The following is a 55873-nucleotide window of genomic DNA, read 5'->3' on the forward strand; positions in this document are numbered from 1 at the left end:
GCAGGCACCACCGCTGGCTCTGCTGCCGATCCCGCGTCTGCTGCCGCGGACACCTCCTGCGGCCCTCCCGTCGACGCAGACTCCGCCGAGGCCGCCGACACAGACTCCACCACTGGCAGCGCTGAGGGCGCTGACAGCGCTGACCGTGCGGCGCAGCCGGAGCCGGACCCGGCCGGCGGCCTCGCCCCGGACCCCGCCACCGCGACGGACGATGCCGCCGCGACGGACGCCCCGGACCCCGCCACCGCGACGGACGCCGCCACCACCCCGGACCTCGCCGGCAGGTCCGCGACCCAGGACCCGCCCACCGGCAACCACCCCGACCCCGGCAACCACCCCGAGCCCGGCGACCACCCTGGCGCCGACCGCCACTGCGGCCCCGGCACCCTCCCCGCTGCCGGTGGTCACGTCGATGCCGACGGTGCCGAGGAGCGATGCGGTGCCGCGGAGTCGGGAGGTGGCGCGGGTTCTCAGGGCTGGTGTGCCGGTAACGAGCCGTGGGACAACCACACCCAGGCCGACGCCGACGACGCCGACCGGGGGGAGCCGCCGGATCCCGGCGACCCGGTGGGCGACCGGCCACACGACCCGTGGGCACCCCGCCACCCCAGCGGCACCCGCCACCGCGAGCCAGCCGAGCCCGAGCCAGCCCAGCCTGAGCCAGCCCAGCCTGAGCCGGCCGAGCCTGAGCCAACCTGGGCGGCCGAGCCGGCCGAGCCGGCCGACGCGGCCGAGCCGGTGCTGGATGATGCCGTGCGCCTGGAACTGCGCCGCAAGCTGGCCGCGATCCGCCAGGACGCCTACCGCACCGGTCTCGGCGCGACCGGGCGCAGCCCGGCTCCCACCACGATGTATGTGCACATCACCGACCAGACCCTGCTNGACGGTGAAGGCGTCGCCCGCGTGGAGCGGTTCGGGCCGGTCCTGGCCGCCCGGCTGGAAGAGTTGCTCGGGCACGGGCAGATCGTCATCAAGCCGGTGATCGACCTCAACGAAAACCGGATCAACGTCAATGCCTACGAGGTGCCGCGGGAGATGCGCGAACGCCTCAAGCTCACCTACCCGGTCGAGCAGTTTCCCTACGGAGCCGCCGAGACCACCGAGAGCACCGACCTCGACCACATCACGCCGTACGACTTCTCCGACACCGGGCCGCCCGGCCAGACCAGCATCGCGAACCTCGCCCCGCTGCGGCGCTACAGCCACCGGGTGAAGACGCTTGGCGGGTGGGCGGTCGAGCGCCTCGACGACGGCGCCTTGGAATGGACCACTCGGCACGGCTTCAAGTTCCGGGTCGACCACACCGGGACGCACGCGCTGGAACCCTAGGGCGCAGGGATCCCCTGGCTTACTCGGGGGGGCGGGTTCGTCGGGTGTGTGCCGGCGAGCAGCGGCAAGCGGTCGGTGTCCGGTGGTGTTCTCACGGGTAGCGGCAGGGCCATGCCGACCGCCGGGGTGGGTGCTGCCAGGGCGCCGCCGCTTGCTGGACAGCATGCTGGACCTGGGTTCGCGAGGTATCGCCTGGGTTCCCGGTCGGGGAGCAGCAAGACGCCGATGTGCGGACAGGTCCAGACACAGTTGCGGGAACCGGTCGAGGGTACAAGGAGCGGTGCCACCCAACCGATGGGCCAGTCCGGTTGGGTCGGGGCTGGACAACGCAGTGATCGAGGCCTGGGACTCGACCGTGGAGTTGGAGCGCAGGGCTCGGGCAGTTCACTACCCAGGGTCCAGGATCCTGCCTGGCTGGCTGGACTGCCCAGAGCCGAAACAACAAACCCAACTCTCCACAGTTTCAAGGGATTGCCGGTTGACCTTCGAGTTGGTTGAAGCTCAAGGATGGCGAGGTGCCAAGTACTGAGACAAACACCCCATGACGGCCGCGCCGGCCAGTCCCGATCCGACTATGGAAGCCATCGGTCACGCCGTCATCGAAGGTCGAGCCGGTGACACCGCGTCCGCCCGTCGAGAGCTCCTAAGCCTGTGGGCCGGGATCGGTGTCACCGGCGACCCGCTGTACCGCTGCTCGCTCGCGCATTACCTAGCGGATCTCTACGAGGATCCCGCCCAGGCCCTCGTGTGGGACATCCGGGCCCTGGACGCTGCCGATGCCGTGACCGAGCAGCGCGTCCAGGACCACCACACCGGCCTCCACATCGCCGGCTTCTACCCCTCACTGCACCTCAACCTTGCCGACAACTTCCGTCGGCTCGGGTCATTCGAAGCTGCCACCGAGCACATCGACGCGGCCAAGGCGCAGGCCTCCGACCTTCCGCAGGATCCCTACGGTGACCTGATTCGCGGCGCCATCCAAGAAGTCGCCGAGGCCATCATCGAAAAGGACCGCACCCGGCGGGCGTCAGCACCCTAGGTGCACCAGATCGGGTAGAAGGTGTAGCCGCGGGCCTTGAGGGTTCTCAGGATGGTGGGCAGCGCCGCGACGGTCTGGCTGCGATTGCCGCCGCCATCATGCATCAGGACCACCGAGCCACTGCGCACGCTCGCGAGAACTCGCCGGACGATCACCGACGTACCGGGGCGTGACCAGTCCCGCGGATCGACGGACCAGAGTTTGACCTTCTTGCCAAGGGCCGCTGCCCGCCGGGAGACGACGCTGTTCGTTGCGCCGTACGGCGGTCTGAGGCAGCGTGGGGTGTAGCCGGTCTGCGCTCGGAGGGTCCGGTCCGTCGACTGGACCTGGGACTTGAAGGTCGCCCAGCTCACCTTCCGGAGGTCCGGGTGCGACCAGGTGTGGTTCTGCACGCTATGGCCGTACAGATCGGCCCGCCGGGTCAGATACGGATAGCGCGCCGCGTTCCGGCCGAGCTCGAAAAAGGTTGCCCTGACTCCGTACTTCCGGAGGATGGCAAGGACCTGCGCCGTGTACTGCGGATGCGGCCCGTCGTCGAAGGTAAGATAGACGTACTTCGACGCGGTCGCGGCCTGGGGCGCCATCGTGGCGGTGTGCACGGCTTGTTGGTCGGGCTTGGCCGCCGCCGAGAGGCCGGCCGCCAGCACCAGACTGAGACCGACGATGGTGATTCGAACCTGCCAACGAGGAATCATTGGAGCCCCCAGACACCGATGACGAAGGAGACCTCAGGAAAGCGGGGTCATCTCCACCATCGGCGCCCAGGACTCAAATAGCTAGAGCACCTGCGACAAGAACTGCTGCAACCGCGGTGACTCCGCCGCGGTGAAGAGCTTTTCCGGTACGCCGGACTCGACCACGACACCGTGATCCATGAACGCGACCTGGTCAGCGACCTGGCGGGCGAAGCCCATCTCGTGGGTGACGACGATCATCGTCATACCCGCCGAGGCGAGGTCGGCCATCAGGCCCAGAACGCCCTTCACCAGTTCGGGGTCGAGCGCCGAGGTGGCCTCGTCGAACAGCATCACCTCGGGCTCCATCGCCAGGGCCCGGGCGATCGCGACTCGTTGCTGCTGGCCACCAGAAAGGTTGCCGGGTCGCGCCGATTCCTTCTCCTTGAGGCCGACCAGTTCGAGCTGGATCCGGGCCGCCTCGACCGCGCCGTCCGGGGTCAGCTTCTTGATCTTGCGCAAGGGCAGGGTGATGTTCTCCAGTACCGTCTTGTGCGGGAACAGGTTGAAGTGCTGGAACACCATCCCGATCCGGCGCCGCAGCTCGTCCGGGTTGCTCCGCAGTACCGACTCGCCGCCGAGCTTGATGTCGCCCGCGGACGGTTCGAGCAGCCGGTTGGTGGCCCGCAGCAACGTCGACTTGCCGGACCCCGACGGCCCGATCACACAAGCCGTCTTGCCCGCCGGTACTGCGAGGTCGACACCGCGCAGCACCTTGTTGTTGCCGAAGGCAAGTTCGATCCCGGTGAGCTCCAGGCTGGCGGCGGACTCAACGATGGTCGGCATGGGTGAGCTCCTCGACCTCGAGATCGGCGGGACGGCCTTCACGCAGCCGCTTGTCGAAGTAGTTGACCAGGTGGGTCAACGGAACGGTGATGATCAGGTAGAAGATGCCGGCCAGCAGCAACGGCGACAGGTTGCCGTTGGTCGCCGCGGCGTCTTGCCCGATCCGGAACAACTCCCGCTGACTGGCCAGCAGGCCGAGGAAGTAGACCAGGCTCGACTCCTTGACCAAGGCAATGAACTGGTTCACCAGCGCCGGCAGCACCCGGCGTACACCCTGCGGGATGACGACCAGCCGCATCCCGGCGGTGTAGCTGAAGCCGAGCGCGCGCGACGCCTCCAACTGGCCCTTCTCCACGCTCTGGATGCCGGACCGGAAGATCTCGCCGATGTACGCCGCCGCGATCAGCGACAGCGCGAGAATGCCCAGCGGGTAGGGATTCGGGCCCCACCAGTGCCGCGTGATCGGCGACAGCCCCTGGCCGATCAGCAGGATGGTCAGGATCGCCGGCAGGCCGCGGAAGATGTCGGTGTAGACCTTCGCCGGCCACCGCAGCCACCGTCGGCGGGACAGCCCCATGACCGCCACGATCATGCCGAGCATGGTGCCCAGCACGACCGAGGCGGCCGCGAGGATGAGGGTGTTGACCAGTCCCACCTTCAGCATCTCGGGCAGGACTGCCTTCATCGACTCCCAGTCGAGGAAGGTGTCGTTCAGGGTGGACCAGATGTCCATCTCAGCCGGCTGCGGGGGTGGACGACGGCGCGGTGAACTTCACCGAGCCGCTTCCCGGCTTGAAGTTCACCGGTACCGCACGTCCCGGGTAGTACTGCTCGACCAGCTTCGTCCAGGTGCCGTCGGCAATCACCTCGTCGAGCGCTTTGTTGACGGCGTCGCGCAGCTTGTCGTTGCTCTTGGCCACGGCGAAGGCCATCGGGGCGTCGCTGAGCTCCTTGGCGGCCAGGATGACGGTGCCGCCGCCTTGTTCCTTGGCCATCTTCTCGCCGATCTCGGCGGGGGAGACCCAGGCGTCGGCGGTACCGGCCTTGAGCTGGCCGAGCGCGGCGTTGTAGTTCGGCACCCGGACCGGGTTCAGGTCCTTCTGGCTCGCGTAGTCGTCCTGAACGGTGCCCTGGACAACCACTACCCGCTTGCCGCCGAGCTGGTCGAAGCTCTTGATGCCCGACGTCTTGGTGGTGTTCAGGCCGAGGTAGCCGAAGTCATAGCCATTGCTGAAGGCAACCGTCTTCTTGCGCGCCTCGGTGACCGTGATGGACGAGCTGCCGAGATCGTACTGGCCGCCGTTGACCTGGGAGAGCAGGGCGGAGAAGTCGGTGCCGACGAACTCGGGCTTCAGGTTCAGCTTCGCGGCGACCGCGGTGATCAGGTCGTTGTCGAAGCCGGTGAACTTGCCGTCCTTCACATACACGTTCGGCGGCGCGTCGGTGAGCGTGCCGATCCGCAGCGTGCCCGCCTGGAGCAGGCCGAGATCGGGGCCTGAGGCATCGGATTTGTCGTCACTGCCACAAGCTGCCAGCGCGGCAGCCAGGGTGACGGCCGTACCAATGGCAGCGAGGCGGCGGAAGGCGCTGATGGCGCGCACGGGTGTCTCCTTAGAACAAGCGATTCGGGAACGATGGGGTTGGCCCACCGAACGACGCTAACGCCGCGGACAGGCAGCGAATTCCGTCGTGACACCGGATGAGACGGGTCCGGAATGTCTACTCACTCCGTGATATATGAGTCAGTGATGACGCTCGTAGTGTGCCACGGCGTCATCGGTCCGCCCCGCACCGTAGGCGAGCAGCAGTTCGGCGAGTCCGGGGGACTGGGCAACGATCTGGTCCGCGGCCCGCTGGATCTCGTCGGCCGATGCCACCGAGCGGAACAGATCCTGGATCTCCCGTACTACGGTGCGCGCGTCCGGGCGCGGGTTGTTTGCCGCAGGCATCGAATTTGCCGGGGCGTCGGCCGGTGTGTGTCCAGCCGGTGCTGATCTGGTGAAGGCGCCGGTGCTGCTCCGGATGCCGGCCAGCTCGACCGCGATCTGTGGTTCCTCGAGCCCCTCCTCGGTGACGCGGGTCACGAGCAGGTCGAGCGAGTGCAGCCGCGACACCACCGCGGGGTTGCCGATCTTGACCCGTTGCCCGCTCATCAGCTGCGACAGCATGGGGGCGGACAGGCCGATCGCCTCGGCGAGCCGGGCCTGGGTCAGGCCGAGGGTGCCGCCGATCCGGCGCATCAGGTCGCCCAGGGGCTCGCCGTACAGCTCGGTCTGCTGCCGTAGGTTGTGCTCGGTCTGATCCACGGGTCCATCTTCGCACTTGCGAAGACGGTAGGCCAGTCGAACGCGCTTGACATTCGCTATCGCAAACTGCAAACATTGCGATAGCGAATCGATCTGGAGGAAAAGATGATGCGAACGCAGGGATACCGCCGCCCCGCGGCCCTCGCGCTGATCGCCGCCGTGCTACTGGCGTGTCTGTCGATCGGTACTGCGCAGGCAGACCCCGAGCCGGGTGACACCGGCAAGCTCGTTCTCGTGCTCGACTCGTCGGGCTCGATGAAGGAGCCGGCCGGTGACGGCAAGACGAAGATCGTCGCGGCCCGGACGGCGCTCACCCAGGTGGTGGGCAAGCTCCCCGAGAACGCGCAGGTCGGTCTGCGGGTCTACGGCGCCACGGTCTTCAAGCGCAGCCAGCCCGGCGCCTGCACGGACACCCAGCTGACCGTGCCGATCGGCACTGGCAACCGGCCGCAACTGCTCGCCGCGATCTCGACGTACAAGCCCTTCGGCGAGACGCCGATCGGGTACTCGCTGCAGCAGGCCGCGAAGGATCTCGGGCCGAGCGGGCAACGCACGATCGTGCTCGTGTCGGACGGTGAGGCGACCTGTGCGCCGGAGCCGTGCGCGGTGGCGAAGGAGATCGCCAAGCAGGGCATCGATCTGAAGATCGACGTCGTCGGGTTCCGGGTCGGGGCGAAGGCGCGCAGCCAGCTCCAGTGCGTCGCCCGCGAAGGCCGCGGCGACTACTACGACGCCGACTCCACGATCGACCTCGAAGCCGGGCTGGATCGGTTGTCCACCCGGGCCTTCCGGCCGTTCCGCATCTCCGGTACGCCAGTCCAGGGCGCTCCGCAGCAGGAGGGCGCGCCGGTGCTTGCGCCGGGCCACTACTCGGACTCGTTCACCGGATCGCCGACGGCGAAGTACTACGTGATCAAGCGGACCATCCCTGGCTCGACGCTGCGAGCCGGCATCAGCTTCCGGCGGCCGGCCGGTGGCGACCTGGTCATCCAGTCCGAGGTCAAGTTGAACACCACCGAAGGGGACAACTGCGGGTGGAGCTATCCGCGGGCCTTCGAGGGTGACCAGGGCCTGGCGACCGGTACCGCGTCGAGCTGGTCGGACTGGCAGAAGGAGTGCTCCGAGTCCGCGCAGATGGTCCTCACGGTGTCCGCGGGCAAAGACTTCCGTCAGCTCAAAGGTGTTCCCTATGAGCTGAGGATCAACGAGGAACCGCCGGTCGCCTCGACCACGAGCCTGCCTGCGAAAGCCGGCGACCCTGTCTGGGTGTCGATGCCCGGCACCACGCCGCGCGAGGTCACTCCCGGCTCCAGCTTCCCCGACGCTCCGTTGCTGGCGGCGGGCAGCTACAAGACCACCTTGATGCCGGGCGAGCTGCAGCTGTACCGGGTCAAGGCGGACTGGGGGCAGCGAATCCAGGCGCAGGTCACCGTGGCGCAGCTAGGTGGGGCGCTGGCGGAGGCGAGCGGGACGGTCCGCTATCTCGACACCGCACTGATCTCGCCGATCGGTGAGGACGTGTACGCGGTGTTCGCGAAGAAGATGCCCGGCTCCGGAGGCAAACGTGGAGTGCTGACCAAGCAGGGCATCGTGCATGGCGTCACGATGAAGGAGATCCGCTACCTGAACCGCGACGGCGCCAACAACCAGGACACCGGGACGTCGACGCCGGGCGAGTACTACCTCGCGGTCTCGCTGAGCAGGAGGGCGGAGGACAAGGCATTCGCTGTTCCGATGACGGTGACCATCGGCATGCAGGGCACCGCGGGGACGGGCAAGCCGGAGTACGTGGACGGGGCGACGCCGGTGTCGGGTGACACCGTGACACCGACACCGAGCCCGACCCCATCCGCCGAGCCGTCGCAGCCGACCGATGAGAAGACCGAGGCCGGGGGGCCGGTCGAGGACAACGGCAGCTCGTCCACCGGCGATGGGGCGCCGGTCGGGCTGATCGCCGGTCTGGGTGGTGGCGCTCTCCTCCTGGTGCTGGTGGGTGCCTGGTCCATCGTCCGGCTCCGTAGGCAGCCGGTTGCCGCCCACTCGCAGCAATCACCTCCGCAGTACCCGCAGCAGCAGTACCCACCGCAGCAGTACCCGCCGCAGGCGCCCAACCAGGGTCCGCCCGGTCGCTGACCAACTCCCCGCGCGCCCGGCTGCCCCTCCCGCAGCCGGGCGCGCTCTGCGGTAGCTTCTAGCCGGTGGAGGCGTTTGCTGGGCGATATGTGCTGATCGATCTGGTCGGTACCGGTGGGATGGGGTCGGTCTGGCGGGCGTGGGATCTGCGGCGGAAGGGGTACGTCGCGGCGAAGGTGCTCGGGCAGCATGACGCGGCGACGCTGCTGCGGTTCGTGCGAGAGCAGTCCTTGCGGATCGAGCACCCGCATGTGGTCGCGCCGCACGGGTGGGCGGCAGATGACGACAAGGTCGTGTTCGCGATGGACCTGGTCCGTGGCGGGTCGGTCGCCACGTTGCTCGGGGACCACGGGCCGCTGCCGGCGTCGTACGTCGCCGTACTGGTCGATCAGTTGCTGCACGGGCTGTCTGCGGTCCACGCGGCCGGAATCGTCCACCGCGACTTGAAGCCTGCCAACCTGCTGCTGGATGCGACCGGTACTGCGCACCCGCGGTTGCGGCTCTCCGACTTCGGCATCGCCGGATTGCTGGATGAGCCAAGGATGACCCGGCACAGCACAATCCTCGGTACGCCGGGGTACATCGCGCCGGAGCAAATGGCGGGTGCTGACCCTGATCCTCGCCAGGACCTCTACACGGTCGGCGCCGTCGCGGCTGAACTCCTCACCGGCGAACGCCCAGACATCCACGGCAACCTTCCCGCGGGCGGCGATGACCTGCTCTGGGACTTGATCCGCCTGCTCACCTCAGCCGATCCGGCGAACCGCCCCGACTCCGCAGCCGCCACCGGACGCCTGCTCGCCAAAACCGGCCTCCTCCCACCAGCCGGCGTCACGCCCTGGACCATGGCTCCAGACCCACCCGAAGTCTTCGACCAACTCCCACCCCTCCCACCAGCCTGGACACCCGCCGGCCCTACCCCAGCCGCACCCCCGCTGACCGCGACTCCAACGCCTGGCCCAGCTGACGCCTCACCCCCGCCGACTGCGGCTCGAATGCCTCGCGCGACTGACGCTGCACCCACGCCGGCCGCGACTCCAACGCTTCGCCCGGCTGACGCCGCACCTCCGCTGACGTCGGGCGGAGCGGTGCTTGCTGCGGCGGGGCGTCGGCGCCCTCAGGCGAGTGGGGTCGAGGGTGCTGGGCGGATGGGCCCTCTGGCGTGGGTAGCGGTTGGAAGCTTCGGCGGCGCGGCCGTGCTGCTTGTAGCCGCCGTCTGGTTGCTACTGCGCTGACCCTTCTCCCAGCCGAGCAGCCGCTGGTGTTCGGCGGCCGTCCTCGCCTAGTTCGGGGTGCGGAGGGTGCGCATCTTGTTGCGGGCACCGCAGACGTTCATTGAGCACCAGCGGCGGCGGTGGCTGCGGCTGGTATCTACGAAGAGCAGTGTGCAGGCCGGGTCTTCGCATTCGCGGATCGACGCCGCTTCGGGGCCGGTCAGCAACTCGACTCCGTCGCGGGCGGTGGCAGCCAGTACTGCGGATGCTGTCGGCGCGGGATCGTTTCGGCGTAAGGCTCTCGACCGAATCGCGAGCGCGGGCGCCGGTGCGTCCTGAGCCGCCCACTTGTTGACCATCCCGACATCGGCCGGGCGCGCGGGTGCCCGGCCGAGAGTCGACAACACCAACCTGTACAGGGCTTCCCGCAACAACCTCGCCGCTTCAAGATCCGCCTCGTCGGCCGAGATCGTCCCCAGGCCCGCCAGCTCCGCCCATCGGGCAAGGTCTTCCGGCGTCCGCATCCGCTCGAGCTTCGCCGTACTGCGCTTGCCGAGCGTGGCGACGAAGTCGAGCGTTGTCCGCCCGCCGATGAACGGGAACGCGAGAAGATCGACGGCCATCAGCCCACCTGGCTGCGCGCACTCGCCAGTTCGTACAGGAGGTTGTTGAGCGGGGTCGGCGTACCGGTCTCCCTTCCGAGCCTCACGACGGCGCCGGTCCAGGCCTCCAGTTCGGACGGCTTGCCGGCGTTGATGTCGCGTTGCAACGAGGTCGTCCCCTCGGCGGGCAGGCTGTCGAGGAACGCGAGCGTCTTGTCCACGGCATCGGTGGGCAACTCGACACCGGTCGCCTTCGCCACCTGCTTGATCTCGTTCATGCTGTCCAAGAGCAGTTGCCTGGTGCCCGGCCGCGTACGCAGTACGCCGTACGGCGCGTTGGTGACCGTCGCGACTGCGCCAAACGAGCCGAGTGCAAGGAACTTGCTCCACAGCGCGACCCAGACATCGCCCGGTACCACCGCGGTCAGCCCTGATCCCTGCAACGCCGAGCGCAACAGCTCAACCCGCTCGCTCGGCCGGCTGTCCCACTCGCCGAACGTGAGCTTCCCAAGCCCACCGATGTGCCGCACCCGCCCCGGCCCGTCAAGGAACGCGATCACCTCGATGGCACCCGGCAAGACACTGTCCCGGCCAACGCGATCCGCCACCTGCTGAGGCGCATCGACCCCGTTCTGCGTGGTAACAACCGCCGTCCCGGCCCCGACCAGCGGCTCCAGCATCGCGATCGCACCCTCGAGCTGCCACGTCTTCACCCCCAGCAAGACGTAGTCGACCTCACCGATCTCCGCCGGATCATCAGTCGCCACCACCGACTCCACCGCAAAGTCCCCCGCGACGCTCTCGACGGTCAGCCCGCCCTTCCGCAAGGCCTGCAGATGCTCACCCCGCGCCACAAAACTCACCTCATGCCCAGCCGCAGCCAACCGCCCCCCGAAGTACCCACCAACGCCACCCACACCCAGTACTGCGATCTTGATCGTCATGCCGGTGATGTTACCGGTCTAACCGGTAACAGGCCAGGGTGTCGATCAGCAGGTGACTAGGGGTGGGGCAGGCGCCGGCTTGGCGGATGCAACGGGGGGCATGCACGGATCGAGGCTGCGTGCCAGTGGTTCGGGCGGGCTCAGCGCGCCAGCCCGTGACGGGGGTGACCTGTTGTTCAGGATGTGACCCAGGTCGTGGTGGTTTTCGGTTGCCGTGGCACACTTCAAGTACGAGTGAACCCACTCGCGTGCTCCGGGGTCGGTGTAATTCCGAGCCGGCGGTGATAGTCCGCGACCCGGCCGTAGCTGTATCTCGGCCGGTTGACCTGGTGGAATTCCAGGACCGACGGTGAAAGTCCGGATGGGAGGCGCACGCGATCGGCGGGTGCGCTCCGGCGTCCGGGCCCGGCTGAAGTCAGCCGTGTCCCGCGAGCGTCCGGGTCCGCGCGTGCGCCGGTTGTCATGGCCCCGGTGTGCGTCCGTGACAACGAGGGACCCGTCAGTGAAGAACGCCTCGCCGATCGACATCGCCTGGATGCGTCGTGCCGTCGAGCTGGCCGCGTACGGCGTCGGCAGCACGCACCCGAACCCGGTCGTCGGCTGTGTCATCACCGCCCGCGACGGTCACCCGGTCGGCGAGGGATTCCACGCCTACCCGGGCGGGCCGCACGCGGAGGTCGAAGCGCTCCGGATGGCCGGCGAGCGCGCCCGCGGCGGTACGGCGTACGTGACGCTGGAACCCTGCAACCACACCGGCCGGACCGGGCCGTGTGCGGATGCGTTGATCGCGGCCGGTGTCGCGCGGGTCCTGTACGCCGTACCGGATCCGAATCGGCAGGCGGCCGGTGGAGCCGAGAAGCTGGCGACCAAGAACATCCGGGTCGAGCAGGGCGTGCTCCAGGACGAGGCAGAGGCGGTCAACCACGTCTGGCTGCACAGCGTTCGGCAAGGTCGGCCGTTCGTCACCTGGAAGTTCGCGACCACGCTCGACGGGCGCTCGGCGGCGCCGGACCGGTCGAGCAAGTGGATCACCGGCCCGCTCGCCCGCGCCGACGTGCACAAGAAGCGCGCCGAGTGTGACGCGATCGCGGTCGGCACCCAGACCGTACTCACCGACGATCCCGAGCTGACCGTGCGCGACGAGCAGGATCACCCGGCCGCGCGGCAGCCGCTGCGGGTTGTCGTCGGCGACCGCGAGATCCCGCTGACGGCCAAGGTCCGCAACGACCGCGCCGAGACGCTGCTGCTGCCCACCCACGACCCGGCCGAGGTACTGCGCCAGCTGGACGATCACCAGATCCGGCACCTCTGGCTCGAAGGCGGCCCGACACTCGCGGCCGCGTTCCTGCGCGCGCAGTTGGTCGACCAGATCGTCGCGTACGTCGCACCGGCGGTGCTCGGCTCGGGCTTCTCCGCGATCGGCGACCTGGGCGCGGAATCTATCGACCACCTGCGGCGCTTCAACCTTGCGGACGTCACCCGCCTCGGCGACGACGTACGCCTCACCCTCACTCCTCTGGGAGGAAAGTAGATGTTCACGGGCATCATCGAAGAACTCGGCACGGTCGAATCGCTGGATCTGCTGGACGGGGACGCCGCGAGGCTGACCATCCGCGGTCCGAAGGTGACCGAGGACGCCGGACACGGCGACTCGATCTCGGTGAACGGCTGTTGCCTGACGGTGATCGAGCACGGCGACGGCACCTTCACCGCGGACGTGATGCGCGAGACCCTCCAGCGCACCAGCCTCGGCAGCGTCGGGAAGGGCTCGAAGGTCAACCTCGAACGCGCGGTCGCGGCCCACGCCAGGCTCGGCGGTCACATCGTCCAGGGCCACGTCGACGGCGTCGGCACGATCGCGAGCCGCGAACCCGCCGAGCACTGGGAGGTCGTCCGGATCGCCGCGCCGGCCGAGATCCTCCGGTACGTCGCGGAGAAGGGCTCGATCGCCGTCGACGGCGTCTCGCTCACGGTCACCGATGTGGACGACGCCACCGGGACCTTCGGGATCAGCCTGATCCCGACCACGCTCGAGCTGACCGTGCTGGGCCGCAACAAGATCGGCGACACGGTGAACCTCGAGGTCGACGTCATCGCCAAGTACGTCGAGCGCCTGCTCACCGGAGGCAAGGCATGAACGTCTTCGACTGGTTGCTGCATTCGCAGATCACCATCGCCGGGTCGCCGGTGCTGGTTCGCGAGATCGTCGGCAACGTGTTCGGTCTGGGCAGCGCGCTGTTCGGCATGCGCCGGCTGGTTGCGGCCTGGCCGGTCGGCATCATTGGCAACGTTCTACTATTCACCGTTTTTGTTGGTGGATTGTTCGACAATCCGCAGGACAAGGACCTCTGGGGCCAGGCCGGGCGACAGGTCTTCTTCGCGCTCGTCAGCCTCTACGGCTGGTACCGCTGGTACCAGAACCGCCACGGCGGCGCCGCGACCGGAGTACAGCCTCGCTGGGCGACGGGACGTCAGCGTCTCGAGCTGCTGGGCGCCGCAGTGGTGCTCTACGCGATCGCCTACCCGGTGCTGAAGGCGCTGGGCTCCTGGGGACCGCAGTGGGACGCGTGGATCCTGACCGGCTCCATCCTGGCGACGTACGGGATGGCGCGTGGGTTCGTCGAGTTCTGGCTGATCTGGATCGCGGTGGACGTCGTCGGCGTACCGCTGCTGGTGCAAGCGAAGTTCTACCCGTCGGCGACGATGTACGTCGTCTACGGGCTCTTCTGTGTCCTCGGATTCGCCTCTTGGTGGCGGATCCAGAATCGCGAGACGGCCAACCAGGCCACTCCTGAGCCAGTTGCGGTGGTCTGACCATGGGCGAGGTATTGAAGCTCGACACGATCGAGCACGCGATCGACGAGATCCGGGCCGGCCGGCCGGTGATCGTGGTCGACGACGAGGACCGCGAGAACGAGGGCGACCTGATTTTCGCGGCCGCCAAGGCGACTCCGGAACTGCTGGCCTTCCTGATCCGCTACAGCTCCGGCGTCGTCTGCGTCCCGATGGAGGCGGCCGAGCTCGACCGGCTCGGCATCCCGTTGATGACGCCGCACAACCGCGAGCGGCTCCGGACGGCGTACACGATCTCGGTCGATGCCCGCGACAACGTCACCACCGGCATCTCGGCGGCTGACCGGGCCCGGACGATCCGGGTGCTGGCCGACTCGGCATCGGAGTCGTACGACCTGGTGCAGCCGGGACACATCTTCCCGCTGCGGGCCCGCGAAGGCGGCGTCCTCGTGCGGCCCGGGCACACCGAGGCGTCGCTCGATCTCGCCCGGCTCGCGGGGCTGCGGCCGTCCGCGGTGATCGCCGAGCTGGTGAACGACGACGGCACGATGAAGCGCGGGGGAGAGCTGCGGAAGTTCGCCGACGAGCACGGCCTGGTGCTGATCTCGATCGAGGACCTGATCCGGTACCGGCGCAGGACGGAAAGCCAGATCAAGCGCGTCGCGACCACCACGCTGCCGACGCAGTACGGCGATTTCGTTGCCCACGGCTACCGGAACATCATCGACGGGACCGAGCAGCTCGCACTGGTCCGCGGCGAGATCGGTACCGGGCCGACGCTGGTCCGGCTGCACTCGGAATGCCTGACGGGTGACGTGCTCGGGTCCCTGCGGTGCGACTGTGGTCCGCAGCTCGACGAGGCGATGCGCCAGGTCGCGGCCGAGGGTGGCGTCGTCGTCTACTTGCGTGGCCACGAGGGCCGGGGGATCGGCCTGCTGCACAAGCTGCAGGCGTACGAGTTGCAGGACGCCGGCCGCGACACGGTCGACGCGAACCTGGATCTGGGCCTGCCCGCAGACGCCCGCGACTACGGCACCGGCGCGCAGATCCTGGCCGACCTGGGCATCACTTCGGTGAAGCTGCTGACGAACAACCCGGACAAGCTGGCCGGCGTCCAGCGCTACGGCATCGACGTGGTCGAGCGCCGCGGCATCTCGATCGACCCGACCGAGCACAACCTGCGGTACCTGCGGACCAAGCGCGACCGGATGGGACACCACCTGCCCACCGGCACTGACGAGAACGGAGCCGGCTGATGTCGGGCAGCGGAGCACCCAGCATCGAAATCCCGCAGGCTGACGGCGTCCGGGTCGCGGTCATCGCGGCCCAGTGGCACCCGCAGGTGACCGACTCGCTGGTGGCCGGCGCCGAGCGGGCACTGGCCGACTCGGGCGTCACCGACTACAAGGTGGTCCGGGTGCCGGGCTCCTTCGAGCTGCCGGTCGCGGCGCTGCACGCGGCCAAGGGCGGGTACGACGTGGTCGTCGCGCTCGGCGTTGTGATCCGCGGCGACACCCCGCACTTCGAGTACGTCTGCCAGGCGGCGACCGAGGGCCTGATGCGAGTCGCGGTCGACACCGGCGTACCGGTCGGCTTCGGCCTGCTGACCTGCGACAACGACCCGCAGGCGCTGGATCGCGCAGGCCTCCCCGACAGCCGCGAAGACAAGGGCTACGAGTCCACCCAGGCAGCCCTCGCCACCCTGCTCGCCACCCGCGCTCTCTAGCGACCCTGCTCGCCACCCGCACGCTCTACCGGCTGACAGTGGTCTCCCGCTGCATCCACGACAGCTTGTCGGGGTTGCGGACGTAGTACATGCCGGTGATGAGGCCGTCCTCGATGGTCAGCGCCATCACTCCGTCCAGTTCGCCGTCGCGGCGGATGACCATCGCCGGGCTGCCGTTGACCTGGACCGGTTCGACCGACAGGTGATGACCGGCCTGGCCCAGGCCGACGGTGAGCAGGCGTGCCACCTTGTCGGCGCCGAGGATGGGGCGCGGGAGGGTCTGCTTGATGCCGCCGCCGTCGCCGAGCAGGACGACGTCGGGCGCGAGGATATCGACCAGGCTCTGCAGGTCGCCCGTCGTGACCGCCCGCTGGAACGCCTCGACCGCGTTCCGTGACTCGGCCTGGGACACGACCCCGCGCGGCCGGCGGGCAGCGACGTGAGCCCGCGCCCGGTGCGCGATCTGGCGGACCGCGGCCGGCGTCTTGCCGACGGCCTCCGCGATCTCGTCGTACTCCAGAGCGAACACGTCGCGCAGGACGAAGACCGCTCGCTCGGTCGGCGTGAGCGTCTCCAGTACCAGCAGCATCGCCATCGAGACGCTGTCGGACAGTTCGACGTCGTCAGCCACATCGGGCGCGGTCAGGAGCGGCTCGGGCAACCAGGAACCGACGTACGACTCCTTGCGCCGGCCGAGCGACCGTAGTCTGTTGAGCGCCTGACGGGTGGTGATCCGGACCAGGTACGCCCGTTGCTCCCGCACTGTGCTGTGGTCGACCGCCGCCCAGCGCAGCCAGGTCTCCTGGAGCACATCCTCCGCGTCCGTCGCTGAGCCGAGCATCTCGTAGGCGACGGTGAAAAGCAGGTTGCGGTGGGCAACGAATGCCTCGGTGGCGGAATCCATCTGCTCGTTCCTGTCTGTTCGCACTGGGCCGGGGTCAGTCACAGGACACCGGCCGGCATCGCTTTGTGACAGGAACGCCCAGTGGTCCACGTCACGTCGCCGGACCGTCACAGCACGCGGCTCCGCGGTGCCTTGTGGTCAACCAACACAATCATCAAGGAGTGTGCACGATGGAAGCTCGCCTGGACCTCGCCACCAACCCGATCACCGGCAAGATCATGAAGCACTTCGTCGCAATGCACCGGGTCCTGCTGGATTCACCGCTGCCGGCCAAGACGATGCACCTGGTGACGCTGCGGGCCAGCCAGATCAACGGCTGCAGCGTCTGCACCGACATGCACACGAAGGACGCCGCGCACGACGGAGAAACGCCCCAGCGGGTCAACCTGGTCGCGGCCTGGCGGGAAACGGACCTGTTCACCGAGGCCGAGCGCGCGGCGCTGGAGCTGACGGAGCAGGGCACCCGGATCGCCGACACGGCCGGTGGCGTCCCTGACGAGGTGTGGGAGAACGCCGCCAAGTACTACGACGAGGACCAGCTCGCCACGCTGGTGGGCCTGATCGCCTTGATCAACACGGCCAACCGGCTGAACGTCATCGTCCAGAACCCCGTCGGCGACTACCAGCCCGGCCAGTTCGGCTGACCGGGGCCGGCCACTGGCCCTTCCCTATGGAGGAAGGGCCAGGGCTTGTCAGGGGATGCGGGTGTGGCGCATCTTCCAGTTGCTGTGCCAGGTTTCGCCGCCGTCGGTGGAGAAGAGCTGTTCCCAGTTGGACTTGTCGGAGCCGGGTGTCCAGACGAAGCGGACGTCGATCGGCTGGCCCTCCCACACGTCAGGCCCCTCGAAGATGCCGCGGCCGTCGTCGCCGAACGCCCCGATCACCGGGCTCTCCAGCTTGCCGCGCAGGCTGTTGATCCAGTGGATCGCCCAGGTCTTCGAGTGCGGGTTGTAGAGCCGTAGCGTCGCGCCACGGAAGCCTTCGCTCGGATACCAGCCTTCGTCGAAGCTGATCGCGCCGTCGAAGTACGTGGTGGCCTTCAGCTTGGACTTGAGCTCGTACCATTCGGCCGGTTCGCCGAGCGGGGGCCGCCGGCGTTCGTTGTGCATGTCCCATTCGCCGACCTGGAAGTCGAAATCGCCCGTCACCTTCGGGATGTCGACGCGCGGCGGCTCGGTGTCGCGACGGGTGAAGTCCATCACCCAGTTCAGCTCCCAGGTGTCGCCGCCGTCGGCGGAGAAGGACTGCTCCCAGTGCGCGGTCGTCTCGGTGATGTCCGACCAGGCATAGCTGACCAGGATCGGCCGGCCGTCGATCTCCTCCTCGCCGACCAGCCAGCACGACTTGCCGTCCTCGGCCCAGCGGCCCTTCACCGGCGGGTTGAGCTCCATCGTCTTGCTGCTGATCCAGTAGATCGTCCAGTCCTTCTCGACCGGGTCGTACAGCCGCACCGACATCCCGTACGACGCCTTGCTCGGGAACTGCATCTCGTCGACACTGATCGCCCCGTCGAAGTGGGTCCGCGCGGAACACGTCCCTTCGAAGGTCTGCCAGTCGTCGCTCCCGACGAACACCTTGGTGAGCGTCCGGTGCCGCACATCGAAGTACCCGTTGAGGAAGTCGAAGTCGCTGGTCAGCTTGGGGCTCTGCGATTCAGGGAGGGTGGACCGCCGGGTGAAGGTCATCGTCCAGTTGCTCTCCCAGCCGGCGCCGCCGTCGTTCGAGAAGAACTGCTCCCAGACCGGTACGTCGCCCTTCGTCCACCGGAACCGGACGTCGACCGGCTGCCCGTCGTGCTCATCGGGCCCTTCGAGGATGCCGACACCGTCCGCGCCGAAGCCGCCGTACACGGGTGGCTCCAGCTCGCCACGCTTGCTGTTGATCCAGTAGATCGCCCAGGATCCGGCCGCCACGTCGTACAGGCGCACGGTCATCCCGTCGAAATCCTCGGTCGGGAAGAAGGTCTCGTCGATGCAGACGGCGCCGTCGAAAAGCGTGTAGCAATCCGCTGTGCCGGGCATCTCCTTCCACTCGTCGCTGCCGGTCAGCGGGTCGATCAGGCGGCGGTGCTGGACGTTCCACTCGCCGGCGAAGAAGTCGAAATCACCGGTGACCTTGGGGATGTCCAGCGCCGGCGGTTCGCTCGATCGCCGGGTGAAGTCCATCGTCCAGTTGGTGTCCCAGGTCTTGCCGCCGTCCTCGGAGTAGGCCTGCTCCCAGCGCGCGGTCTCGTCGGTGACATCCGACCAGCGCAGGCGGACAGGGATCCTGCGATCGCCCAGGTCGTCTTCGCCGTACAGGGTGCAGACGCCGTCCGACCAGCCGCCGCGGACGGGCGGCTGGAGTTTCCCGGTCCGGCTGTTGACCCAGTAGATCGTCCAGATCTTCTCGACCGGGTCGTAGAGGCGAAGCGTCATCCCGAAGCCACCCTGGCTCGGGAAGCGCACCTCGTCGACGATGACGGCTCCGGCGAAGTGGCTCAGCCCGCTGTGGGTGCCGGCGAATTCCTCCCAGTCGCCGGCCGGCGTCAGGACGCGGTTGGCGACGTCGAAGTGGCCGATCAGGAAGTCGAAGTCGTCGGTGACCTTGGTGATTGTGCTCATGAGCAGAGCCTCTCGCCTATACCTGACAGTGAGTGGCAGTGATTCCGGTTAACCTCGAACCATGCGCTCGAGCCGGCTGCTCCAGATCCTTCTGCTGCTGCAGACACGCCGTCAGCTGACCGCGCGGGAGCTGGCCGAGGAGCTCGAGGTCTCGCTGCGGACGATCTACCGCGACGTCGAGGCGCTAGCCGCGGCCGGGGTTCCCGTGTACGCCGACCAGGGTCGCGCCGGCGGGTATCGCCTGGTCGACGGCTATCGCACCAAGCTCACCGGGCTCACCGAGGGCGAGGCGGCCGCCCTGTTCCTGGTCGGGATGCCCGGACCCGCCGCGGCACTCGGGCTGACCGAGCAGACGAGTGCGGCCGAGCTGAAGCTGCTCGCCGCGCTGGCGCCAGATCAGCGCGATCGGGCCGGGCGGCTGAAGAACCGTTTCCACCTCGACATGCCCGCGTGGTACCGCGATGCCGAGGACTCGCCCTACCTGTCAGCGGTTGCGTCGGCGGTGATGGAGGATCGCCGGATCAAGGTGCTCTACCGCCGCTGGGAGGCGCCCCGCGAAGTGGAGCGGACGCTCGAACCGTACGGGCTCGTCCTGAAAAACGGCAGCTGGTACGTCGTGGCCGCGACGCCCAGCGGAGTACGGACGTATCGCGTCTCCAACATCCTGCAATTGGCGCCGACCGACGAGGTGTTCACCCGGCCCGCCGGATTCGACCTGGCCAAGCATTGGCAGGAGCATCTGGATCGCTTCGAGCAGCAGCGGTTCACCGGCGAAGCGGTGGTGCGGATCTCGGCCGACCTGGCCGGACGGCTCGCCGATCTCTCGGCATCCCTGCTGCTGAAGGCGGTCGCCGACACCGGCGCGGAACCGGCCGAGGACGGCAGCATCACGGTCGCCGTACCGATCGAGTCCGTGGGCAACGCGGCGACGCAACTGATCCGCTACGGCAAGTCGCTGGAGGTCCTGGAGCCGCCCGAACTACGCGACGAACTCAAGCGCCTGGCTGAGTCAGTTGCCGAGCTCTACGGGTGATCAGCTCATGCGGTACGGCGTACTGCGTGTTGCCGTTATACCCGGTCACGGTCGTCGCCATCGTGAGCGAGTTGAGCAACGCCTCTTCCGTGGCTTCAGTAGTTGCGTTGAAGACTTGTTTCAAGTCGTGATCTTGGATCGGCGTGGTCCGGTTGGTGCTGAATGCGATCGCGTAGTCGCCACTGCCTGGCGAGAAGTCGGAGCCCACCCGGCCCATGGCAAACACCGCACGCCGGGCGACCCTGCCGAGCTGCCGCGCGTCGAGCGGCAGATCGGTGGCGATCACGATCATGCACGAGTTCCCCTCCGGTGCCGGCTTCTCCACCGGTGGCGGGATCGGCGTACCGAGCACCGTCAACGTGCCGGAGAAGTTCGCTTGCACCAAAACTCCCACCACGCCAGCTGCTCCGCCGCTGGCCCCATCCCGACCGCCGCTCACAGCACCACCGCTGACCCCACCCCCACCGCCACCGCCGCCACCGCCACCGCCGGAGGCGACGGCGGCGGCGTTCGCGGTCGGAACCAAGCGCGATGCTGTGCCAATGCCCGCTTTGTACCCAAGAGCGACGGTGCCGGCGCCGGCGCCGGCATTGCCTTCCGCAGGAAGCTCTGCGGAGGCGGAGTCGAGGGCTGCGAAGACGTGCTCGGGTGTGATGGGACGGCTACGGATGTCGGAGAGATAGCCGTCGTTGGTCTCGCCGACCACCGGGTTGAGGCTGAGAGCGGTGGGATCGCGGTCCAGGAGCCAGGTCAGCAAGGCATCGGCCACGCGGAAGACGGAGAGCGTCCCGGTCAGCAGGATCGGCGTTTCGATGATGCCGAGCTCGTCCACCTGGGTCGATCCGACCAGCTTCCCGTAGCCGTTGCCGACAGCAACCGCCGCGGGCAGCCCAGCGGCGAAATCAGCCGGCACGATGGCGGTGACCCCGGTGTTCAGGTCCCCGCCGGCGATCGTGGTCTGCCCGACGAGGACGCCTGGTACGTCGGTGATCGCGTTCAGCCGGCCGGTCGGCAATGTGCCTGGCGCCACTCCCAAGGAACGAATTCTCACACTGGCTATTCTCAGCCAGATGGAATTGCTGCACCTCAGCGGGCGGGTCTGGCTCTACCCGCACGACCCCGACCCGGAGGCGATCCGCGCGTCGGGATCAGGTGGCCGAGAATCCGCGGCTCGGTCCGAGCTTCCGGGCCCGGGCCCTGGCGATGCCGGAGTGGGGCGGGTTCGCGGTGCTCCCGCCGCATCGGGCGTTCGAGGAGACCCTCGAGTTGGCGGGCGGAGTACAGGTCAGGCATGTGGGTGGGCGGCATGCGCCGGATTCGGCCGTGGTCGTCGTGCCGGACTCCGGGGTGATGTTGATGGGGGACTGCTACTTTCCGCCGCCGTTCCACCTGCGGGAAGAAGGTGACGAGATGGATTTCGGGATGGTGAGACGGCTGCTCGCCGAGCGGCACCGCTGGTACGTCGACTCGCATTCCGCACCGCGGGAAAGTCCGGGGAGCGAGACCTGACCGCAACCTGCCGGCGGCCGACCTCTAGGCTGGACCCGCGATGAAGACCTTTGACGAACTCTTCGCCGAGCTGGGCGAGAAGGCGCTGACCCGACCGGAGGGCTCCGGCACGGTGGCAGCGCTGGATGCCGGCGTGCACACGATCGGCAAGAAGCTGGTCGAGGAGGCCGCCGAGTCCTGGATGGCCGCCGAGCACGAAGGCAAGGAACGGGCCGCGGAGGAGCTGAGCCAGCTGCTCTACCACGCGCAGGTGATGATGCACGCGCTCGGTCTGAGCCTCGACGACGTGTACCGACATCTGTAGGAGTGCCCTGCGGACCCGGTTCACCTCTTCCCGAAAGGCCGTTTCATGCTGCGCGTCGCAGTACCCAACAAAGGCTCGCTGAGCGAGGCCGCCACCGCCATCCTGGCCGAGGCCGGCTACCGGCAGCGCCGGACCAGCAAAGACCTCTCTCTGACCGACCCCGACAACGGCGTCGAGTTCTACTACCTGCGCCCGCGCGACATCGCCGTGTACGTCGGTGAGGGCACCCTCGACGTCGGCATCTCCGGCCGCGACCTGGTGCTCGACTCGCACGCCGCCGCGGACACCATCCTGGAGCTCGGCTTCGGCGGCTCGACCTTCCGGTTCGCCGGCCGGCCGGGCGTCGCGCAGTCGGTGAAGGATCTGCAGGGCAAGCGGATCGCCACCTCCTTCGCGGGCATCCTCAGCGACCACCTGGCCGAGCACGGCGTCGAGGCGTCCGTGGTCAAGCTGGACGGCGCGGTCGAGTCCGCGGTCCAGCTCGGCGTCGCAGACGTGATCGCCGACGTCGTCGAGACCGGTACGACGCTGCGCCAGGCGGGCCTGGAGGTGTTCGGCGACGTGATCCTCAAGTCCGAGGCCGTGCTGATCCGGCGCCAGGGCGTGGAGAAGCCGAACGGGGTGGAGCAGCTCGTCCGCCGGCTGGAAGGCGTCCTGGTCGCGCGCAACTACGTGATGATGGACTACGACATCCGCGCCGAAGCCGTGGAGGCCGCGAACGCGGTCGCGCCCGGCCTGGAGTCGCCGACGGTGTCGCCGCTTCATCGGGAAGGCTGGGTCGCCGTCCGGGTGATGGTGCTCCGAGCCGACGCACAGCGGATCATGGACCAGCTCTGGGACGTCGGCGCGCGCGCCATCCTGACCACCGACATCCACGCCTGCCGGATCTGAGCCGATGGCCCCGAAGGCGTTGTGGACGTTCCATCCGTGGGCGATCGCGATGATGGCCGGCGTGATGGGACTGTCGATCGTCGCCGTCTTCGGGGTGATCTGGGTCCAGCTGTCGGCGGAGGCGCGGGACACGTTCACCTTGTTCCAGCGGCTCACGTTGCTGGCGTTCTTCGGGACCGTGCTCTATCTGCTGTACCGGATGGCGACGGTCCGCGTCACGGCGTACGAGGACAACCTGCGGGTGCGGAACGTGTTCCGGACCTATCAGTACGCCTGGGATGACGTGAAGGCGCTGCGGTTCCGCGCGGGCGATCCGTGGCTGCAACTGTTCGATGCCGAGGGCAACCGACTCGGAGTACTGGCGGTGCAGGCGTCCGAGGGAGCACGAGCGAGCCGCGCGGCGCGCGAACTTGCGGCCGTGGCTCGCTCACACGGCGCGGGCGCTAAACACTGACCCTAAAGCTCGTGGTGTGCTCGTCGCCGGGCTTCAGGACGACCAGGTCCTCGCCGCTGATGAAGGCGTCGGGCGGACAGGTCATCGGCTCGACGGCCAGGCCGGCGCGGCCGATCGCGTTCGCCGTGTAGAGCTGCATCCACTTCGTGTCGCTGACCAGCCGCGCCGAGTTCCCCGTCGCCGGGTCCGTCAGCCGGACCTCCCAGTTCTCAGGCAGGCCGGTGAACGCGTTGTCGATGTCGAGATCCTGCAGCTTCCGCGCCTGCCCGAAGTCGTACTGCGAACCGGCGACGTCGGCGAGGCCGATCGGGCTCAACCTGTCCGGCGTGACCTCGAGCCAGCTGGCGGCGGTGAACTCCAGCTCACACTCGTCGATTCGCCGGCCGACGCTGAGGTAGGGATGCGTCCCGTACCCGTACGGCGCGTCGCCCGCGCCGACGTTTGTCGCGCGGGCCGTGACGGTCAGCCCGTTGGTCGCGTCGAGCTGGTAGGTGATAGTCAGGTCCAGCTGGTGCGGGTACCCCGGCTGCCCGTGCAACCGGTGAGCGACCTCGACGAAGGACTCGTCGGTACCGTCGTCCACCCGCTCCCAGTTGGCCCAGCGGGTCAGGCCGTGGATCGCGTTGCTCCGCGGCGGCTCGGTCAGATAGAGCTGCTGGTCGACGCCCTGGAACGTGTACTTGCCATCCGTGACCCGATTCGGCCAAGGGAACAGGTGCTGCCCGATCCCGGCCCTGGCCGGCTGGTCCTCCGGATAGCCGACCAGCACCTCGCGACCGGCGTACGAGAGACCGCGCAGGCCGCCTCCTACGCTCACAACGGTGCCGGCGTACTCCCCGGCGCGAATGGTCCACTGCTCACCCGACGGCAGAACGCTCATGCGCCCTATCCTCGCCCACTACGAGGCCGAACTCGCTGCGACGTGGCAACGGTCTGTCGGCTGGGACGCCTACCGCCGGCTCGACCGGCTGGCTTCAGGAGGCGGCTGAGTCGTGGGGGAGATTGAGCGACTTGGTGACCAGCTCGGTGGCCGGGTCGTGCGGGACGACGGGGTTGCCGTCGACAACCAGGTTGGCGCGGGTGCGGGTGTTCTCGGTGGCGAAGTGGTCGCGTTCCCAGCGCATCCAGTCCAGCCAGCGGTCGCGCAGGGCCTCGCCGTCGCGATCGATGCCGCGTTCCAGGCGGATCTCGTTGGTCGTCTCGATCCAGATCTTCAGCGACTGCCAGGCGTCGGCGTCGCGGTCGCAGGAGGTGACGCCTTCGACGATCAGCAACTCGACGGTCGCCGGTACGAGATGCAGCTCGGCGTACGCGCCGGTGGTCCAGTCGTACCGGCGGTAGCGCCCTTCGCGGCCGTCGGCGAGACGGGTGAGTACGTGATCACGCAGGAGCGCGAAACCACGGACGGCACCGTCCCAGCCGTCGTACAGGTCATCCATGCGGAGCACCCGGGTGTGCAGGCCGCGCGCCTCCGCACGCGCGGCGACGCGGTCGGCCAGGGTGCTCTTCCCGGATCCGGCCGGGCCGTCGATGCTGATCAGCCGGGTCCGGCCGAGCCGGGCGGGGGCCGCCTGGACGTGGTCGAGCAGGCTGTCGATGGTCAGTGGGTCACTGGCCGAAGGGGCAGTGGTCAGGGGGTCGCTGGTCAGGCGATTAGTTGATTCCATGGCGCTTCAGGATGTCCTCGATCTCGTCGAACTCCGACGATTCCTGACCCTTCGCCGCCTTGGGGGCCTTGGCTGCCTTCGGGCGGTCCTGTTGGGTCTTGGCGGGCTTGCCGGCGCTGGCCGGAGCGGGTCCGCTGGCGGTCAGTTCACCGATCGCGTCAGCGGCCGGCCGGGTGGCGGGCTGGGGCTTGGCTGCCTTCTCCTTGCTTCCGCCGCGGCCCTTGGCCACGCCGGAGACGACGTAGAGCACGACCGAGACGCCGAACAGCGCCACGCCGGCCCACACGGTGGGGTTGAAGATCAGATGCGTGATCCAGCTACTGACGGACTTCACCACGTCCCAGAGCAGCTCGAGCAGCCCGGTCAGGTACAGCGAGACCGGGAGCAGCGACCAGGCCACGCCGCGGACGCCCGAAGCGAGTCCGCGGCGCCGCCAGGCGGCCCACGAACCGATCAGGCCGAGCAGCGTGAGGCCGACACAGAACGGCAGCAGCGTCAGATCGTTGAAGTCAGGCACATACCCAGGCTCGCACAGGTCTGCCACGAACCAAGGGGGAACAGCCCTGACACCACCCTGAAAGGGCCCCGGTCCGGGGTGCTGGACAATGGGTGGGTGCAACCGGAACGCAGGCTCGCTTTTACCGGCTTCGATGACGACGACGGGTCTGCTGACCCTGCGCTCAGCGCAGCCCTGCGGGCTCGGGATCAAGGGGCGATTCTGGCCGCGCTGACGAAGGCGCGGCTGCTGGTGCCTGTGGTGGCGATGCTGGGCGAGGTCGAGTACGACGAACGCGGGCTGGCGCACGACAAGACCTCCGACATGGCCGTCGCGCTGCTCCAGGGACAGGACGGCCGGAACGCGTTGCTGGCGTTCACGAGCACTGAGAGTCTCGCGCGCTGGAGTCCCGAGGCGAGGCCGATGCCCGCCCAGTCGCAGCTGGTCGCTACCGCCGCGATCCAGGAGGGGGCCGCCGCCATCGTCATCGACGTGGCGGGCCCGGCGCCCGCAGTACTGGAGACGGATGACGTACGCCGAATCGCCGCCGGCCTCCAGGTGGTCAGACTGGAAGACGGCGGCTATGGCTGGGTCACGACCGAGTGATCAGCCGGCCGCGTCCATCGGCTTGACGCGCATCGCGATCCGGCCGGTGATGCCGGTGACCGGGAGGACCAGGAGCAGGACGAGCACGATCCAGCCGAGCAGGACCCAGACCGGGCCGGACGGGATCGGCCAGCCGCGGGTCGCGATGGCGATCGGGAAGATGCTGAACGCTGCGGCGACCAGGCCGAGCAGGAGGACGAAGGCCGCGATCACCAGGTTCTCCAGGTAGAGCATCTTGGCGACCTGCTTGCGGGTCGAACCGGTCAGCCGCTGCAGGCCGAACTCCCGGCGCCGGTCGAGGACCGCGACGGCGATCGTGTTGATCGAGGCGATCGCGGTGTAGGCGATCGCGATCGCGGCGAGTAGGTAGCCGATCCAGGCGTCGATCCCGAGCCCGGCGTCGTACTCGGCCGACAGCAGGTCGCGGTCGCCGATGGTTGTCCCCGGCCACTTCTGCAGGTCGATCGCCTTCGGGTCCTTCGTCTTCAGCAGGATCTGCGTCGGCAGCCCGGCCGTCGTGTGCGCCGCCAACAGGGCCGAGGGCAACAAGATCGACTCGTATCCCGAAGTGCCGTCGACCAGCGCGACGATCTTCACCTTGACCAGCGCGTCGTCACCCAGCCGTACGCCGATCTGATCGCCGACTCCGACCTTCAGCTTCTTGGCCGCTCCCGGCGGCAGTGCGACTGTGTCTCCGGTCAGCTGGTCCAGTGATCCGGCGTGGACTTTCCCCTTGTAGACAGGGCCGTTCAGCCCAAGGAGCGGCCAGGGGTCGCTCGTGTGCGTGGTGTCGTACGGCTCCTCGATCCAGCCCTTGCTCCGGACCAACTCCGATGCCGCGGTCACTCCGCTCGTACTGCGAACCTGGTCGAACAGCCCGGCCGGAATGCCACCCACATCACTCGTGATGACGGCGTCCGCGGACAGGTTGTCCGTGTAGGCCTCGACCGCGGCCTTCTGCTGCGTGGTCTGCGAGTAGATGTTGCCAAGGGCAATCGACGTTGCCAGCGTGATCGGTACCAGGATCGCCGCGAACTGCACGGCCCGGACCCTCAGGTTGATCGCGGCCAGCACGCCGTTGGTGCCGGCCCGTCGCTCGAGGAAGGCGGTGATGCGGGTGGTGAGCATCGTGCGGATCATCAACGGGCCGAGGACGGCGACCGCGATCGAACCGGTGAGCACTGCCGGCCCACCGATCGCGGCGGCGTTCGTGGGGCTCATGAAGATCGTGGAGACGCCGATTCCGACCGTGGCCACGGCGAACACCGCTCCGATGATCAGCCGGATCCTGCCGATCACCACGGGCGGTACTGCGGCTTCTGTCAACGCCTGGATCGGTCTGATCCGGGCCGCGCGTCCGGCGGCGAAACCGACCGTCAGGCGCAGAATCACCAACGTCAGCAGGGCAGCGCCGACGAACGGCAGCGGACCTTGGTCGAAGCGCAGAGCCGGCGGCACGATCCCGTTGCCGGTCAGCATCCCGAAGATCCAGCCGCCCATCGTGCGGCCCAGGAGCAGCCCGGCGGCCAGCGCGATGATCGCGACCAGCATCGTCTCGGCGACGACCATCTTGTGCACCTGGCCCGGTGTCGCGCCGCTGGCCCGCAGTAGCGCGAGCTCCCGGCGGCGTTGCCGGACAGACAGCCCGATGGTCGCGGACACGACCAGCGCCATCACCACCGCGACCATGCCGCCGAAGACGCCCGACAGGATGATCAGCGGCAGACTCGTCGCGATCCCGGCGAACTCGGCCGCGCCCCGATCGTCACCGGTCAGCGCCGAGACGCCGTCGGGGAGTTCGAGCCGCTTGGCGAGGTCGCGCGCCGTAGTACCGGGCGTTGGGAAGACGCCGATTGCGTCGACTCGGGTGGGAGTGTCGGCGGCGGAGAAGAACACGGACGGTACGTCGACCTTGTGCTCGGGTGAGGCCACGCCGGCTAGGACGAACTCGCGTTGGATGCCGCTGACGATCACGTTGATCTTGTCGCCGGGTTTGGCGCTGCCGGCCAGGCGGTTGTCGAGGACAACTTGGCCCGCGGCGGGCGCAGTACCGGCTGTGAGGTTGTAGGGGGTGAGCTCGGCTGATGCCCAGCCATGGCCGCCGACCCCCTCCGCCTTCCTTCCATTGCTTTCGCCGACCCCCTTCGCCTTCCTTCCCTTGCTTTCCTTTCCTTCCTTGCTTTGGGCAACTACTGCGGGAAAGGAGACATCGGGGATTGCTTTCGCGACGCCCGGAATACTGGCTAGCTTGGCGACGAGTGCGGGGTCGACACCGCGGCGTTCTGGGTACGCGACGGAGCCGGAACCGTTCGGAGGGTGGTAGGCGGGGCGGCCGGTCACGATGATCGGTGCGGCGTCGAGGCGTTGTGGCGAGACGTTCAGGCGCAGCCCGGTCTCGAGCAGGCCGCCGGCGGCCGACATCAGTGAGCTGCCGAGCAGGACGGCGACGAAGATCGCCAGGAACGCCGCGGTACGGAAGCGCAGGCTGGACAGTGCCAGGCGGATCATGTCGTCACCTTCAGTCGGGACAGCTTGGCGAGTTCCGCCGCGACGCTCTCGGCGGTCGGCGCGGGGGACTCAGAGACGATCTGGCTGTCGACCAGGAAGACGACGTTGTCGGCGTACGAGGCGGCGACCGGGTCATGGGTGACCATCACGGTCGTCTGCCCGGAGGCCCGCGACTGGTCGCGCAGGAGAGCCAGGACTTCGAGCGCGGTCTGCGTGTCCAGCGCTCCGGTCGGCTCGTCCGCGAAGGTGATCGCGGCCGATCCGGCCAGGGCGCGGGCGATCGCGACGCGCTGTTGCTGGCCGCCCGACAGTTCGCTCGGGCGGTGCTTGGTGCGCTCGGCCAGACCTACGCGCTGGATCACCTCGGCCACCCAGGCCTGGTCCGGCGTGCGGCCCGCCAAGGTCAACGGCAGAACGATGTTCTGCTGCACGGTCAGCGCCGGCATTAGGTTGAACGCCTGGAAGACGAAGGCAACGTGGTCGCGGCGGAGCTCGGTCAACTGGGTCTCGTTCAGGCCTTGCAGCGGTTTGCCGACCAGGTGCACCTGACCCGAGGTGGGCTCGTCCAGCCCGGCGGCACAGTGCAGCAGCGTGCTCTTGCCGGAGCCGGACGGGCCCATCACCGCGGTGAAGGTGCCTTGCTGGAAGGAGTGGCTGACCCCTCCCAGCGCGGTGACCGCGCTGGGGCCGGAGCCGTAGACCTTCTGGACGTCGGTCAACTGGACGGGCGCGCTCATCGGACAACCGTCGGGTCCAGCTGGGACCGGCGGTGGTAGGACTCGTGCGTCCACCAGAGGATGCCGACGCCGAGGCCGAGGCCGATGTCCGACCAGAGCCACCACGGCCAGTCGAGGTTGCCGAAGACGGCGAGCAGGAACCAGACCATGAACTGGATCACGCAGACTGCCAGCCAGCCGACTGAAGCGATCCGGAGCGCGAGGGTCAGCCCGCTCGGCGGTACTGCGTCGTGCAGGCCGGCGAGGACCTCGCGCAGGTCGCCGCGGCGGTGAGACTCGTTGAGCAGCCGGTGCCGGTTGGCTGCGTCCTGGGCGAACAACACTCCCTGCCGGGCCGCGCTCTCGATCTTGGCGTGGGCGGCTTGCTTGTCGGAGTAGCTGAGCTGCTGCTCGTCCGGGGAGATCAGCGGGCCGAGGGTGGTGTTCAGGGTGTTCATGATGGGGGTTCCTTTTTCTCCTGTGGCCCGCTTGGTCGCGGTGCCTGACGAGAAACAGCGTATGGATTGAACAGTTTCATCTTGGAGGGTCCTGGAGCCCGTTTCGGGGGTGGGGCTAGGTCCACCGGCCGCGGGGTGGCAGGTCTTCCTGCTTCCGGCGGTCGAGTGGGGAAGGATGGGGGCATGAGTGACGAGCCGGCGCAGCTACCGCCCGGGCTCGCGCTGTCCTGGGGCGTCCAGCCCGTCCAGCGGCGCGGGCCCAAACCCGCGCTCACGGTGGAGCAGATCGTGGCCACCGGCATCGAGTTCGGCGACAGCCAGGGCTTCGAGGCGATCTCACTGCAGAGGATCGCGGCGCACCTCGGCGTCACAACCAATGCGATGTACCGCTACGTCAGCTCGAAGGACGAACTGATCGTGCTGGTCGCCGAAAAGGCCTGGGGGCGCGCACCGGAGTACATCGCGGCTGCTCCCGGGTGGCGGGCGGGTGCCGCGGCGTGGGTCAAGGCCCAGGTCGACCGGTACGCCGAACGCCCGTGGCTGCTCGACGTGCCCATTCGCGGGGCGCCGATGACGCCCAACCTGTTGCACTGGACGGAAACGATCCTGCGAGTGATGACGCCGACCGGCCTGAGCCAGCACGACGCCCTCGGCTGCGCGGTGCTCTTGGACGGCTCCGCCCGCACCTACGCAAACCTGGCCCGCCAACTAGCGGCGAGCGACCAGGCCCCGGTCGAGTCAGCGGCAGTCAGCGCGTTCCTCCTCCCGCGGTTGCAATCGGCAGGCTATGACCAGTTGGTCGCTCTTTACACGAACCACCAAGACACCCTCGACGACGACCTCGACTTCGGCCTGGACCGAATCCTCGACGGCATCCAAGCCCTCATCGACCGCCGCACCCCTTAGCTGGCCGGACACCTCACCGCGCCCAGCTTGCGAGGGATGGGGAGAGCCGTTCCGGTACTCCGTTTGGGCGGCTGGCCGCTAGCCGGCTATCCGACCGATAGCGGGCTACAGAGCCTGTTGGGAAATGGGTCTGGGGTTCGCGTTGTGTCCCGATCGACAGGAAGTAGTGCCGGTTCTGCGGTCGGCCGCGGTCTGCGTGAGCGTGGCGCGCGGCCGAACGGTCGACTACTTCCTGTCGGTCGGGACACAATCGGCCGCTGGCGAGCCAATTCGCACAGGCTCTACGGGCGGTTAGTCGTCCAGTAACCGGCTAGTCGTCCAGCAAGGCGGCAGCGGGTTGGTGGGTTTGGGGTGGGGTCGAGGTGAGGGGCGTCAGGAGGGGAGCGTGATCCGGACTGGGCCGGTGGTTCGGGCTTCGACCCAGGCGCGGTGGAAGGGGCTGCCGGGTGCGAGTTCGGCGCGGCGGGCGGGGTCGGTGCGGGGGTTGATCGGTGCTTTGAGTGTGGTGGCCGATTGAGGCGTGATGCCGGTGGAGCGGATGTCGGCGATCACGTCGGCGAGGGCCTGGGCGGCGGGTTTGCGTTGGTGGTCGACGGTGAAGAGGCCGAGGTCGTACTCGCGGTCGGGGAAGTCGAGGAGCCGTCGGTCGATGTCATGTGAGGACCACCAGGTGATGCCCCAGAGCGCGGGGTTGTGCACGACCACCTCGACCGTACGCCGGGTGAACTCCGCCTGCAGGTCGACCGGGATATCCGGCCCCGGTACGCCGATCTCCTGCAGCCATACAGGTCGTGAACTATCCAGCGAAGTCGCGGCCGCCAGCTCGACCAAGTAGTCGGCGTGCGTCAGCGTCGCCGGACCGAGCGGGCCGTCCACCCGTGAGACCCCGTTGAAAACCCACGAGTGGACGGTGCTCAGATCACCCAGGTCGACGACATCGGCCGGGTGGAACGGGTGGTCGGGCTTATACCAGGCGTCGTCGAACACCGAATGCAGCGCGAGTACGTCGGGCGCGGCTTTTTTCAGCGTGAGTAACAAGTCGTGAGCCCAGCGGCTGGAGGCCTCCGGGGTCGTCGAGCTGTCCGGCCAGAGGTTGTTCACCTCGTTCCCGAGGGTGATGGCGAAGACGTTGGGTTTGGTGGCCACGGCGCGCGCCACCGCGTCGACGTACGCCGTCAGGCCGTCGCGGACGATCTCGCTCTCGAACAGGCTGCTGCGGTGCCAGGTGAGTACCCACGAGGGCAGGAAGTCGAAGCTCGACAGGTGCCCCTGGATCAGGTCGACCGCCACCGTCAGGTCGTGCTCGGCGGCGGCGTCGATCAGGTCGATCAGGTCGCCGATCGCGCCCTCGCGGATGATCGCCCGGTTCGGCTGGATCCAGGGCCAGATCGGGAACACCCGGACATGGTCCAGGCCGAGCCCGGCCAGGTCGGCGAAGTCCCGGCGAACCGCCACCGGGTCGTAGTCGAGCCAGCTGTAGAACCACCCCTGGGAGGGCACGTAGTTCGCGCCGAACCGGGGCGTGGCGGGATCCGAGAGCATGAAAAGGATACTAAAACGGTTTAGCCCAATCCGCCAGTTGGCCCAATAGACACCACTTGCAAGCGAGGTCGCGACGGGGTGGCGTGCGGGCTGGGAGGGAAGCGTGCCGGGGCGAGTGGTGGCCGGGGAAGGAGAGGTGTGCCGACGGGGTGGTGGCCGGGAAGGCGAGGTGAGGCGGGGAGGTATGCAGGGCTGGGATGGCGGGGGTGGGGCGGGTTGGTCAGGGGGTGGGTGGGGCGGTGGATTCGCGGACTGTGAGGACTGGGTCCGCGGTTCGGAGGTTGATCACCTTGGTGGGTTCGGCGATCACCTCGAGGAGTACTTCGGCGGCTTGGCGGCCGAACTCGAAGGTGTCTCGGGACAGTGCGGTCAGTGCCGGGTGCATCAACTGGGTCAGGATCGAGTCGTCGAACGCGACGATCGACAGGTCACCCGGTACCGAGACGCCCATCTCCATCGCGACGCCCAGCCCGGCCACCGCCATCACGTCGCTGTCGTAGACGATCGCGGTCGGCCGGTTCGCCTGGGAGAGCAGTTTGCGCGTGGTGGCAGCACCTTCGGCATCGCTGAAATCGGTGGTCAGCGACGGCGCGTCGAGCAGCCCCAGCCGGGGTACGGCGTCGCGGACCGCGCGGATCCGGCGCTGGGTGTGCTGGAAGTTCGGCGTACCGGCGACGTGCGCGATCCGGCGATGGCCGAGCGCGGCCAGGTAGTCCACGATCGAGAGCATCGCGTCGCGATCGTCGGCCCAGACGGAGGCGAGCGCTCCCTTTCCGCCGCGGCCGCCGATCACGACCGCGGGCAGTTCGAGTGCCCGGAGTGCCTCGATCCGCGGGTCCTTCACGGTCAGGTCGACCAGGATCACGCCGTCCACGCGATGCTCGGAGGTCCAGCGCCGGTACACCTCGATCTCGGCGTCGGTGTCCTCGACGATCAGCAACTGCAGCGAGATCGAGCGGGCGGAAAGGCCGGACTGCAGGCCCGAGACGAGGTGCGCGAAGAACGGCTCGACGCCGAGAGTGCGGGCCGGCCGGGCGATCACCAGGCCGACGGAGTCGACCCGGGAGGCGCCCAGTGCGCGGGCCGCGCTGTGTGGTCGCCAGCTCATCTGTTCGGCGATCTGCAGGATCCTGGCCCGGGTCGCGTCACTCACCCCGGGCCGCCCGTTCAGTGCGAACGAGACAGCGCCCTTCGAGACGCCCGCCTTGTCAGCGATGTCTGCGATGGTCGGTCGCGCCATCTCGCCCTCCTGGTGTTGTTGTCCCCTTGACAGCGGATTCTACGATGTGGATAGTGCAGGAGCTATACCGGTTTATCACTTCAGGAGAATCCCCATGCGTAGTCGTCGTCTGACCGGGGTGGCAGCTCTTGCCGTCGCGGCCCTCACTCTCGCTGGTTGTGGCCTCGGCTCCTCTGACGACACGTCGTCGGGCAGCAAGCCGACCGTGGACGCCAATGCCCAGGTGACCGGCGAGGTGAGCTTCCAGACCTGGGCGCTGAAGCCTAAGTTCACGACTTATGTGGAAGGCGTGATCAAGGCCTTCGAGGCGAAGTACCCGGGAACCAAGGTGACCTGGCTGGACCAGCCCGGTGACGGCTACGACAAGAAGGTGCTGAGCCAGGCGTCCGCCGGCCAGCTGCCCGACGTGGTCAACCTGCCGCCGGACTTCGCGCTGCCGCTGGCCAAGCAGAGCATGCTGCTCGACGTCGGTGCCGCCGACCCGAAGATCGCCGAGGAGTACGTCGAGGGCGGCGTACAGGCGTACCAGTACCAGGGCCAGACCGGCACCTTCGGCTACCCGTGGTACCTGAACACCGACATCGACTACTGGAACGCGACCAAGTTCGCCGCGGTCGGCCTGGATGCGAAGAACCCGCCGAAGACCTTCGACGAGCTGCTCGCGGCCGCCAAGGTGATGCACGACAAGTCGGGCGGCAAGGAGTACATGATGAGCCGCCTGCCCGGCATCGGCGACCTCACCAACGCCGGCGTCAAGGTGCTGTCCGACGACGGCAAGACCTTCACCTTCAACACCCCCGAGGCCGAGGCGCTGCTGGACAAGTACGCCGCCGCCTACAAGGCCGGCTACCTGCCGCGCGACATCCTGACCCAGCAGTACCTGGGCAACTCCAAGCTCTTCACCCAGAACAAGGTCGCCTGGACCACCGGCGGCGGCAACGCGCTCGGGGACTTCGTCAAGGACAACCCGTCGCTGAAGGGCAAGGTCGTCCCGTCGCCCGCGCTGGACACCCCGCCGTTGTACGTGCAGGGCCTGTCGGTGTCGGCCAAGACCAAGAACCAGGCGGCCGCGATCGCGCTCGCGCGGTTCGTCACCAACGCCGAGAACCAGGCCGCGTTCGCGAAGATCGTCAACATCTTCCCGTCCACCAAGGCTTCCGCGACCGACCCGTACTTCTCCAAGAGCGACGGTACGCCGGAGTCCGACGCCAAGGTGCTCGCGTTCGAGTCGCTGGCCAAGGCGAAGGTGCTGCAGCCGCCGGTGATCAGCGGGGCCACCAACGACTTCATCAACCAGCAGATCTCGCTCGCGATCTCCGGCAAGGTGACGTCCAAGCAGGCCCTCGACGCCGCGGTGGCCAAGGCCAACCAGCTGCTCGCCTCCTGATCGATGCGCTACCACCGCTGGTTCACGCCGTGGGTGCTGGTGATCCCGGCACTCACCTGGTTGCTGGTGTTCAACCTCTGGCCGTCGATCAACACCGTCATCTTGTCGTTCACCAACGCCAAGCCGATCGGCGGCGGCACCTTCGTCGGGCTGAAGAACTTCGAGGCCCTGCTGCACGACGAGCAGTTGCGCTGGGCGCTGCTCAACAGCGTCATCTACATGGTGGTCTGCCTGCCGTTCCTGACCATCCTGCCGCTGCTGCTCGCCGTGCTGGTGGAGAAGAAGCTGCCCGGGATCACCTTCTTCCGGACCGCCTTCTACACCCCGGTGGTCGCCTCGGCAGTGGTGGTGGCGCTGATCTGGCAGTGGATCCTGGACGATCGAGGCCTGGTCAACGGCCTCGCCGAGAAGCTCGGCGTGATCTCCGGGCCGCTGCCGTTCCTCAGTGACCAGTGGCTTTTGTTGTTCAGCGCGATCAGTCTGACGATCTGGAAGGGGCTCGGGTACTACATGATCATCTACCTGGCCGCCCTCGGGAACGTTGGCCGTGAGCTGCACGAAGCCGCAGCGGTCGACGGCGCGTCGGCGTACCGCCGGTTCGTCCACATCACCATCCCCGGTGTCCGGGGAACGATGATCCTGATCTCGATCCTGATCTCGGTGTCGGCCCTGCGGGTCTTCTCCGAGCTGTTCATCCTCAGCGGTGGGAAGGGTGGCCCGGGTGGCCGCGACAACTCGGTGGTGATGCTCATCCAGCAATACAGCCAGGGCTTCGAGGGCAACCTCGGCTACGCGTCCGCGCTGTCGATCGTGCTGTTCTTCGTCACCGTCGTGCCGATGCTGTTGCTGGCCAGGATGAACCGGAAGGCGGCGGACGCATGACCGTTGTGACTGACCCCGCGCGCCCGGTCGCAGTACCGGAGGCTTCTGGTACTGCGCCGCCGCGGCGGAAGCGGGGGACGTTCGGGTTCAACTCGTTGTCGCCGACGGAGAAGGTGGTCCGGTACCTGCTGCTGGTGTTCGTCCTGCTCATCACGATCGGGCCTTTCCTGTGGCAGTTGTCCACCTCGCTGAAGGGTTCGGGGGAGGACATCTACACCCGGATCCCGCGGTTGTTGCCGTCCCAGCCGACCTTGTCCCACTACGGCGAGGTGGCCGACACCATCCCGGTCTGGGACTACATGCGCAACTCGCTGCAGGTCGCCGTACTGGTTGTCGGAGGCAACATCATCGGGTCGTCGCTGGCCGGGTTCGCGTTGTCCCGGCTGGAGTTCCGGTTCCGGCGGATCGTGCTCGGCCTGTTCCTGGCGACACTGGTGCTGCCCGGTGAGGTGACGATCATTTCGCAGTACGTGACTGTGCGGGAGCTCGGGCTGGCGAACACGCTGTTCGGCGTCGCGCTGCCTGGCATGATCGGCGCGCTGAACGTGCTGCTGATGTACAACGCGTTCCGGTCGCTGCCGGTCGAGGTGGACCAGGCGGCCGTGGTCGACGGCGCGAACGTGTGGCAACGGTTCATCCACATCGGCCTGCCGTCGGTGCGCGGGACGCTCAGCGTGGTGGCGATCTTCGCCTTCATCGGCGCCTGGGACGACTTCCTCTGGCCGCTGATCGTGCTGACCGATCCGGACAAGTACACGTTGACCGTCGGGCTGCAGTACCTGTCCGGCACCTTCAGCAACGATCCCCGGCTGATCGCCGCCGGCACGATGATCGCGTTCATCCCGATCGTGATCGTGTTCGCGACGTTGCAGCGCTTCTTCTTCAAAGGCGTGGAGGAGGGCGCCGTCAAGGGATAGCTGGACCGCCGCAATCCGCCCATTGCAGGTTTGGTTTCGAAGGAGTCCCCATGATGTTGCGTAAGGCAATGAGTTTCGCTGCCGCTTTGGTTCTCGGGGCGGCAGTACTCCCGGCCGGGTTTGCTGAGGCCGGTACCACGGCTGACAGCAAGCGGGTCGTCGTCTACTACCAGACGCAGTACCTCAACGGTGCTTACGTTTCGCCGAAGGCGCTGACCGACAACACCACCGGCGTCACCAACGTACTGGTCGGCGCGATCCACCTCGACCCGGATGTGGTGCACCTCAACGACGACCCGCCGGAGGCGCCGAAGTTCACCCAGATGTGGGCCGACCTGCACGCGATGCAGGCGGCCGGCGTCAAGGTGTCGGCGTTCGTCGGTGGCGCCGCGCAGGGTAGTTTTCAGCGACTCGACACGGAGTTCGACAAGTACTATCCGCGGTTGAAGAATCTCGTCACGACGTACGGGCTGGACGGCCTCGACCTGGACGTCGAGGAGACCATGTCGCAGGCCGGCATCAACCGGCTGATCGACCAGCTCACGACGGACTTCGGTACCGGCTTCATCATCACGCTCGCGCCGGTCGCGACCGCGCTGAGCGGCGGCGGCAACCTGTCCGGCTTCAACTACGAGACGCTCGAGCGGGATCGTGGCGCGAAGATCGACTGGTACAACGCGCAGTTCTACTGCGGCTGGGGCTCGATGGCGAACACCACCGGGTACGACAACATCATCAACCGCGGCGTGTTCACGCCGTCGAAGGTCGTCGCGGGAGTGGTGACCAACTCGGCCAACTGCGGCGGGTACGTCGCACTGCCGACGCTGAAGAACACCCTCGCGGCGCTGGTCGCGAAGTACCCGACCTTCGGTGGCGTCGACGGTTGGGAGTACTTCAACTCAGACCCGGGCGGTACTGCGGCGCCGTGGCAGTGGGCGCGGGAGATGACGGCGGCTATGTCTGGCGGCTCTGGTGGGCCGGCCAACTTGGCTTTGAACAAGCCGGCTACTGGGTCTGCGGCCTGCACATCGACCGAAGGGCCGGCGAAGGCTGTCAATGGCAGTGTGTCGGGTGGCAACGCGGACAAGTTCTGCTCGCTTGCTTCGTCGAAGTGGTTGCAGGTTGATCTGGGGTCGTCGCGGGGGCTTGGGTCCGTGGAGGTCTCGCATGCGGCGGCGGGCGGGGAGTCGGCGTCGTACAACACGCGCGGCTTCACGGTGCAGACGTCGGCGGACGGGAGCACGTGGACTACGCGAGCCACCGTCACTAGCAACACGGCAGCGGTTACTACGCACGCGGTCGCCGGTGTCTCGGCCCGCTACGTCCGGCTCAACATCACGGGCCCGACCCAAGGCTCGGATCCGGCAGCCCGCATCTACGAGCTGAAGGTCTTCGCCTGACCTGAGCACCCGGTACTGCGCCCGCAGCGCGCCTCCTACGTCGGCCGCTCGAGGCCCCGGTGTCGCCGCTGCTCCGGCGCGGCTCAGCAGAGGCAGCGGTGCGCGGTCGAACACTTGGCAGTCCTGGATTGCTGGGGGTCGCCGTTCGCGGCGGGTGTGGTGGCTCGAACACCCTCTGGCGACCTCGGACACGCAACTCCTTGTCCGTAGTCGCCGGATGATTCCGATGACACCACTCCTGCCCTGAAGCGAGGGAGTATCAGCCTCGCCGGCTGGCGAGTTTTTAGACCGCTGGCGGGTGGCAGAGCCTGTTGGGAAATAGGTCTGGGGTTCGCGTTGTGTCCCGACCGACAGGAAGTAGTGCCGGTTCTGCGGCCGGCCGCGGCCTGCGTGAGCGTGGCGCGCGGCCGAACGGTCGACTACTTCCTGTCGGTCGGAACACAATCGGCCGCTGGCGAGCCAATTCGCAACAGGCTCGGCAGGCTTCTTCGCGGGCTCACGCTGAAGCCCGCCAGCGGCGGTCGGAGTACGGGTCGTCGGTGCAAGCGGAGGAGGTTTGAGTGTCTGGAACTGCTGCGCGCTACCTGTACCTCGCCAGGCATGGCGAGGCGTTGCCGGATCAGAGTGGGCTGACAGCGAGGGGTCGTAGGCAGGCGCACCTGCTAGGTCGGCGGCTTCGCGACGTCGCCTTCTCGACGGTTCACCACAGCCCACTGCCTCGGGCAGTGCAGACCGCCGGGCTGATAGGTGAGCAACTGACGAACGATGTCCCGCTGGCGGTCTCGGAGCTGGCGGGCGACTACGTTCCGCAGGTACCGAAGAAGGACGACTTGCCAGCCGAGTCTGCCGACTTCCTGTTCCGCTTCCTCGAGCAATGCACAGCTGAGGAACTCGCAGAAGGACCCGTACTGGGCCGCCAAGCGCTGGTGCGCTTCACCGGTCCGGTGGACGGTGCTGAAGACCGGCACGAGCTGGTCGTGACCCACAACTTCCTGATCGGCTGGCTCGTCCGGCACGCCATGGATGCACCGAGATGGCGCTGGCTCAGCCTCAACCACTGCAACGCCGCGCTGACCGTACTTCGATACGCACCGGGCCGGCCCTCGTCGATCCTGCTCTACAACGACATGCGACACCTACCAGCCGACCTGCGCTGGACAGGCTTCCCTGCCGAGCTACAGATCTGAGGAGTAAGGCATAGCCCATCCGTGACCGCAGCAGCCCACGACCGCGGCGTGAAGGATTATTGCCACGGAGCGGCAAGAATCCTTCACGGCCTGCGGTGGGTCAGCGGCGGGAGGCAGCTGGGTGTACCTCGCCTGTGTATTTCTCGCCGGGGCCTGTGCCGGGTTCGTCCGGGATGGTCGAGGCTTCCTTGAAGGCGAGTTGGAGGGAGCGGAGGCCGTCGCGCAAAGGCGCCGCGTGATGGTGCCCCAGCGACGGGGCGGAGGCGTCGAGGAGGCCGGCCAACGCGTCGATCAGGGAGCGGGCTTCGTCGAGGTCCTTGTGGTCGGGGAGGTCTTCGGCCAGGCCCAGGTTGACCGCGGCGGCGCTCATCAGGTGGAGGGCGGCGGTTGAGATGATCTCCACGCTCGGGACCTCGGCGATGTCGCGGGACGCGGTCGACAGCGGGTCCACCCGGAGCTGCTCGGTGCCGCCAGAGGAAGGGGCCGGGGAAGGGGCCGGGGAAGGCGGAGTGGAGACTGGGTCGCTCATGGTGTTACTGTTGCACGGCGACCGACCTGGTCTGATGGTGGCCCCTGAGCGGAATACTCGAGGGACGCCAGCGGTTCAGGTCTAAGCGGAGGGCCACCTCCCACCCAGCTGATGCACAGTCGGCGGGTCCCCGGTCACGTCGAGGTGATCCGGCTCAGGCCGGAGTACCGAGGCGAATCGTACGGCGTACCCGGTGACGGGAGCGCCGTCGATCTGGGAATTGGGCCTTCGTGTGGACGCACGAGGGCCTTTCGTCATTTCCGGCAACGGACAGGACGCGATCCCTCAAGCGTTGACAAGGTGGCACCAGTAAACGAACAACCCAGGAGGACCCATCACCATTGAACTGCGCGTCAACGAGCGCATCCGCGTTCCTGAGGTGCGTCTGGTCGGACCGAACGGTGAGCAGGTAGGCATCGTCCGGATCGAGGATGCACTTCGGTTGGCACAGGAAGCCGATCTCGACCTGGTCGAGGTTGCGGCCACGGCACGCCCGCCGGTCTGCAAGCTGATGGATTTCGGCAAGTACAAGTACGAGACCGCGCAGAAGGCGCGCGAGTCACGCCGGAACCAGACCAACACCGTCATCAAAGAGATGAAGCTGCGGCCGAAGATCGATCCGCACGACTACGAGACCAAAAAGGGTCACGTCGTCCGCTTCCTGCGTGCCGGTGACAAAGTCAAGATCACCATCATGTTCCGCGGTCGTGAGCAGTCCCGCCCCGAGCTGGGGTTCCGGCTGCTGCAGCGGCTGGCCGAGGACGTCAGCGAGCTCGGCTTCGTCGAGTCGTCGCCGCGTCAGGACGGCCGGAACATGATCATGGTGCTCGGACCGCACAAGAAGAAGTCCGAGGCGCGCGTGGACGTGGAAGCCGAGAAGGCCAAGAAGCAGGCTGAGCACGAGGCCGAGCAGGAGGCCGAGCGGCTGGAGCGTGCTGAGCAGCTCAAGCAGCACGAGGCCGAGCGCGCCGCCGGGGCAACGAAGAAGCCGAAGGGTCCGGCAGACAACCTCGATCCGGAGTGACGTGTCGCTCCGGCCGCCGGGTTGTCGTCAGTAGCCGGAGCAGTCACCAGATCGAGTCAACGAAGAAAACCAGGAGCACATAGCCATGCCGAAGATGAAGACCCACTCGGGGATGAAGAAGCGTATCCGGATCACGGGCTCGGGCAAGCTGCGTCGCGAGCAGACCGGCAAGCGCCACCTCGCCGAGGCGAAGTCGACCAAGCGCAAGCGCCGCCTGTCCGGCACGGTCGAGGTCGCCCCGTCGCACGTGAAGAAGGCCAAGAAGCTCCTCGGCATCTGAGCTTTCCCACCCCCGAACACCCCCCGCCGGGTGGACCACCTTCTCCGGCGCAGAAATACAAGGAGTAACACCTCATGGCACGCGTGAAGCGGGCAGTCAACGCCCACAAGAAGCGTCGCGTCGTCCTCGAGCAGGCCAGCGGTTACCGCGGCCAGCGCTCGAGGCTGTACCGCAAGGCCAAGGAGCAGGTCACCCACTCGCTCGTCTACGCCTACCGGGACCGCAAGGCGCGCAAGGGCGACTTCCGCAAGCTGTGGATCCAGCGGATCAACGCCGCGGCTCGCGCCGAAGGCCTGACCTACAACCGTCTCATCCAGGGTCTTCGCCTGGCCGAGATCGAGGTCGACCGCAAGATCCTCGCCGACCTGGCGGTCAACGACCCCAAGGCGTTCTCGGCGCTGCTCGCGCTGGCGAAGGCGGCCCTGCCGGCCGACGTGAACGCCAAGAGCGACGCCGCGGCCTGAGCCGCAGCGTTCCTCCGAGAGCACCCCGATAGCACCCGAAGTGGCGAGCCCAGGTCTGCTGACCGCACAGTCCGTGCGGATCAAGCAGGCCCGTAGGCTCGCCACTCGTGCGTTCCGGCGCAAGTCCGGCCGCTTCCTGGCCGAGGGCCCGCAGGCGGTCCGCGAGGCACTCGAACACCGCGAGCTGGTCGTCGAGGTGTACGCCGAGCCCGACGTCGCCACCCGGCACCGGGACCTGCGCGATCTCGCCCAGCTCGCCGACGTCCCGTGGTACGACGTGAACCGCGCCGCGATCGAGGCGCTGAGTGAGACAGTCACCTCGCAAGGCGTCGTCGCCGTCTGCCAACTGGTCGACGTACCTCTGGATGAGGCCGTACTGCGTACCGCGCGGCTGGTCGCCGTCGGAGTCCAGGTGCGCGACCCCGGCAACGTCGGAACCTTGATCCGTACTGCGGACGCGGCCGGCGCGGATGCCGTCGTACTGTCGGCCGAATCGGTCGACCCGCACAACCCGAAGGCCGTCCGCGCCAGCGTCGGCAGCCTTTTCCACCTGCCGATCACGGTCGAGGCCGACGTCGTGACGGCCGCCAAGTCGTGGCGTGAGCAGGGGCTTCAGGTCCTCGCCGCCGACGGCTACGGCAGCTCGGATCTGGATGAGTGCATCGAAGACGGCACCCTGGCGAAGCCGTCCGTCTGGCTGTTCGGCAACGAGGCGCACGGTCTGCCCGACGGCTTCGACGCGATCGTCGACCGCTCGGTGAAGGTCCCGATCTACGGCCGCGCCGAGTCGCTCAACCTCGCCACCGCCGCCGCGATCTGCCTGTACGCATCCGCCCGCGCCCAGCGCCAGTGACAGGGCTGCCCTTCGAGGTCCCGGGGCAGTTCTGGCGAGGGAATCTGCATACGCATTCGGACCTCTCCGATGGAGCGCTGTCGCCGGATGAGACCGCGCGGGTGCATCGGGAGGCCGGCTACGACTTCGTGGCGATCACCGACCACTTCCGGCCGGAGTACGGGTTCCCGGTCACGGACACGCGGGTGTTGCGGTCGGAGGGATTCACCATGCTGATCGGCGCCGAGTTGCACGCGCCGCGCACCGAGGCGGGCCACGCCTGGCACATCGTGGCGGTTGGTCTGCCGCTGGATTTCGAGCCGCCGGGGGAGGCGGAGACGGGACCTGAGCTCGCGCACCGGGCCCGGGCCGCGGGGGCGTTCGTCGGCATGGCCCATCCGTCGGCCTCACTGCTGACGGCAGTCGATGCGGAGAGTCTGGACGCGGCCCACTCGGTCGAGGTCTACAACGCGCTCGCCGACCGGGAGAACCGTGGCGACAGCTGGCACCTCACCGACGTCCTGCTGAGCCGCGGTCACCGACTCACGACGTACGCCGCCGACGACGCGCATCTGCAACCCCAGGACCCGCCTCCGTGCCAGGCATGGGTCCAGGTTCGCGCAGAGGCGCTCGAACCGGACGCACTTCTGACCGCGCTGAAGGCCGGCCACTTCTACTCGAGCACCGGCCCCGAGTTGTACGACGTACGGATCGAAGGCGACGGGGTGGTGGTTCGCTGCTCACCTTCGACGAAGGTCCTGCTGAGCGGCGGCCATCCCGGCGCAGAGGTTGCCCAGGGCATCGATCTGACCGAGTGCTCGCTCCCACTGGCCCTCCTCCGCGGCGCCCACTGCCGCATCACGATCGAGGACGCTACCGGCGGCCGCGCGTGGACCAACCCGATCCACCTGCCACCTGCGAATGGCTGAGGCTATTTCCTGGCCTTGACCTTGGCCTCCAGGCCGTCGAGGAGGGCGTCCAGGCCGAAGGCGAAGGACTCGTTGGTCATCGCGTTGAGGTCGCGGTCCGTCCGCCGGCGCAGCGACTCCTCCATCTCGGGCTGGTCCGCGATGTTCACGCGGGCCATCTCCATGACCTCGCTAGTCCACTCCTCGAGCGACTGGCCGGCCTTGCGTACCGTCGTACGGACGGCGACCTCGGCGCTTGCGGAGCCGATCACGAACGACATCACCGAGCTCATCGCGTAGTCGACGTCGCGGTCGGCGAACCCGGCGGCGCGGAACAAGACGATTCCGCGTGAGCCGAGCGACATCGCGTTCGGGCCGATGCTGGGCCGGTTGTAGATGACGTCGGGCAACCACGCGTGCCGCAGGATGGTCGCCCGCAGGCTGTGCGCGAACAGCGTCGCCCCGGCGCGCCAGCCGGCCAGCTCAGGCTCCGGTACGTCGACCTCGTGGTAGATCTCGTCGATCACCAGGTCGATCAGGTCGTCCTTGGTCTGCACGTGCCAGTACAGGCTGGTCGCTCCGGAGTCGAGCTTGGCGGCGAGCTTGCGCATGCTCAGCCCGGCCAGGCCCTCGGAGTCGAGCAGCTCAATCGTGGTTCGCACGATCTGAGTCCGGCTGAGGGTCTCCCGCGCGGGTGCGGCCGGCCGGGTCCGGGTCCAGATCGAATCCATGGCTCCATCCTAGCTCGACTCGCACACTGTACGAGTTTGTCGTACAGTGTGCGAGTGACTAGTACACCGTTCGAGTCCCCCGCGACCGGCCATCCGCGACGCTGGTGGATTCTCCTGATCCTGTGCCTGAGCCTGATGGTGCTCGTCGTCGACAACACCGTGCTCAACCTGGCGATCCCGTCGCTGATGCGCGACCTGGGCGCGACGCCGGCGGACATCCAGTGGGTGATCGACGCCTACATCCTGGTGTTCGAGGGCCTGTTGCTGACGGCCGGCAGCCTGTCCGACCGGTTCGGCCGGCGGAAGATGCTGCTGCTCGGGCTGGTGCTCTTCGGCGCGGCCTCGCTGCTCGCCACGTTGGCCGAGACTCCATGGCAGCTGATCGTCTGCCGCGCCCTGATGGGTGTCGGCGGATCGCTGCTGATGCCGAGCACGCTCTCGCTGCTGTTCACCGTTTTCCCGCCCGAGGAGCAGCGCAAGGCGATGGCCGGCTGGTCGATGGTGGCGATGGTCGGAGTCGTGGCCGGTCCGACGATCGGCGGCGTGCTGCTCAACCACTTCTGGTGGGGTTCGATCTTCTGGCTCAATGTGCCGATCGCGATCCTGGCGATCGTCGGCACGCTCGCGCTGATCCCCGAGTCGCGCGGTCCGGCCCGCCCGGTCGACCCGGCCGGCGCGGTGCTCTCGATCATCGGCATGGGCGCGGTGGTCTGGGCGATCATCTCGATCCCGGCCGACGGGCTCGGCTCGGCGAAGGTGCTCGGCGGGCTGGCGGTCGGCGTACTGGGGCTGGTCGGGTTCGCGCTGTGGGAGAAGCGGAGCGCGCATCCGATGGTGCCGCTCGAGCTGTTCCGCGACCGCAACTTCAGCGGTACGAGCTTCTCGATCGTGCTGCTGTCCTTCACGGCCGGCGGATTGCTGCTCGCGCTTACGCAGTACTTGCAGTTTGTGCTGGGCTACAGCCCGCTGAAGGCCGGCCTCGCGCTGATCCCGTACGCCGTTGCCGCGACGGTCTTCAACGGTCTTGGGGCAACGCTGGGCAAGAAGTTGGCGGATCGCACGCTGATCGTGATCGGGCTGGCGGTCATCGCCGGGAGCTTCGGCATCCTGTCGCAGGTCTCCGAGTCGTCGGGGTACGGGCTGCTGATCGTTGGGTTGCTGGTGATGGGGGTTGGCGGCGGGTTGGCCGGGCCAGCGGCGTACACGCTGCTCATGCAGGCGGTACCGGCGGAGCATCGTGGGGTTGGGTCGGCGATGAACGACACGGTGCAGCAGGCTGGCGCGGCTCTGTCGGTCGCAGTACTGGGCAGCGTGTTGGCGGCGGCGTACTCGTCGTCGCTGCCGGACTCGGTTCCGGAGGCGGCGCGGGATTCGATCGCTAGCACGCTTGCTCTTGGGTCTGACTTCTTCCCAGCCGCGCGCTCTGCCTTCACGGATGCGATGTCGATCGCGATGACAGTCGGCCTGATCGGTGCCGCTGCCGGCGCGGTGGTCGCGCTCTTGGTCCTGCCACGCAAGGCCGCTGAATCCCAACCGGCCGACGCCGACGAGAGCGAGCAAGGCGTGTCGGCGTAGAAGATCTCCCCGTGGAGAGGCGGGGCCGGTGGACCGGTGCGCTGTCACGATGGGCCGATGACGACACCGCCCAGTCGTACGCGAGAGTGGATGATCGATCTGCCGACCCGGATCCACCTGTGGTCGGCGGAGCACTGGATTCGGCACCGCACACCGTCCGATGCAGGTACGGCGGCATTGCGGGCTCGGCGCGACAATCTCGCCGTACTGCGTGAGTACCGCAAGAGCCGGCAGTACCCACGCAACGACACCGACCTCCGGCGTACGCCGTACTTCGTCGACGCCGCCGGCAGGCATTGCGCGGTTGCCCATCTGATGCGGGGCTCCGGCGACCACGACGCCGTACGGCAGATCGCCAGCACCGCAAACCTGGCGCGGATCGACGACCTGGACCCGGTCATGCTGCAGAGCTGGGCTGGCCGCTCTGGGCTGACCAAGCAGGAACTGGCCCGCATCCAGCCTGGATACGCACACCCGGACCAGTCGGCCGTCAATCTGCTGCTGTGGTCCGCGCTGGTGTTGATCCCGTTGGCTTCGCTGTCCTTCGCTGTCGGCTGGATCAGGCCGGATCGCACAGCGGTGAAGGCGGTCCTGACTGTCGCCACCGTGACGTTGTGCACGGTGATGTCGCTCCTGGTGTTCGCCACGGTCAACAGTGGTGCCGGCCGGGGGTCGGCCATGTTCGAATGGCTGGAGTGGCTGGGGTGGCTGGTCGTCATCGTCGGCCCGATCGTCGCCGCGGTGCTCTTCGCGATCCAGTTGCGCCGAGGAGTGGTCCGGGAGGACACCGGTCCGACGGTCACCGGCGCTGCGGCGGGCGCCTTGACGGCGGTGCTGGCCTCCATCTACCTGGTGCTGGGCGCCGCGCTGGCGGAGCCCGAGAAGCCTGTCGACCCGACCATCCCGACGATGTATGGCGACCTCGACATCTCGTTTCCCTACGGTTTCGCGGCCCTGCTCATCGGCCTGCTCTGCGTAACCACCGGCCTCATCCGCCTACGCCGCCTCGCCTGACCGGCCGCCGTCGCGCCGCCAAGCACACGGTTCGCGGCTGCCGGCGGAGGCTCGTGGGGGAGGCCTGTGGACAACCGATTCACGCTCCGGGCCCGTGGGTTCCTAGACTGCTTTGAGCAAATCGGTAACCAGCGACCCCGGGAAGAGAGCCATGTCCGGTCCCAACAAGAATTACGACCCCGTCGAGGTCACTCCTCTGCATGCCGACGAGGTCGAACGGACGCGTGATGAGGCTCTCGACGCCTTCGCGAAGGCGGCCGACCTGGCGGCGTTGCAGGAGGCCAAGGTGGCTCACCTCGGTGAGCGCTCGCCGATCGCGCTGGCGAACCGGGAGATCGGCGCGCTGCCGCCGCAGGGGCGCAAGGAGGCCGGCCAGCGGATCGGGTCGGCCCGAAAGGCGCTCAACGACGCCTACGCGGGGCGGCTCGCAGTACTGGAGGCCGAGCACGAGGAGCGGATGCTCGCCACCGAGCGTGTCGATGTGACGCTGCCGTGGCACACCCCCGAGCTGGGCGCGCGGCACCCGCTGTCGCTGATCTCGGAGCAGGTCGCGGACGTCTTCGCCGCGCTCGGCTGGGACGTCGCCGAGGGCCCTGAGGTCGAGGCCGAGTGGCTGAACTTCGACGCGCTGAACTTCCAGCCCGACCACCCGGCGCGGCAGATGCAGGACACGTTCTTCGTCGACCCGGCCGGTTCAGGCACCGTACTGCGGACGCACACGTCGCCCGTGCAGGCGCGATCGATGCTGACCCGCAAGCCGCCGATCTACGTGATCTGCCCGGGCCGGGTGTTCCGTACCGACGAGCTGGACGCGACGCACACGCCGGTCTTCTACCAGGTCGAGGGCCTGGTCGTGGACGAGGGAATCACGCTCGCGCACCTCAAGGGCACCCTCGACCACTTCGTCGTGTCGATGTTCGGTGAAGGCCTCGAAGCGCGCCTCAGGCCCAACTTCTTCCCATTCACCGAGCCGTCGGCCGAGGTCGACCTCAAGTGCTTCGTCTGCCGCGGCGCCTCGGTCGGCAACCCCGACCGCCCGTGCCGGACGTGTGGCAGCGAGGGCTGGATCGAGTGGGGCGGCTGCGGCGTCGTCAACCCGCGGGTGCTGCAGGCGTGCGGGATCGACACCGACCGGTACTCCGGGTTCGCGTTCGGGATGGGGCTGGAGCGGACGCTGATGTTCCGCAACGGCGTCGAGGACATGCGGGACATGGTCGAGGGTGATGTGCGGTTCAGCCGCCAGTTCGGGATGGAGATCTGATGCGGGTCCCACTGTCATGGCTTCGTGAGTACGTCGAGCTGCCGGCCGGCGTGACCGGCCGCGAGGTCGGCGAGAAGCTGGTCCGCGCCGGGCTCGAGGTGGAGACCGTCGACGAGGCGGGCGACGGGCTGACCGGGCCGCTCGTGGTCGGCAAGGTGCTCAGCTACGAGCCGGAGCCGCAGAAGAACGGCAAGACCATCCGCTGGTGCTCGCTCGACGTCGGCAACGACGAGCCGCAGTGGGTCGTCTGCGGAGCGAGCAACTTCGAGGTCGGCGACCTGGTCGTCGTCGTGCTGCCCGGTGCGGTGCTGCCCGGCGGGTTCGCGATCTCCGCGCGCAAGACCTATGGGCACGTGTCGAGCGGGATGATCTGCTCGAGCTCCGAGCTGGGCCTCGGCGACGACGGGACGCACGGCATCGTCGTACTGCAGCCGGGTGAGGCCGAGGTCGGTACCGACGCGATCGAGCTGCTCGGGCTGCGTGACGACGTACTGGACATCGCGGTGACGCCGGATCGGGGTTACTGCCTGTCGATTCGCGGGGTCGCGCGCGAGGCGGCAACGGCGTACGGGGTGGAGCTGAAGGACCCGGCTGCGCTGACGCTGACCGGGGATGGATCCGGTGGATATCCGGTGCGCGTCGACGATGCCGAGGCGTGCAGCGTTTTCGTGACCCGAACCGTCACCGGGATCGACCCCAAGGCGCCGTCGCCGCGCTGGTTGCAGCAGCGGCTGGTGATGTCGGGGATGCGGCCGATCTCGATCGGTGTCGACGTGACGAACTACGTGATGCTCGAGCTCGGTCAGCCGATCCACGGCTACGACAAGGCGCGGCTGAGTGGCGAGATCGTCGTCCGCCGCGCGGTGGCGGGCGAGAAGCTGATGACGCTGGACGACCAGACGCGTGAACTGGACGCCGAGGACCTGCTGATCACCGACGACTCCGGCCCGATCGGCGTGGCCGGCGTGATGGGTGGAGCGTCCACCGAGATCTCCGAATCGACCACTGACGTGGTGATCGAGGCGGCGCACTTCCACCCGATCGTCATCGCCCGGTCGTCGCGCCGGCACAAGTTGTCGTCCGAGGCGTCTCGCCGCTTCGAGCGCGAGGTCGACCCCGAGCTGCCGCGGTACGCCGCCCAGCGCGTCGCCGACCTGCTGGCCGAACTGGCCGGTGGCACCATCGAGCCGGCCGAGACGGTCGTCGACACGCATCTGCGGCCCGAGCCGGTCAGCTTCCGCGCCGACCACGCGGCCCGAGTCGCGGGAGCGCCAATCCCGGTCGACGAGTCGATCAGGCACCTGCAGGCGGTCGGCTGTGAAGTTGCCCAAGGCAACGATGCGGCTGTCGCGGCACCGTTCGCCGTCGGAGCCAGCACGGCGACTGCCGCCGACCTGATCAGCGTCACGCCGCCGTCGTGGCGACCCGATCTTCGTGACCCCAACGATTTTGCCGAAGAGGTTATTCGGTTGTTCGGGTTCGACAACGTGCCGTCCGTGTTGCCGAAGGCGCCGGGCGGGCAGGGCCTGACGGTTGCTCAGAAGCGTCGTCGCCGGATTGCCACCGCGCTGGTTGGTGCGGGGCTGACTGAGGTCGTGTCCTACCCGTTCGTGGGGGATGCCGACTTCGACGCGATGGGTGTGCCCGCGGACGACGCACGCCGGACGACGGTGAAGCTGGCCAACCCGCTGTCGGATGAAGAGCCGTCGATGCAGACGACGCTGCTGCCGACCCTGCTCCGGACGGCCGAGCGCAACGTCGGTCGCGGCGCCACCGATCTGGCGATCTTCCAGACCAGCCTGGTCTTCCTGCCCCGCGCTGACTCGAAGCCCGCGCCGCTGCCGTCCGTCGCGCAGCGCCCGAGCGATGACGAGATCCAGGCCCTGTACGACGCACTCCCGGAGCAGCCGCTCCATCTCGGAGTCGTGCTGACGGGTTCGCGGACTCCGACCGGCTGGTGGGGCAAGGGACAGCCCGCGGGCTGGGCGGACGCAGTACAGGTGGCTCGGTCTGTTGCCGCTGTGGTCGGCGTCGAGCCGGTACTGCGTAACGTCGAGTTGGCGCCGTGGCATCCGGGTCGGTGTGCTGAGTTGTCGGTCGGTGGCAAGGTCATCGGTCACGCCGGTGAATTGCACCCGAAGGTGTGTCAGGCGTACGGGTTGCCGACCCGGTCGAGTGCTGTCGAGCTCGATCTGGACGCGTTGATGGCGGCCGGTCCGTCGTCGGTCTCGGCGCAACCGTTCTCGTCGTACCCGATCGCGAAGGAAGACGTCGCGCTGATCGTCGGCGCCGAGGTCGCGGCGGCGGATGTCGAGGCGGCGCTGGTCGAAGGCGCGGGCGAGCTGCTGGAGTCGATCCGGCTGTTCGACCTCTACACCGGCGAGCAGATCGGCGAAGGCAAGAAGTCCCTGGCCTTCGCGCTCCGCTTCCGCGCGGCCGACCGCACCCTCACCGAAACCGAGGTCAGCGCCGCCCGCCAGGCAGCAGTCCAGGTCACCGTCGCCCGCTTCAACGCAGTCCAGCGCGTCGGCTGACCTGCGCCCTCACCACTCACGCCGCCCGGCGGACGACCTGACGGCGGATCCCCGGACGTCCACGCCCGGCCTGGCGGTGCGTCCCCGACGCCCACGCCCGTCCCGACGCCCACGCCCGTCCTGACGGTGGGTCCCGGAGATCCAGGCCATCAATGGGGGCGTTGGGTGGGTCGCGTCGGTCGCTCTGAGCGTGGGTGCGGGGCATGGCTTGAGCGATTGATGGCCTGGAGCTCCGCGCCCCCTCCCGGTGGGGCTGGGTGTGGGTGGAACGGTGCGGTGCGTGCCGACCGGGTGGCGTGGAGTTCCGGTTCGGATCGGGGGCGGTCTGTACGGCGCGCGGGCGGAACGGTGCGGCAGGATGTGAGGGGTGGAGATGACGGTGAGCGGTGCATCGGTCGTTGGTGTGGGGTGGTGGTGGTGATGCGGCGGCCTCGGGTGGCGGTGGCTGCGCCTAATCGGGCGGCGGCTGACGCTGGGGTGCGGTTGGCGGCGGAGGGTGGCAACGCCGTCGATGCGGCTATCGCCGCGACGCTCGTGACGATGGTGAACGAGATCGGTATCGTCTCGCCGGCGTCGGGTGGGTTTGTCACGTTGCAGGTCAAGGGTGGTGAAGCCGTCACCATCGACGGCTGGGTGGAGATGCCTGGGCGCGGGGTGCCGGAGCACAAGTTCGGGCAGGGCGTTTGGGATGTCACGACGGACTACGGCGGTGGGACGACCACCACCGTCGGGCATGGTTCGGTCGCCACGCCGGGTGGGATGAAGGCGCTCGACCTGGCGCATCAGCGATCCGGTAAGGCGCCGTGGAGTGAGGTGGTCCGGCCGGCGATCGAGGTTGCCAGGCAGGGATTCCCGCTCAGTCGTACGTCGGGGTACTACCTCGGCTACACGCACGAGATCATCTTCGGTTGGCATCAGCCGAGCCATGGTGTCGTGCATGACGACGACGGCGTGGTGATCAAGGCCGGTACCACCGTGCTCATCCCTGAGCTCGCCGAGGCGCTCGAGCTGATCGCCGCCGAAGGAGCCGAGACGCTCTACACCGGCGAACTGGCGGAGTTGCTCGTCCGCGACATGGCCGACAACGAGGGCATCCTGACCGCGGCGGATCTGGCGGCGTACGAGGCGATCGTCCGGCCCGCGTTGATCGTCCGGCAGAACGGGTGGCGCCTGGCGACCAATCCGCCGCCGGCCGTCGGCGGAGTCGCGGTCGCCGCGATGCTTGCGTTGCTCGACGGCGTACCGGGGCAAGGCGCCTGGAATCCGGCCGAGCTGGAGCGACTGATCGAAGTACAGCACGCTGTGCTCGGTCGTCGCCTGGCTGAGCTGGATGAGGAAGATGTGCGCCAGCTCGAAGGGCAGAAGTTGCTCGAACTCGCGTCCGCTGGAGATCTGCGGGCGCTCAGCTCACCCAGTACTGCGACGGTCTCCGTGGTTGACGATGAAGGTGATGCTTGCGCGATCACCGTTTCGTCCGGCTATGGCTCCGGCGTGATGACTCCGGGCACCGGCATCTGGCTCAACAACGCACTCGGTGAGCAGGAACTCCTGCACGGCGGTCCGCACAGCCTCGCGCCCGGCACCCGACTCACGTCGAACATGGCGCCGAGCGTCGCGCGCCGGGACAGCGACGGAGCGGTGCTGGCGATCAGCTCGCCGGGGTCCGATCGGATTCCGACCGCGATCGCGCAGGTGTACGCGCTCTACACGCATGGCGGTCTGTCGCTCGAAGAGGCGGTGGAGCACCCGCGCCTGCACGTCCGGGTCCGCGAGAAGACGGTCGTCGACTACGAGGACGACCTCCCCGTGTCGGGCTTCGCCACCAATCTGCCGACGCGTCCGATGCCCCCGCATTCGATGTACTTCGGCGGCGTCGCAGCCGCCTTCTGGGACCCATCCCACGGCCTACTAGCCGTCGGCGACCCACGCCGCACCGGCGCCATCGCCGTCTCCCCCCAAACCTGACACGCGGCCCACCGCCACCCGCCAGCCCGGCTCCGGGGCGCAGTCACGCGAAGCACCAGCACGCACCAAGCTCGCTCCGAGGCTTGGCGGCGGGGCGCCGGCACGCACGAACCTCGCTCCGGGCGAGGTCCTCGGCCCACTACGGCTCGACTGTCGCGTTGACGCGGGCCCACAACTCGGACGTCGTGGGGCGGGGCAGCGGATCGCCACCACACATTGACTTGGCGGCCGGCACGCGGAGCGCTGGCATGCACGGACCTCGTTCCGGGCAGCGGGTTCTGGCATGCGCCAACCTCGCTCTGGACGGCGGGCACGCGGACCGCCAGCACTCACAAACCTGGGTTTGGATGGTGAGTAGGCAGAGGTTCAGGCGGGGGCAGCGAGGGGGTTGGGTGGTTGGTGAGTGGTGGCGGTCCGGGGGTGGCCTGCTACTTTCAGCTCCTGCTCCTTTCGCCCCGGCGACCCGAACCGCTCGGCGGCGTCCCGGCCAGATCAGTCGTGGAGGACCACCGGACATGCCGGATCCCGAACTCTCCGTCGTCGTGCCGATGTACGACGAGGAAGAGGTGCTGCCGATCTTCTTCGAGCGGATGCGTCCCCTGCTGGACGGCCTCGGCATCAGCTACGAGGTGCTCGTGGTCGACGACGGCAGCCGCGACGCGACCGCCCCGATGCTGCTCAAGGCTGCCGTCGACTGGCCCGAGCTCCGCGTCGTGCGCCTGCTCCGCAACTCCGGCCATCAAGCTGCGCAGTCAGCCGGTTTCCGTCGGGCCAGAGGCAGGTACCTCGTCACCATCGACGCGGATCTCCAGGACCCGCCCGAGGTGATCGCCGAGCTGCTCGCGACGGCCCGCGAGCAGGAGGTCGACGTCGTGTACGGCGTGCGCTCCGACCGCTCGAGCGACTCCTGGCCGAAGCGAACGACCGCCCGCATGTACTACCGGCTCATGTGCCGCCTGGTCGGCAAGGACATCCCGTTCGACGCGGCCGACTTCCGCTTGGTCTCGCGCCGAGTCGTCGACGCGGTGAACGCGCTACCCGAGGACGGCCGCGTCTTCCGACTGGTGATCCCGTGGCTCGGCTTCCCCAGCGCCGAGGTCGCGTACGTGCGTGCCGAGCGAGCGGCGGGCGTGACGAAGTACAACTGGTCGAAGATGTTCCGGCTGGCCTTTGACAGCGTGACCGCGTTCTCGGCCGCGCCGCTCAGGCTGGCCACTTGGTTCGGGCTGCTCGGTGGCATGCTGTCCGGTCTGTTCGCGGTCGGCGCGCTGGTGATCAAGCTGTCCGGCAACAGCGTTCCCGGCTGGACGTCGACGGTGCTGGCCGTCAGCGTGATCGGTGCGATTCAGCTGCTCTGTCTGGGGCTGCTGGGTGAGTACGTCGCGCGCTTGTTCCAGTCGAGCCAGCGCCGCCCACAGTTCCTCGTCGGTTACGACAGCCTCGACGACGCCGGGCACCAGACGCTCGACGACGCCGGACACCGGGCGCTTGACGCCGCCGGACACCGGACGCTTGACGCCGCCGGACACCGGACGCTTGACGCCGCCGGACACCGGACGCTTGACGCCGCCGGGCACCAGACGCTTGGTGAGGCACCTACTCGATGACGCGTTCCCTGCCGCGGCTGCTGCCGTGGCTGTTGCCGTACGCCGTTACGGTCCTCGCGCTGATCTCTCTCGACGTCCCCGTCGTCCCGATCGCGAAGTACACCCTGTACTTCGCCCTGGCGGTGGCGCTGCCCGGCATCCTGATCCTGCGCGCCCTCTGGCGTAGTACGGGCAACTGGGCTGAGGACTTCGGGCTCGGGGCGGCCGTCGGGGCGACGTACCAGCTGGGCGGTTGGGCAATCTTCACCGGGCTCGGCTGGCAGCGGGTGCTGGTGATCTGGCCGGCGCTGGTGATCGTCGCCTTCGCCGCGATGCCACGGCTCCGGAAGCACTGGCGGATCCAGGAGCCCAAGCCGCTGCCGTTGCTGTGGACGTGGGGGATGGTGATCGCCTCAGCAGTCCTGCTCGGTGGGGCGGTGGTCGGTGCGATGAAGTACCACCCACCGCCACCGGACGGTACGTCGTACTACCAAGACCTGCTGTATCACCTGTCGATGCTGAACGAGCTGACTCGCTCGGTGCCGCCGGAGCTGCCGCAGGTATCGGGGGAGTCGCTGGAGTACCACTGGTTCGCGAATGCCGACATGGCGGCGGCAGTGGACATCACCAAGCTCTCACCGATCATCGTGCTCTACCGGCTGTGGCTGCTGCCGCAGTTGCTGGTTGCGCTGCTCGTGTGCGCCACTCTGGCCAGGACAGTCAGCCGCGCGTGGTGGACCGGGGTACTGGCTGCTGCGGCGTTGGCTGGGCCGCAGTTGTTCCTGTTCATCGACACTGCGGTGAATCTGTCGCCACCGTTGAGTTTGCTCAGTCCGTCGCAGACCTTCGGGATGGTCGCCGGCACTACGGCTGCCGTGTTCTTAATTCAGCTCTTATTCAAAAGGGATACCAGTAAGGGTTTGTGGTTACTCGCGTTCACGGTCGCGGTCGTGGGCGGCGGGTCGAAACCGACGACCTTGCCGATCCTGGTCGGAGCGGTCGGGTTGCCGGCGCTCTTCCTGCTGATTCGTGACCGGCGGTTGCCGCTGCGGTTCGTTGCGGCGGGCTCGCTGCTGGTGGCTGCTGCGGTCGGCACGATGGTCACGGTCGCGGGGAGTACGAGCGGGTCTGGGCTGCAGTTGCTTGCGGTGGTCAAGACGCAAGGTGGCTATGCGGCGGCGACGCGCGACAAGACACTTGCCGGCGAAGGCGGGTTGATCCTGCCCGCGTTGACGTCGGGCCATCTGTTGTCCATCGGTGGCGTTCTTGTGGTCATTGTCTTGCTGTTGACCGGTCAGTTGCTGGCGGTCGTCGGCTACGGGTTACTCGGAAGGCGTGAACTAAGGCGCGATCCGGTCGGCTGGTTCCTGCTTGGTGCGCTGATCGCGGGGTGGGCGGGCTTCCTCGTCGTCGACCATCCGTCGGTGAGCGAGGCGTACTTCGTCCACAGCGTGGTCCCCTTCAGCCTGGCCGCCGCCGGCTGGCTCGCCGCAACAATCACCAGAACGTACGCGGCGGGGGAGAGCGGGGAGCGCGCGGCGGGGAAAGCCGGGGAGCGCGTAGTGGCGAAAGCCGGGGAAGGCATGGTGGGGAAGGCCGGCCAAGGCGTGGCGGGGGAAGCCGGGGAGGGCGTGGCGGGGAAGGCCGGGGAAGGCGTGGCGGGGGAAGCCGGGGAGGGCGTGGCGGTTGAGGGTAGGCGTGGGGTTTTGATCGGTGTCGGCGCCGCTGCCCTCGTGCTCGGCGTGGTGTTCGCGTTCATTTTGCTGACCACCGATGCGGTTCCGAGTGGCTCGCACTTGCGGCGCATCGTGATGGTCGCCCGCCCGCTGATCGTTGTGGTCGCGGTAAGCGCCGGGCTCGTGCTCGTCTGGTCGCTGCTGCTGAAGCGACTGCCTCGCCTCGCCGGTCTCGGCGGTCTGCTCATTCTACTGACCCTGCTAGTGGTGCCGTCGGC

General features: G+C 68.1%; 53 protein-coding genes and 1 riboswitch (1 of these 54 cut by a window edge). Of the genes, 33 read left to right on the forward strand and 20 right to left on the reverse strand.

Annotated elements, in window-relative coordinates; genetic code table 11:
- The first annotated feature begins 1870 nt into the window (after positions 1 to 1870).
- Positions 1871 to 2368 (forward strand): hypothetical protein, encoded by a 498-nt coding sequence (locus A3ES_RS0132115; RefSeq protein ID WP_020390952.1) that lies wholly within the window; start codon positions 1871 to 1873, stop codon positions 2366 to 2368.
- Here the strand turns inward: A3ES_RS0132115 and A3ES_RS0132120 are convergent.
- From A3ES_RS0132120 to A3ES_RS0132140, 5 genes are all read right to left on the reverse strand, one after another.
- The gene (locus A3ES_RS0132120) at positions 2365 to 3063 is read right to left on the reverse strand and encodes a polysaccharide deacetylase family protein (RefSeq protein ID WP_020390953.1); all 699 of its coding nucleotides are present in this window, start codon (positions 3061 to 3063) and stop codon (positions 2365 to 2367) included. The genes A3ES_RS0132115 and A3ES_RS0132120 overlap by 4 nt on opposite strands.
- Positions 3064 to 3144: 81 nt before the next feature.
- Complete coding sequence (locus A3ES_RS0132125; RefSeq protein WP_020390954.1) at positions 3145 to 3888, reverse strand: amino acid ABC transporter ATP-binding protein; 744 nt, start codon at positions 3886 to 3888, stop codon at positions 3145 to 3147.
- Positions 3872 to 4621 (reverse strand): amino acid ABC transporter permease, encoded by a 750-nt coding sequence (locus tag A3ES_RS0132130; RefSeq protein WP_020390955.1) that lies wholly within the window; start codon positions 4619 to 4621, stop codon positions 3872 to 3874. Before A3ES_RS0132130 ends, A3ES_RS0132125 begins: the two co-directional genes overlap by 17 nt.
- A 1-nt stretch (position 4622) precedes the next feature.
- Positions 4623 to 5489: a substrate-binding periplasmic protein gene (locus A3ES_RS0132135; protein ID WP_020390956.1), complete on the reverse strand. Its 867-nt coding sequence runs from the start codon at positions 5487 to 5489 to the stop codon at positions 4623 to 4625.
- Between the two features lie 141 nt (positions 5490 to 5630).
- Positions 5631 to 6194: a transcriptional regulator gene (locus A3ES_RS0132140; protein WP_020390957.1), complete on the reverse strand. Its 564-nt coding sequence runs from the start codon at positions 6192 to 6194 to the stop codon at positions 5631 to 5633.
- A 108-nt stretch (positions 6195 to 6302) separates the two neighbouring features.
- Here A3ES_RS0132140 and A3ES_RS0132145 point away from each other — a divergent pair, with 108 nt between their 5' ends.
- Positions 6303 to 8327 (forward strand): vWA domain-containing protein, encoded by a 2025-nt coding sequence (locus tag A3ES_RS0132145; protein WP_020390958.1) that lies wholly within the window; start codon positions 6303 to 6305, stop codon positions 8325 to 8327.
- A 65-nt stretch (positions 8328 to 8392) separates the two neighbouring features.
- Entirely contained in the window at positions 8393 to 9562 is a 1170-nt protein-coding gene (locus A3ES_RS0132150; RefSeq protein WP_237745121.1) for a serine/threonine-protein kinase, read from the forward strand.
- 47 nt (positions 9563 to 9609) lie between these two features.
- On the opposite strand, the gene A3ES_RS0132155 is transcribed toward A3ES_RS0132150, so the two are convergent.
- The gene (locus A3ES_RS0132155) at positions 9610 to 10164 is read right to left on the reverse strand and encodes a CGNR zinc finger domain-containing protein (protein WP_020390960.1); all 555 of its coding nucleotides are present in this window, start codon (positions 10162 to 10164) and stop codon (positions 9610 to 9612) included.
- The gene (locus tag A3ES_RS0132160; protein WP_040456079.1) at positions 10164 to 11087 is read right to left on the reverse strand and encodes a 2-dehydropantoate 2-reductase; all 924 of its coding nucleotides are present in this window, start codon (positions 11085 to 11087) and stop codon (positions 10164 to 10166) included. Before A3ES_RS0132160 ends, A3ES_RS0132155 begins: the two co-directional genes overlap by 1 nt.
- A gap of 245 nt (positions 11088 to 11332) precedes the next feature.
- A riboswitch (FMN riboswitch) is annotated at positions 11333 to 11464 on the forward strand.
- A 125-nt stretch (positions 11465 to 11589) separates the two neighbouring features.
- Between A3ES_RS0132160 and ribD the strand changes: the two genes are divergently transcribed.
- Genes ribD through ribH form a run of 5 tightly spaced genes read left to right on the forward strand, consistent with a single transcriptional unit; the run spans position 11590 to position 15606 of the window.
- Complete coding sequence (gene ribD / locus A3ES_RS0132165) at positions 11590 to 12618, forward strand: bifunctional diaminohydroxyphosphoribosylaminopyrimidine deaminase/5-amino-6-(5-phosphoribosylamino)uracil reductase RibD (RefSeq protein ID WP_020390962.1); 1029 nt, start codon at positions 11590 to 11592, stop codon at positions 12616 to 12618.
- Positions 12619 to 13224: a riboflavin synthase gene (locus A3ES_RS0132170; protein WP_020390963.1), complete on the forward strand. Its 606-nt coding sequence runs from the start codon at positions 12619 to 12621 to the stop codon at positions 13222 to 13224.
- The gene (gene pnuC, locus A3ES_RS0132175) at positions 13221 to 13901 is read left to right on the forward strand and encodes a nicotinamide riboside transporter PnuC (protein ID WP_020390964.1); all 681 of its coding nucleotides are present in this window, start codon (positions 13221 to 13223) and stop codon (positions 13899 to 13901) included. Before A3ES_RS0132170 ends, pnuC begins: the two co-directional genes overlap by 4 nt.
- Positions 13902 to 13903: 2 nt before the next feature.
- Positions 13904 to 15136, forward strand: a complete 1233-nt coding sequence (locus A3ES_RS0132180; RefSeq protein WP_020390965.1) for a bifunctional 3,4-dihydroxy-2-butanone-4-phosphate synthase/GTP cyclohydrolase II — start codon at positions 13904 to 13906, stop codon at positions 15134 to 15136.
- Positions 15136 to 15606, forward strand: a complete 471-nt coding sequence (gene ribH / locus A3ES_RS0132185; protein WP_020390966.1) for a 6,7-dimethyl-8-ribityllumazine synthase — start codon at positions 15136 to 15138, stop codon at positions 15604 to 15606. Before A3ES_RS0132180 ends, ribH begins: the two co-directional genes overlap by 1 nt.
- Positions 15607 to 15631: 25 nt before the next feature.
- On the opposite strand, the gene A3ES_RS0132190 is transcribed toward ribH, so the two are convergent.
- Positions 15632 to 16510 carry an RNA polymerase sigma-70 factor gene (locus tag A3ES_RS0132190; protein ID WP_020390967.1) on the reverse strand — a complete coding sequence of 293 codons (879 nt, stop codon included), beginning with the start codon at positions 16508 to 16510 and terminating at the stop codon, positions 15632 to 15634.
- Between the two features lie 170 nt (positions 16511 to 16680).
- On the opposite strand from A3ES_RS0132190, the gene A3ES_RS0132195 reads away from it, so the two are divergent.
- Entirely contained in the window at positions 16681 to 17154 is a 474-nt protein-coding gene (locus tag A3ES_RS0132195) for a carboxymuconolactone decarboxylase family protein (protein WP_020390968.1), read from the forward strand.
- Positions 17155 to 17202: 48 nt separating this feature from the next.
- On the opposite strand, the gene A3ES_RS55680 is transcribed toward A3ES_RS0132195, so the two are convergent.
- Positions 17203 to 19113, reverse strand: a complete 1911-nt coding sequence (locus A3ES_RS55680) for a hypothetical protein (protein ID WP_020390969.1) — start codon at positions 19111 to 19113, stop codon at positions 17203 to 17205.
- Between the two features lie 61 nt (positions 19114 to 19174).
- Here A3ES_RS55680 and A3ES_RS0132205 point away from each other — a divergent pair, with 61 nt between their 5' ends.
- Positions 19175 to 20146, forward strand: a complete 972-nt coding sequence (locus tag A3ES_RS0132205; RefSeq protein WP_020390970.1) for a helix-turn-helix transcriptional regulator — start codon at positions 19175 to 19177, stop codon at positions 20144 to 20146.
- Here A3ES_RS0132205 and A3ES_RS0132210 read toward each other — a convergent pair.
- Entirely contained in the window at positions 20106 to 21197 is a 1092-nt protein-coding gene (locus A3ES_RS0132210; RefSeq protein WP_026163400.1) for a P1 family peptidase, read from the reverse strand. The genes A3ES_RS0132205 and A3ES_RS0132210 overlap by 41 nt on opposite strands.
- Before the next feature lie 101 nt (positions 21198 to 21298).
- Here A3ES_RS0132210 and A3ES_RS49185 point away from each other — a divergent pair, with 101 nt between their 5' ends.
- Genes A3ES_RS49185 through A3ES_RS0132230 form a run of 4 tightly spaced genes read left to right on the forward strand, consistent with a single transcriptional unit; the run spans position 21299 to position 23304 of the window.
- Positions 21299 to 21655 (forward strand): MBL fold metallo-hydrolase, encoded by a 357-nt coding sequence (locus tag A3ES_RS49185; protein WP_020390972.1) that lies wholly within the window; start codon positions 21299 to 21301, stop codon positions 21653 to 21655.
- 40 nt (positions 21656 to 21695) lie between these two features.
- Positions 21696 to 21959 (forward strand): phosphoribosyl-ATP diphosphatase, encoded by a 264-nt coding sequence (locus A3ES_RS0132220; protein ID WP_020390973.1) that lies wholly within the window; start codon positions 21696 to 21698, stop codon positions 21957 to 21959.
- A 45-nt stretch (positions 21960 to 22004) separates the two neighbouring features.
- A complete protein-coding gene (gene hisG / locus A3ES_RS0132225) occupies positions 22005 to 22850 on the forward strand; it encodes an ATP phosphoribosyltransferase (RefSeq protein WP_020390974.1) in 846 nt (281 codons plus the stop codon).
- 4 nt (positions 22851 to 22854) lie between these two features.
- Positions 22855 to 23304 (forward strand): PH domain-containing protein, encoded by a 450-nt coding sequence (locus A3ES_RS0132230; protein WP_020390975.1) that lies wholly within the window; start codon positions 22855 to 22857, stop codon positions 23302 to 23304.
- Here the strand turns inward: A3ES_RS0132230 and A3ES_RS0132235 are convergent.
- The 3 genes from A3ES_RS0132235 to A3ES_RS0132245 all read right to left on the reverse strand — a co-directional run bounded on the left by A3ES_RS0132235 (position 23294) and on the right by A3ES_RS0132245 (position 25488).
- Positions 23294 to 24184: an aldose 1-epimerase family protein gene (locus A3ES_RS0132235; RefSeq protein ID WP_020390976.1), complete on the reverse strand. Its 891-nt coding sequence runs from the start codon at positions 24182 to 24184 to the stop codon at positions 23294 to 23296. The two genes, A3ES_RS0132230 and A3ES_RS0132235, sit on opposite strands and share 11 nt — an antisense overlap.
- Positions 24185 to 24278: 94 nt before the next feature.
- Positions 24279 to 24971: a uridine kinase family protein gene (locus A3ES_RS0132240; protein WP_020390977.1), complete on the reverse strand. Its 693-nt coding sequence runs from the start codon at positions 24969 to 24971 to the stop codon at positions 24279 to 24281.
- Positions 24958 to 25488 (reverse strand): hypothetical protein, encoded by a 531-nt coding sequence (locus A3ES_RS0132245; RefSeq protein WP_020390978.1) that lies wholly within the window; start codon positions 25486 to 25488, stop codon positions 24958 to 24960. Before A3ES_RS0132245 ends, A3ES_RS0132240 begins: the two co-directional genes overlap by 14 nt.
- Positions 25489 to 25584: 96 nt before the next feature.
- Here A3ES_RS0132245 and A3ES_RS0132250 point away from each other — a divergent pair, with 96 nt between their 5' ends.
- Positions 25585 to 26073, forward strand: a complete 489-nt coding sequence (locus A3ES_RS0132250) for an SseB family protein (RefSeq protein ID WP_040456100.1) — start codon at positions 25585 to 25587, stop codon at positions 26071 to 26073.
- On the opposite strand, the gene A3ES_RS0132255 is transcribed toward A3ES_RS0132250, so the two are convergent.
- Genes A3ES_RS0132255 through A3ES_RS0132265 form a run of 3 tightly spaced genes read right to left on the reverse strand, consistent with a single transcriptional unit; the run spans position 26074 to position 29755 of the window.
- Entirely contained in the window at positions 26074 to 28581 is a 2508-nt protein-coding gene (locus tag A3ES_RS0132255) for an ABC transporter permease (protein ID WP_020390980.1), read from the reverse strand. It abuts the gene before it with no gap.
- Positions 28578 to 29318 carry an ABC transporter ATP-binding protein gene (locus A3ES_RS0132260; protein ID WP_020390981.1) on the reverse strand — a complete coding sequence of 247 codons (741 nt, stop codon included), beginning with the start codon at positions 29316 to 29318 and terminating at the stop codon, positions 28578 to 28580. The genes A3ES_RS0132255 and A3ES_RS0132260 overlap by 4 nt, the downstream gene beginning before the upstream one ends.
- Positions 29315 to 29755 carry a hypothetical protein gene (locus A3ES_RS0132265; RefSeq protein WP_020390982.1) on the reverse strand — a complete coding sequence of 147 codons (441 nt, stop codon included), beginning with the start codon at positions 29753 to 29755 and terminating at the stop codon, positions 29315 to 29317. Before A3ES_RS0132265 ends, A3ES_RS0132260 begins: the two co-directional genes overlap by 4 nt.
- Before the next feature lie 183 nt (positions 29756 to 29938).
- Between A3ES_RS0132265 and A3ES_RS0132270 the strand changes: the two genes are divergently transcribed.
- A complete protein-coding gene (locus A3ES_RS0132270; protein WP_020390983.1) occupies positions 29939 to 30661 on the forward strand; it encodes a TetR/AcrR family transcriptional regulator in 723 nt (240 codons plus the stop codon).
- A 372-nt stretch (positions 30662 to 31033) separates the two neighbouring features.
- On the opposite strand, the gene A3ES_RS0132275 is transcribed toward A3ES_RS0132270, so the two are convergent.
- Both A3ES_RS0132275 and A3ES_RS0132280 read right to left on the reverse strand, forming a co-directional pair.
- Entirely contained in the window at positions 31034 to 32203 is a 1170-nt protein-coding gene (locus A3ES_RS0132275; RefSeq protein ID WP_020390984.1) for a glycoside hydrolase 5 family protein, read from the reverse strand.
- Between the two features lie 220 nt (positions 32204 to 32423).
- Positions 32424 to 33443, reverse strand: a complete 1020-nt coding sequence (locus A3ES_RS0132280; protein WP_020390985.1) for a LacI family DNA-binding transcriptional regulator — start codon at positions 33441 to 33443, stop codon at positions 32424 to 32426.
- A gap of 94 nt (positions 33444 to 33537) precedes the next feature.
- Between A3ES_RS0132280 and A3ES_RS0132285 the strand changes: the two genes are divergently transcribed.
- The 5 genes from A3ES_RS0132285 to A3ES_RS0132310 all read left to right on the forward strand — a co-directional run bounded on the left by A3ES_RS0132285 (position 33538) and on the right by A3ES_RS0132310 (position 39216).
- The gene (locus A3ES_RS0132285; protein ID WP_026163402.1) at positions 33538 to 34830 is read left to right on the forward strand and encodes an ABC transporter substrate-binding protein; all 1293 of its coding nucleotides are present in this window, start codon (positions 33538 to 33540) and stop codon (positions 34828 to 34830) included.
- Between the two features lie 3 nt (positions 34831 to 34833).
- Positions 34834 to 35712: a carbohydrate ABC transporter permease gene (locus tag A3ES_RS0132290; protein WP_020390987.1), complete on the forward strand. Its 879-nt coding sequence runs from the start codon at positions 34834 to 34836 to the stop codon at positions 35710 to 35712.
- Entirely contained in the window at positions 35709 to 36629 is a 921-nt protein-coding gene (locus tag A3ES_RS0132295) for a carbohydrate ABC transporter permease (RefSeq protein ID WP_020390988.1), read from the forward strand. Before A3ES_RS0132290 ends, A3ES_RS0132295 begins: the two co-directional genes overlap by 4 nt.
- A gap of 50 nt (positions 36630 to 36679) precedes the next feature.
- Positions 36680 to 38029: a galactose-binding domain-containing protein gene (locus tag A3ES_RS49190; protein WP_237745122.1), complete on the forward strand. Its 1350-nt coding sequence runs from the start codon at positions 36680 to 36682 to the stop codon at positions 38027 to 38029.
- Positions 38030 to 38589: 560 nt separating this feature from the next.
- Positions 38590 to 39216 carry a histidine phosphatase family protein gene (locus A3ES_RS0132310; RefSeq protein ID WP_026163403.1) on the forward strand — a complete coding sequence of 209 codons (627 nt, stop codon included), beginning with the start codon at positions 38590 to 38592 and terminating at the stop codon, positions 39214 to 39216.
- Between the two features lie 100 nt (positions 39217 to 39316).
- Here A3ES_RS0132310 and A3ES_RS0132315 read toward each other — a convergent pair whose 3' ends face one another.
- A complete protein-coding gene (locus A3ES_RS0132315; RefSeq protein ID WP_026163404.1) occupies positions 39317 to 39745 on the reverse strand; it encodes a DUF1844 domain-containing protein in 429 nt (142 codons plus the stop codon).
- Between the two features lie 334 nt (positions 39746 to 40079).
- Between A3ES_RS0132315 and infC the strand changes: the two genes are divergently transcribed.
- The 5 genes from infC (at position 40080) to A3ES_RS0132340 (ending at position 43274) form a co-directional block, all read left to right on the forward strand.
- Positions 40080 to 40769 (forward strand): translation initiation factor IF-3, encoded by a 690-nt coding sequence (gene infC, locus A3ES_RS0132320; RefSeq protein WP_083933859.1) that lies wholly within the window; start codon positions 40080 to 40082, stop codon positions 40767 to 40769.
- Positions 40770 to 40854: 85 nt separating this feature from the next.
- The gene (gene rpmI / locus A3ES_RS0132325; RefSeq protein WP_020390993.1) at positions 40855 to 41049 is read left to right on the forward strand and encodes a 50S ribosomal protein L35; all 195 of its coding nucleotides are present in this window, start codon (positions 40855 to 40857) and stop codon (positions 41047 to 41049) included.
- Positions 41050 to 41123: 74 nt separating this feature from the next.
- Positions 41124 to 41513, forward strand: coding sequence for a 50S ribosomal protein L20 (gene rplT / locus A3ES_RS0132330; RefSeq protein WP_020390994.1), 390 nt, complete (start codon positions 41124 to 41126; stop codon positions 41511 to 41513).
- Positions 41514 to 41553: 40 nt separating this feature from the next.
- A complete protein-coding gene (locus tag A3ES_RS0132335; RefSeq protein WP_020390995.1) occupies positions 41554 to 42366 on the forward strand; it encodes a TrmH family RNA methyltransferase in 813 nt (270 codons plus the stop codon).
- Entirely contained in the window at positions 42363 to 43274 is a 912-nt protein-coding gene (locus tag A3ES_RS0132340) for a CehA/McbA family metallohydrolase (protein WP_040456088.1), read from the forward strand. The genes A3ES_RS0132335 and A3ES_RS0132340 overlap by 4 nt, the downstream gene beginning before the upstream one ends.
- A 2-nt stretch (positions 43275 to 43276) precedes the next feature.
- On the opposite strand, the gene A3ES_RS0132345 is transcribed toward A3ES_RS0132340, so the two are convergent.
- A complete protein-coding gene (locus tag A3ES_RS0132345) occupies positions 43277 to 43984 on the reverse strand; it encodes a TetR/AcrR family transcriptional regulator C-terminal domain-containing protein (protein ID WP_020390997.1) in 708 nt (235 codons plus the stop codon).
- 54 nt (positions 43985 to 44038) lie between these two features.
- Between A3ES_RS0132345 and A3ES_RS49195 the strand changes: the two genes are divergently transcribed.
- The 7 genes from A3ES_RS49195 to A3ES_RS55685 form a co-directional block, all read left to right on the forward strand.
- Entirely contained in the window at positions 44039 to 45559 is a 1521-nt protein-coding gene (locus A3ES_RS49195; RefSeq protein ID WP_237745123.1) for an MFS transporter, read from the forward strand.
- 57 nt (positions 45560 to 45616) lie between these two features.
- Entirely contained in the window at positions 45617 to 46573 is a 957-nt protein-coding gene (locus A3ES_RS0132355; protein WP_157630869.1) for a hypothetical protein, read from the forward strand.
- Between the two features lie 151 nt (positions 46574 to 46724).
- Complete coding sequence (gene pheS / locus A3ES_RS0132360) at positions 46725 to 47834, forward strand: phenylalanine--tRNA ligase subunit alpha (protein ID WP_020391000.1); 1110 nt, start codon at positions 46725 to 46727, stop codon at positions 47832 to 47834.
- Positions 47834 to 50368: a phenylalanine--tRNA ligase subunit beta gene (gene pheT, locus A3ES_RS0132365; RefSeq protein ID WP_020391001.1), complete on the forward strand. Its 2535-nt coding sequence runs from the start codon at positions 47834 to 47836 to the stop codon at positions 50366 to 50368. The genes pheS and pheT overlap by 1 nt, the downstream gene beginning before the upstream one ends.
- Before the next feature lie 420 nt (positions 50369 to 50788).
- A complete protein-coding gene (locus A3ES_RS0132370; protein WP_040456104.1) occupies positions 50789 to 52333 on the forward strand; it encodes a gamma-glutamyltransferase in 1545 nt (514 codons plus the stop codon).
- 515 nt (positions 52334 to 52848) lie between these two features.
- Positions 52849 to 53940 (forward strand): glycosyltransferase family 2 protein, encoded by a 1092-nt coding sequence (locus A3ES_RS0132375; RefSeq protein WP_020391003.1) that lies wholly within the window; start codon positions 52849 to 52851, stop codon positions 53938 to 53940.
- Positions 53937 to 55873 carry the 5' portion of a hypothetical protein gene (locus A3ES_RS55685; protein ID WP_026163407.1) on the forward strand. It continues 514 nt past the right edge of the window, so the window shows 1937 of its 2451 coding nt (coding positions 1-1937); it begins with the start codon at positions 53937 to 53939; its stop codon lies beyond the right edge, outside the window. Before A3ES_RS0132375 ends, A3ES_RS55685 begins: the two co-directional genes overlap by 4 nt.

This window comes from Kribbella catacumbae DSM 19601, assembly GCF_000372465.1.
In the GTDB taxonomy this organism is placed as follows: domain Bacteria; phylum Actinomycetota; class Actinomycetes; order Propionibacteriales; family Kribbellaceae; genus Kribbella; species Kribbella catacumbae.

Excerpts from the sequence above, each read along its gene's own strand:
- A3ES_RS0132265 (WP_020390982.1), bottom strand. The coding sequence starts at position 29,755 with ATGAACACCCTGAACACCACCCTCGGCCCGCTGATCTCCCCGGACGAG.
- A3ES_RS0132125 (WP_020390954.1), bottom strand. The coding sequence starts at position 3,888 with ATGCCGACCATCGTTGAGTCCGCCGCCAGCCTGGAGCTCACCGGGATC.
- A3ES_RS0132285 (WP_026163402.1), top strand. The coding sequence starts at position 33,538 with ATGCGTAGTCGTCGTCTGACCGGGGTGGCAGCTCTTGCCGTCGCGGCC.
- A3ES_RS0132230 (WP_020390975.1), top strand. The coding sequence starts at position 22,855 with ATGGCCCCGAAGGCGTTGTGGACGTTCCATCCGTGGGCGATCGCGATG.
- A3ES_RS0132275 (WP_020390984.1), bottom strand. The coding sequence starts at position 32,203 with ATGCTCTCGGATCCCGCCACGCCCCGGTTCGGCGCGAACTACGTGCCC.
- A3ES_RS49190 (WP_237745122.1), top strand. The coding sequence starts at position 36,680 with ATGATGTTGCGTAAGGCAATGAGTTTCGCTGCCGCTTTGGTTCTCGGG.
- A3ES_RS0132260 (WP_020390981.1), bottom strand. The coding sequence starts at position 29,318 with ATGAGCGCGCCCGTCCAGTTGACCGACGTCCAGAAGGTCTACGGCTCC.
- A3ES_RS0132145 (WP_020390958.1), top strand. The coding sequence starts at position 6,303 with ATGCGAACGCAGGGATACCGCCGCCCCGCGGCCCTCGCGCTGATCGCC.
- hisG (WP_020390974.1), top strand. The coding sequence starts at position 22,005 with ATGCTGCGCGTCGCAGTACCCAACAAAGGCTCGCTGAGCGAGGCCGCC.
- A3ES_RS0132370 (WP_040456104.1), top strand. The coding sequence starts at position 50,789 with ATGCGGCGGCCTCGGGTGGCGGTGGCTGCGCCTAATCGGGCGGCGGCT.
- A3ES_RS0132240 (WP_020390977.1), bottom strand. The coding sequence starts at position 24,971 with ATGGAATCAACTAATCGCCTGACCAGCGACCCCCTGACCACTGCCCCT.
- A3ES_RS0132315 (WP_026163404.1), bottom strand. The coding sequence starts at position 39,745 with ATGAGCGACCCAGTCTCCACTCCGCCTTCCCCGGCCCCTTCCCCGGCC.
- A3ES_RS0132295 (WP_020390988.1), top strand. The coding sequence starts at position 35,709 with ATGACCGTTGTGACTGACCCCGCGCGCCCGGTCGCAGTACCGGAGGCT.
- A3ES_RS0132130 (WP_020390955.1), bottom strand. The coding sequence starts at position 4,621 with ATGGACATCTGGTCCACCCTGAACGACACCTTCCTCGACTGGGAGTCG.
- A3ES_RS0132160 (WP_040456079.1), bottom strand. The coding sequence starts at position 11,087 with ATGACGATCAAGATCGCAGTACTGGGTGTGGGTGGCGTTGGTGGGTAC.
- A3ES_RS0132270 (WP_020390983.1), top strand. The coding sequence starts at position 29,939 with ATGAGTGACGAGCCGGCGCAGCTACCGCCCGGGCTCGCGCTGTCCTGG.
- A3ES_RS0132290 (WP_020390987.1), top strand. The coding sequence starts at position 34,834 with ATGCGCTACCACCGCTGGTTCACGCCGTGGGTGCTGGTGATCCCGGCA.
- A3ES_RS0132155 (WP_020390960.1), bottom strand. The coding sequence starts at position 10,164 with ATGGCCGTCGATCTTCTCGCGTTCCCGTTCATCGGCGGGCGGACAACG.
- A3ES_RS0132280 (WP_020390985.1), bottom strand. The coding sequence starts at position 33,443 with ATGGCGCGACCGACCATCGCAGACATCGCTGACAAGGCGGGCGTCTCG.
- A3ES_RS0132255 (WP_020390980.1), bottom strand. The coding sequence starts at position 28,581 with ATGATCCGCCTGGCACTGTCCAGCCTGCGCTTCCGTACCGCGGCGTTC.
- A3ES_RS0132205 (WP_020390970.1), top strand. The coding sequence starts at position 19,175 with ATGCGCTCGAGCCGGCTGCTCCAGATCCTTCTGCTGCTGCAGACACGC.
- A3ES_RS55680 (WP_020390969.1), bottom strand. The coding sequence starts at position 19,113 with ATGAGCACAATCACCAAGGTCACCGACGACTTCGACTTCCTGATCGGC.
- A3ES_RS0132235 (WP_020390976.1), bottom strand. The coding sequence starts at position 24,184 with ATGAGCGTTCTGCCGTCGGGTGAGCAGTGGACCATTCGCGCCGGGGAG.
- A3ES_RS0132220 (WP_020390973.1), top strand. The coding sequence starts at position 21,696 with ATGAAGACCTTTGACGAACTCTTCGCCGAGCTGGGCGAGAAGGCGCTG.
- A3ES_RS0132180 (WP_020390965.1), top strand. The coding sequence starts at position 13,904 with ATGGGCGAGGTATTGAAGCTCGACACGATCGAGCACGCGATCGACGAG.
- rplT (WP_020390994.1), top strand. The coding sequence starts at position 41,124 with ATGGCACGCGTGAAGCGGGCAGTCAACGCCCACAAGAAGCGTCGCGTC.
- pheS (WP_020391000.1), top strand. The coding sequence starts at position 46,725 with ATGTCCGGTCCCAACAAGAATTACGACCCCGTCGAGGTCACTCCTCTG.
- A3ES_RS0132170 (WP_020390963.1), top strand. The coding sequence starts at position 12,619 with ATGTTCACGGGCATCATCGAAGAACTCGGCACGGTCGAATCGCTGGAT.
- pnuC (WP_020390964.1), top strand. The coding sequence starts at position 13,221 with ATGAACGTCTTCGACTGGTTGCTGCATTCGCAGATCACCATCGCCGGG.
- A3ES_RS0132190 (WP_020390967.1), bottom strand. The coding sequence starts at position 16,510 with ATGGATTCCGCCACCGAGGCATTCGTTGCCCACCGCAACCTGCTTTTC.
- rpmI (WP_020390993.1), top strand. The coding sequence starts at position 40,855 with ATGCCGAAGATGAAGACCCACTCGGGGATGAAGAAGCGTATCCGGATC.
- pheT (WP_020391001.1), top strand. The coding sequence starts at position 47,834 with ATGCGGGTCCCACTGTCATGGCTTCGTGAGTACGTCGAGCTGCCGGCC.
- A3ES_RS0132355 (WP_157630869.1), top strand. The coding sequence starts at position 45,617 with ATGACGACACCGCCCAGTCGTACGCGAGAGTGGATGATCGATCTGCCG.
- A3ES_RS0132120 (WP_020390953.1), bottom strand. The coding sequence starts at position 3,063 with ATGATTCCTCGTTGGCAGGTTCGAATCACCATCGTCGGTCTCAGTCTG.
- A3ES_RS0132375 (WP_020391003.1), top strand. The coding sequence starts at position 52,849 with ATGCCGGATCCCGAACTCTCCGTCGTCGTGCCGATGTACGACGAGGAA.
- A3ES_RS0132115 (WP_020390952.1), top strand. The coding sequence starts at position 1,871 with ATGACGGCCGCGCCGGCCAGTCCCGATCCGACTATGGAAGCCATCGGT.
- A3ES_RS0132345 (WP_020390997.1), bottom strand. The coding sequence starts at position 43,984 with ATGGATTCGATCTGGACCCGGACCCGGCCGGCCGCACCCGCGCGGGAG.
- A3ES_RS0132195 (WP_020390968.1), top strand. The coding sequence starts at position 16,681 with ATGGAAGCTCGCCTGGACCTCGCCACCAACCCGATCACCGGCAAGATC.
- ribH (WP_020390966.1), top strand. The coding sequence starts at position 15,136 with ATGTCGGGCAGCGGAGCACCCAGCATCGAAATCCCGCAGGCTGACGGC.